This is a genomic window from Serratia sp. CY32780, assembly GCF_052169135.1.
GTDB lineage: Bacteria > Pseudomonadota > Gammaproteobacteria > Enterobacterales > Enterobacteriaceae > Serratia > Serratia sarumanii.
Window position 1 is genome coordinate 558,488 of sequence record NZ_JBJNLI010000001.1, and the last position, 54,905, is coordinate 613,392.

At 63.3% G+C, this 54,905-nt stretch carries 54 protein-coding genes and 1 pseudogene (1 of these 55 cut by a window edge); 35 read left to right on the forward strand and 20 right to left on the reverse strand.

Annotated features, from left to right (window positions below):
- Positions 1–218 carry the final stretch of a LysR substrate-binding domain-containing protein gene (locus ACJ8HH_RS02805; protein WP_033646956.1) on the forward strand. 652 nt of this gene lie to the left of the window's left edge, so only the last 218 of its 870 coding nucleotides appear in the window; the start codon falls outside the window, past its left edge; its stop codon occupies positions 216–218.
- Here the strand turns inward: ACJ8HH_RS02805 and sseA are convergent.
- Positions 215–1,060, reverse strand: a complete 846-nt coding sequence (gene sseA, locus ACJ8HH_RS02810; RefSeq protein WP_048321367.1) for a 3-mercaptopyruvate sulfurtransferase — start codon at positions 1,058–1,060, stop codon at positions 215–217. The genes ACJ8HH_RS02805 and sseA overlap by 4 nt on opposite strands.
- A 102-nt stretch (positions 1,061–1,162) precedes the next feature.
- Between sseA and ACJ8HH_RS02815 the strand changes: the two genes are divergently transcribed.
- Complete coding sequence (locus ACJ8HH_RS02815; RefSeq protein WP_033646950.1) at positions 1,163–1,585, forward strand: NUDIX hydrolase; 423 nt, start codon at positions 1,163–1,165, stop codon at positions 1,583–1,585.
- Here the strand turns inward: ACJ8HH_RS02815 and ACJ8HH_RS02820 are convergent.
- Entirely contained in the window at positions 1,573–3,012 is a 1,440-nt protein-coding gene (locus ACJ8HH_RS02820; RefSeq protein WP_033646949.1) for an aminotransferase-like domain-containing protein, read from the reverse strand. The genes ACJ8HH_RS02815 and ACJ8HH_RS02820 overlap by 13 nt on opposite strands.
- Before the next feature lie 180 nt (positions 3,013–3,192).
- On the opposite strand from ACJ8HH_RS02820, the gene ACJ8HH_RS02825 reads away from it, so the two are divergent.
- The 3 genes from ACJ8HH_RS02825 to ACJ8HH_RS02835 all read left to right on the forward strand — a co-directional run bounded on the left by ACJ8HH_RS02825 (position 3,193) and on the right by ACJ8HH_RS02835 (position 5,366).
- Positions 3,193–3,375: a DUF1127 domain-containing protein gene (locus ACJ8HH_RS02825; RefSeq protein ID WP_033646947.1), complete on the forward strand. Its 183-nt coding sequence runs from the start codon at positions 3,193–3,195 to the stop codon at positions 3,373–3,375.
- 9 nt (positions 3,376–3,384) lie between these two features.
- The gene (locus ACJ8HH_RS02830; RefSeq protein ID WP_033646945.1) at positions 3,385–4,008 is read left to right on the forward strand and encodes a glutathione S-transferase family protein; all 624 of its coding nucleotides are present in this window, start codon (positions 3,385–3,387) and stop codon (positions 4,006–4,008) included.
- A 227-nt stretch (positions 4,009–4,235) separates the two neighbouring features.
- On the forward strand, positions 4,236–5,366 hold the full coding sequence (locus tag ACJ8HH_RS02835) for a Gfo/Idh/MocA family protein (RefSeq protein ID WP_033646944.1): 1,131 nt from the start codon (positions 4,236–4,238) through the stop codon (positions 5,364–5,366).
- A 102-nt stretch (positions 5,367–5,468) separates the two neighbouring features.
- Here the strand turns inward: ACJ8HH_RS02835 and ACJ8HH_RS02840 are convergent, their stop codons facing one another.
- From ACJ8HH_RS02840 to ACJ8HH_RS02850, 3 genes are read right to left on the reverse strand one after another with little or no spacing between them, the layout of a single operon-like run.
- Positions 5,469–7,340 carry an amidohydrolase gene (locus tag ACJ8HH_RS02840; RefSeq protein ID WP_033646937.1) on the reverse strand — a complete coding sequence of 624 codons (1,872 nt, stop codon included), beginning with the start codon at positions 7,338–7,340 and terminating at the stop codon, positions 5,469–5,471.
- Positions 7,341–7,361: 21 nt separating this feature from the next.
- Positions 7,362–7,907 (reverse strand): antibiotic biosynthesis monooxygenase, encoded by a 546-nt coding sequence (locus ACJ8HH_RS02845; RefSeq protein ID WP_033637617.1) that lies wholly within the window; start codon positions 7,905–7,907, stop codon positions 7,362–7,364.
- Positions 7,908–7,955: 48 nt separating this feature from the next.
- The gene (locus ACJ8HH_RS02850; RefSeq protein WP_060445651.1) at positions 7,956–8,600 is read right to left on the reverse strand and encodes a hydrolase; all 645 of its coding nucleotides are present in this window, start codon (positions 8,598–8,600) and stop codon (positions 7,956–7,958) included.
- Positions 8,601–8,740: 140 nt separating this feature from the next.
- Between ACJ8HH_RS02850 and ACJ8HH_RS02855 the strand changes: the two genes are divergently transcribed.
- From ACJ8HH_RS02855 to ACJ8HH_RS02890, 8 genes are all read left to right on the forward strand, one after another.
- The gene (locus ACJ8HH_RS02855; RefSeq protein WP_033646934.1) at positions 8,741–9,652 is read left to right on the forward strand and encodes a LysR substrate-binding domain-containing protein; all 912 of its coding nucleotides are present in this window, start codon (positions 8,741–8,743) and stop codon (positions 9,650–9,652) included.
- A 43-nt stretch (positions 9,653–9,695) separates the two neighbouring features.
- Entirely contained in the window at positions 9,696–10,064 is a 369-nt protein-coding gene (locus tag ACJ8HH_RS02860) for a cell envelope integrity protein TolA (RefSeq protein ID WP_043146956.1), read from the forward strand.
- Between the two features lie 156 nt (positions 10,065–10,220).
- Entirely contained in the window at positions 10,221–11,252 is a 1,032-nt protein-coding gene (locus tag ACJ8HH_RS02865) for a fatty acid desaturase (protein WP_060451410.1), read from the forward strand.
- A gap of 40 nt (positions 11,253–11,292) precedes the next feature.
- The gene (gene osmF, locus ACJ8HH_RS02870; protein WP_033637621.1) at positions 11,293–12,222 is read left to right on the forward strand and encodes a glycine betaine ABC transporter substrate-binding protein OsmF; all 930 of its coding nucleotides are present in this window, start codon (positions 11,293–11,295) and stop codon (positions 12,220–12,222) included.
- Between the two features lie 61 nt (positions 12,223–12,283).
- The gene (locus ACJ8HH_RS02875; RefSeq protein WP_043146959.1) at positions 12,284–13,444 is read left to right on the forward strand and encodes an ABC transporter permease; all 1,161 of its coding nucleotides are present in this window, start codon (positions 12,284–12,286) and stop codon (positions 13,442–13,444) included.
- The gene (locus tag ACJ8HH_RS02880; protein ID WP_033637623.1) at positions 13,441–14,376 is read left to right on the forward strand and encodes an ABC transporter ATP-binding protein; all 936 of its coding nucleotides are present in this window, start codon (positions 13,441–13,443) and stop codon (positions 14,374–14,376) included. Before ACJ8HH_RS02875 ends, ACJ8HH_RS02880 begins: the two co-directional genes overlap by 4 nt.
- Complete coding sequence (locus ACJ8HH_RS02885; RefSeq protein ID WP_033637624.1) at positions 14,373–15,146, forward strand: ABC transporter permease; 774 nt, start codon at positions 14,373–14,375, stop codon at positions 15,144–15,146. Before ACJ8HH_RS02880 ends, ACJ8HH_RS02885 begins: the two co-directional genes overlap by 4 nt.
- Positions 15,147–15,174: 28 nt before the next feature.
- A complete protein-coding gene (locus ACJ8HH_RS02890) occupies positions 15,175–15,936 on the forward strand; it encodes a phosphate/phosphite/phosphonate ABC transporter substrate-binding protein (protein ID WP_077791439.1) in 762 nt (253 codons plus the stop codon).
- Positions 15,937–15,942: 6 nt separating this feature from the next.
- Here ACJ8HH_RS02890 and ACJ8HH_RS02895 read toward each other — a convergent pair.
- The 5 genes and pseudogenes from ACJ8HH_RS02895 to ACJ8HH_RS02915 all read right to left on the reverse strand — a co-directional run.
- Positions 15,943–16,023 (reverse strand): annotated as a pseudogene (locus ACJ8HH_RS02895) (SDR family oxidoreductase); the annotation flags it as partial.
- 175 nt (positions 16,024–16,198) lie between these two features.
- A complete protein-coding gene (locus ACJ8HH_RS02900; RefSeq protein ID WP_016928550.1) occupies positions 16,199–16,375 on the reverse strand; it encodes a hypothetical protein in 177 nt (58 codons plus the stop codon).
- A gap of 106 nt (positions 16,376–16,481) precedes the next feature.
- Entirely contained in the window at positions 16,482–17,402 is a 921-nt protein-coding gene (yedA, locus tag ACJ8HH_RS02905) for a drug/metabolite exporter YedA (RefSeq protein WP_060451411.1), read from the reverse strand.
- Between the two features lie 110 nt (positions 17,403–17,512).
- Entirely contained in the window at positions 17,513–18,007 is a 495-nt protein-coding gene (locus ACJ8HH_RS02910) for a DUF2878 domain-containing protein (RefSeq protein ID WP_033637629.1), read from the reverse strand.
- Positions 18,008–18,184: 177 nt separating this feature from the next.
- Positions 18,185–18,838 (reverse strand): helix-turn-helix transcriptional regulator, encoded by a 654-nt coding sequence (locus ACJ8HH_RS02915; RefSeq protein WP_033653420.1) that lies wholly within the window; start codon positions 18,836–18,838, stop codon positions 18,185–18,187.
- A gap of 103 nt (positions 18,839–18,941) precedes the next feature.
- Here ACJ8HH_RS02915 and ACJ8HH_RS02920 point away from each other — a divergent pair, with 103 nt between their 5' ends.
- From ACJ8HH_RS02920 to ACJ8HH_RS02930, 3 genes are all read left to right on the forward strand, one after another.
- Positions 18,942–20,396, forward strand: a complete 1,455-nt coding sequence (locus ACJ8HH_RS02920) for an MFS transporter (RefSeq protein WP_033646916.1) — start codon at positions 18,942–18,944, stop codon at positions 20,394–20,396.
- A 186-nt stretch (positions 20,397–20,582) separates the two neighbouring features.
- The gene (locus ACJ8HH_RS02925; RefSeq protein WP_033646915.1) at positions 20,583–21,152 is read left to right on the forward strand and encodes a helix-turn-helix domain-containing protein; all 570 of its coding nucleotides are present in this window, start codon (positions 20,583–20,585) and stop codon (positions 21,150–21,152) included.
- A 2-nt stretch (positions 21,153–21,154) separates the two neighbouring features.
- Positions 21,155–21,673, forward strand: a complete 519-nt coding sequence (locus tag ACJ8HH_RS02930; protein WP_060451412.1) for a GNAT family N-acetyltransferase — start codon at positions 21,155–21,157, stop codon at positions 21,671–21,673.
- A gap of 3 nt (positions 21,674–21,676) precedes the next feature.
- Here the strand turns inward: ACJ8HH_RS02930 and ACJ8HH_RS02935 are convergent, their stop codons facing one another.
- From ACJ8HH_RS02935 to ompC, 3 genes are all read right to left on the reverse strand, one after another.
- Positions 21,677–22,507 (reverse strand): 5'-nucleotidase, lipoprotein e(P4) family, encoded by an 831-nt coding sequence (locus ACJ8HH_RS02935; protein WP_060451413.1) that lies wholly within the window; start codon positions 22,505–22,507, stop codon positions 21,677–21,679.
- A gap of 17 nt (positions 22,508–22,524) precedes the next feature.
- On the reverse strand, positions 22,525–23,376 hold the full coding sequence (locus tag ACJ8HH_RS02940) for a GNAT family N-acetyltransferase (protein WP_060451414.1): 852 nt from the start codon (positions 23,374–23,376) through the stop codon (positions 22,525–22,527).
- Between the two features lie 179 nt (positions 23,377–23,555).
- Positions 23,556–24,653, reverse strand: coding sequence for a porin OmpC (gene ompC / locus ACJ8HH_RS02945; RefSeq protein ID WP_033646909.1), 1,098 nt, complete (start codon positions 24,651–24,653; stop codon positions 23,556–23,558).
- Positions 24,654–24,894: 241 nt separating this feature from the next.
- On the opposite strand from ompC, the gene ACJ8HH_RS02950 reads away from it, so the two are divergent.
- From ACJ8HH_RS02950 to dinG, 4 genes are all read left to right on the forward strand, one after another.
- A complete protein-coding gene (locus ACJ8HH_RS02950) occupies positions 24,895–25,551 on the forward strand; it encodes a glutathione S-transferase family protein (RefSeq protein WP_060387445.1) in 657 nt (218 codons plus the stop codon).
- A gap of 124 nt (positions 25,552–25,675) precedes the next feature.
- A complete protein-coding gene (locus ACJ8HH_RS02955; RefSeq protein ID WP_060440415.1) occupies positions 25,676–26,008 on the forward strand; it encodes a carboxymuconolactone decarboxylase family protein in 333 nt (110 codons plus the stop codon).
- On the forward strand, positions 25,998–26,390 hold the full coding sequence (locus ACJ8HH_RS02960; RefSeq protein WP_060451415.1) for a tautomerase family protein: 393 nt from the start codon (positions 25,998–26,000) through the stop codon (positions 26,388–26,390). The genes ACJ8HH_RS02955 and ACJ8HH_RS02960 overlap by 11 nt, the downstream gene beginning before the upstream one ends.
- Before the next feature lie 66 nt (positions 26,391–26,456).
- Positions 26,457–28,655: an ATP-dependent DNA helicase DinG gene (dinG, locus tag ACJ8HH_RS02965; protein ID WP_033646901.1), complete on the forward strand. Its 2,199-nt coding sequence runs from the start codon at positions 26,457–26,459 to the stop codon at positions 28,653–28,655.
- Here the strand turns inward: dinG and ACJ8HH_RS02970 are convergent, their stop codons facing one another.
- On the reverse strand, positions 28,656–29,090 hold the full coding sequence (locus tag ACJ8HH_RS02970) for an Lrp/AsnC family transcriptional regulator (RefSeq protein WP_033646897.1): 435 nt from the start codon (positions 29,088–29,090) through the stop codon (positions 28,656–28,658). It abuts the gene before it with no gap.
- Positions 29,091–29,226: 136 nt separating this feature from the next.
- Here ACJ8HH_RS02970 and ACJ8HH_RS02975 point away from each other — a divergent pair, with 136 nt between their 5' ends.
- A complete protein-coding gene (locus ACJ8HH_RS02975; protein ID WP_033637645.1) occupies positions 29,227–30,135 on the forward strand; it encodes a DMT family transporter in 909 nt (302 codons plus the stop codon).
- 3 nt (positions 30,136–30,138) lie between these two features.
- On the opposite strand, the gene prpR is transcribed toward ACJ8HH_RS02975, so the two are convergent.
- Positions 30,139–31,728 (reverse strand): propionate catabolism operon regulatory protein PrpR, encoded by a 1,590-nt coding sequence (gene prpR, locus ACJ8HH_RS02980; RefSeq protein WP_033646895.1) that lies wholly within the window; start codon positions 31,726–31,728, stop codon positions 30,139–30,141.
- A gap of 245 nt (positions 31,729–31,973) precedes the next feature.
- Here prpR and prpB point away from each other — a divergent pair, with 245 nt between their 5' ends.
- From prpB to ACJ8HH_RS03000, 4 genes are all read left to right on the forward strand, one after another.
- Positions 31,974–32,864: a methylisocitrate lyase gene (gene prpB / locus ACJ8HH_RS02985; RefSeq protein ID WP_033646893.1), complete on the forward strand. Its 891-nt coding sequence runs from the start codon at positions 31,974–31,976 to the stop codon at positions 32,862–32,864.
- 33 nt (positions 32,865–32,897) lie between these two features.
- The gene (prpC, locus tag ACJ8HH_RS02990; RefSeq protein WP_033646891.1) at positions 32,898–34,061 is read left to right on the forward strand and encodes a bifunctional 2-methylcitrate synthase/citrate synthase; all 1,164 of its coding nucleotides are present in this window, start codon (positions 32,898–32,900) and stop codon (positions 34,059–34,061) included.
- Positions 34,062–34,118: 57 nt separating this feature from the next.
- On the forward strand, positions 34,119–35,570 hold the full coding sequence (locus ACJ8HH_RS02995) for a bifunctional 2-methylcitrate dehydratase/aconitate hydratase (protein WP_060430588.1): 1,452 nt from the start codon (positions 34,119–34,121) through the stop codon (positions 35,568–35,570).
- Positions 35,571–35,649: 79 nt separating this feature from the next.
- A complete protein-coding gene (locus ACJ8HH_RS03000; protein WP_033646890.1) occupies positions 35,650–36,279 on the forward strand; it encodes a LysE family translocator in 630 nt (209 codons plus the stop codon).
- Here the strand turns inward: ACJ8HH_RS03000 and ACJ8HH_RS03005 are convergent.
- Complete coding sequence (locus tag ACJ8HH_RS03005; protein ID WP_033646888.1) at positions 36,276–37,115, reverse strand: helix-turn-helix transcriptional regulator; 840 nt, start codon at positions 37,113–37,115, stop codon at positions 36,276–36,278. The genes ACJ8HH_RS03000 and ACJ8HH_RS03005 overlap by 4 nt on opposite strands.
- Positions 37,116–37,214: 99 nt before the next feature.
- Here ACJ8HH_RS03005 and ACJ8HH_RS03010 point away from each other — a divergent pair, with 99 nt between their 5' ends.
- Genes ACJ8HH_RS03010 through ACJ8HH_RS03025 form a run of 4 tightly spaced genes read left to right on the forward strand, consistent with a single transcriptional unit; the run spans position 37,215 to position 42,226 of the window.
- On the forward strand, positions 37,215–38,639 hold the full coding sequence (locus tag ACJ8HH_RS03010) for an MFS transporter (RefSeq protein ID WP_060425550.1): 1,425 nt from the start codon (positions 37,215–37,217) through the stop codon (positions 38,637–38,639).
- A gap of 56 nt (positions 38,640–38,695) precedes the next feature.
- Positions 38,696–39,325, forward strand: coding sequence for an FMN-binding negative transcriptional regulator (locus ACJ8HH_RS03015; protein ID WP_039566905.1), 630 nt, complete (start codon positions 38,696–38,698; stop codon positions 39,323–39,325).
- Between the two features lie 38 nt (positions 39,326–39,363).
- The gene (ybiB, locus tag ACJ8HH_RS03020; RefSeq protein ID WP_039566903.1) at positions 39,364–40,323 is read left to right on the forward strand and encodes a DNA-binding protein YbiB; all 960 of its coding nucleotides are present in this window, start codon (positions 39,364–39,366) and stop codon (positions 40,321–40,323) included.
- 46 nt (positions 40,324–40,369) lie between these two features.
- Complete coding sequence (locus ACJ8HH_RS03025; protein WP_060419967.1) at positions 40,370–42,226, forward strand: M3 family metallopeptidase; 1,857 nt, start codon at positions 40,370–40,372, stop codon at positions 42,224–42,226.
- Positions 42,227–42,292: 66 nt separating this feature from the next.
- Here the strand turns inward: ACJ8HH_RS03025 and ACJ8HH_RS03030 are convergent, their stop codons facing one another.
- From ACJ8HH_RS03030 to ACJ8HH_RS03040, 3 genes are all read right to left on the reverse strand, one after another.
- Complete coding sequence (locus tag ACJ8HH_RS03030) at positions 42,293–42,928, reverse strand: carbonic anhydrase (RefSeq protein WP_004939270.1); 636 nt, start codon at positions 42,926–42,928, stop codon at positions 42,293–42,295.
- A 287-nt stretch (positions 42,929–43,215) separates the two neighbouring features.
- A complete protein-coding gene (gene bhsA / locus ACJ8HH_RS03035; protein ID WP_015377148.1) occupies positions 43,216–43,476 on the reverse strand; it encodes a multiple stress resistance protein BhsA in 261 nt (86 codons plus the stop codon).
- A gap of 167 nt (positions 43,477–43,643) precedes the next feature.
- The gene (locus tag ACJ8HH_RS03040; protein ID WP_033646882.1) at positions 43,644–44,273 is read right to left on the reverse strand and encodes a flavin reductase family protein; all 630 of its coding nucleotides are present in this window, start codon (positions 44,271–44,273) and stop codon (positions 43,644–43,646) included.
- 118 nt (positions 44,274–44,391) lie between these two features.
- Here ACJ8HH_RS03040 and rlmF point away from each other — a divergent pair, with 118 nt between their 5' ends.
- The 6 genes from rlmF (at position 44,392) to ACJ8HH_RS03070 (ending at position 52,572) form a co-directional block, all read left to right on the forward strand.
- Complete coding sequence (gene rlmF / locus ACJ8HH_RS03045; RefSeq protein WP_165790341.1) at positions 44,392–45,357, forward strand: 23S rRNA (adenine(1618)-N(6))-methyltransferase RlmF; 966 nt, start codon at positions 44,392–44,394, stop codon at positions 45,355–45,357.
- A gap of 209 nt (positions 45,358–45,566) precedes the next feature.
- A complete protein-coding gene (locus ACJ8HH_RS03050; protein WP_060451416.1) occupies positions 45,567–48,569 on the forward strand; it encodes a DUF4214 domain-containing protein in 3,003 nt (1,000 codons plus the stop codon).
- Positions 48,570–48,877: 308 nt separating this feature from the next.
- Entirely contained in the window at positions 48,878–50,182 is a 1,305-nt protein-coding gene (locus tag ACJ8HH_RS03055) for a methyl-accepting chemotaxis protein (RefSeq protein WP_060429764.1), read from the forward strand.
- Between the two features lie 178 nt (positions 50,183–50,360).
- Entirely contained in the window at positions 50,361–50,930 is a 570-nt protein-coding gene (locus ACJ8HH_RS03060; protein WP_033653404.1) for a TetR/AcrR family transcriptional regulator, read from the forward strand.
- A gap of 11 nt (positions 50,931–50,941) precedes the next feature.
- On the forward strand, positions 50,942–51,580 hold the full coding sequence (locus ACJ8HH_RS03065; RefSeq protein WP_060426527.1) for a GNAT family N-acetyltransferase: 639 nt from the start codon (positions 50,942–50,944) through the stop codon (positions 51,578–51,580).
- Positions 51,568–52,572 (forward strand): alpha/beta hydrolase family protein, encoded by a 1,005-nt coding sequence (locus ACJ8HH_RS03070; protein ID WP_060429766.1) that lies wholly within the window; start codon positions 51,568–51,570, stop codon positions 52,570–52,572. The genes ACJ8HH_RS03065 and ACJ8HH_RS03070 overlap by 13 nt, the downstream gene beginning before the upstream one ends.
- Here ACJ8HH_RS03070 and ybiO read toward each other — a convergent pair.
- The gene (gene ybiO / locus ACJ8HH_RS03075; RefSeq protein ID WP_039566892.1) at positions 52,569–54,794 is read right to left on the reverse strand and encodes a mechanosensitive channel protein; all 2,226 of its coding nucleotides are present in this window, start codon (positions 54,792–54,794) and stop codon (positions 52,569–52,571) included. The genes ACJ8HH_RS03070 and ybiO overlap by 4 nt on opposite strands.
- Positions 54,795–54,905: the final 111 nt, after the last annotated feature.

A 54,905-nucleotide genomic window follows, 5' to 3' on the forward strand; every position in this document is an offset into this window, starting at 1 on the left:
CCAGCCGCAGCCTGAACGGCGTGTGGGCGGCGGTGAGCGCCGGATTGGGCGTCACGGTGCGCACGGCGGCGGGTTTGCCGCCCGGCCTGGCGCCGCTGGCCCCCGATCTGCTGCCCGCTCTCGGCCAGCTCGGCGTGGTGCTGCACCGCGCCGAGGATCAGCCTTCGGCCGCCGTGCAGCGGCTGGCGCAGATCGTGGTCGAGCGGATCGAAACTTAATCTTGGGCGATCGGCTGCTTGCCGCTCAGCTGGCCCCATTCGCTCCAGGCGCCGTCATACAGCTTGACCTGCGGCGCGCCGAGCGACAGCAGGCCGAACGCCAGCACCGCCGCCGTCACGCCGGAGCCGCAGCTGGTGATGATCGGGCCGTTGATATCCACTCCCTTGTCGTTGAAGGTTTGGCGCAGCGCCTCCAGCGATTTGAAGCGGCCATTTTCCAGCAGCTCGCCGTACGGAATGTTGATGCTGCCGGGAATATGGCCGCGGTGCAGGCCGGGGCGCGGCTCCGGCGCTTCGGCATAAAAGCGCGGCGCGGCGCGCGCGTCGAGAATTTGCACCGGCGTGCCTAACGCCTGCTCCACTTGCCGCATATCCACCACCGCGTCGGCGTTGAACCGGGCGTTGAACGTCTGCGGCTCAGGCTGCGCCGGGCCGGTTGCCAGCGCCTGGCCCTGCGCGGTCCAGCCGTTCAGCCCTTCGTCCAGCACATAAACGCGCTCGGCGCCGAAATTGCGGAAAGTCCACCAGCCGCGCGGCGCGGAGAACTGGTTGCCCTCGTCGTAAATCACCAGGGTATCGCGTTCGCTGATGCCCAGCTTGCCCACCGCCGCGCCAAACTCCGCCGCCGTCGGCAGCATGTGCGGCAGCGCGGTGTTTTTGTCCGCCACCTCGTCGATATCGAAATAGACCGCGCCTGGGATATGGCCGCGTTCGAACTCGGCAAGCATATCTTTCTTCGGCGTCAGCCCCACCGGCGACATCCGGACGTCGATCACCACCAGATTTTCATCGTTGATATGTTGCGCAAGCCATTGAGGGGTCACCAGAAACGGAGAATTCATCGTATTGTTCGCCTGTTGTGAAAACGGATTTTCACTATACACCAGGCCGTGCCGGGATGGAGTATGATGTTCAGGCAACGGTATGGGCGGGAGACGGAAAACATGACGGATCGGGCGTTTGGCGGGGCCAAGATCGCGCTGCTGTGCGACGGCCGCCTGCTGGTTTACCAACGGGACGACAAGCCGGGCATTCCGTGGCCCGGGATGTGGGATCTGCCCGGCGGCGGGCGGGAAAACGGCGAGACGCCGCTGCAGTGCGTGCTGCGGGAAACGCAGGAAGAGTTCGGGGTGTTGCTCGCCGAACGCCAGGTTGTCTGGCAGCGGCGTTACGACGGTATTCAGCCCGGCTACCCGCCGACCTGGTTTATGGCCGGGGTGATCACCCCGGCGCAGATCGCCGCCATTCGCTTTGGCGATGAAGGGCAGCGCTGGCGAATGATGCCGGTAGAGCAGTTTATTCATCACCCGCAGGGCATCGGTCATCTGCGCCGCCGGGTGGCGGAGTATTGGCTTCAGTCCGCCTGAGGTTGCAGCACGCCGCTCGGCATCAGTGCCTGGATGGTGGCGCCGACCCGCTGCACCGCCTGTTCGATCTCCGCCGTCAGCTTCGGCGCATAGTTGATGCGCAGGCAGTTGCGGTATTTGCCGGCGGCGGAAAAGATGCTGCCGACGGCGATCTGCACGCCCTGCTGCTCGAGATGGCGGTTCAGCCGCAGGGTGTCGAACGCCTCGTCCAGTTCGATCCACAGCATAAAGCCGCCGCGCGGCCGGCTGACGCGGGTGCCGGCCGGGAAGTGTTTCAGGATAAGGTCGGTCATGCGGTCGCGGTTCTGCTGGTAGCGGGCGCGCATGCGCCGCAGGTGCTGCAGATAGTGCCCGCCGCGGATGAATTCGGCGATCGCCAGCTGCGGCTGGGTGGCGGTGGCGCCGGAGCCGATGAACTTCATGTGCAGCACCCGCTCCAGGTAGCGGCCGGGCGCGATCCAGCCCACCCGCAGCCCCGGCGCTAGCGTTTTGGAAAACGAGCTGCACAGCAGCACGCGGCCGTCTTCGTCGAACGACTTGATGGTGCGCGGCCGCGGGTAGTGATAGGCGATGTCGCCGTAGACGTCGTCCTCGATGATCGCCGCGTCGTGGCGCTGCGCCAGCGTCAGCAACCGCTGTTTGTGGGCGTCGGGCATGATGTAGCCCAGCGGATTGTTGCAGTTGGGCGTCAGCAAAATGGCTTTGATCGGCCATTGTTCCAGCGCCATTTCCAGCGCCGCCAGGCTGACGCCGGTGAGCGGATCGGTGGGGATTTCCAGCGCCTTGATGCCCAGGCCCTTCAGCGTCTGCATGGTGCCGTGGAAGCAGGGCGAATCGACCGCCACGATGTCGCCGGGTTGGCAAACGGCGCGCAGCCCGGCGGAGATCGCTTCCTGGCAGCCGGTGGTGATCAGCAACTGATCGGGGCCGATTTGGCAGCCGGAATCCAGCAGCAGGCGGGCGACCTGCTCGCGCAGCGCGGCCACGCCCTGAATGCTGTCGTAATACAGGCTGCGCAGATCGCCGTGGCGGGCGGCGTTGCGCAGGGCGACGATCAGCGGTTTCATCGTCGGCTCGGCGATATCCGGCATGCCGCGCCCCAGCTGGATCAGGCCCTCGCGCGGCCGGCTGCGCACCAGCTCCAGCACCTGCTCCCATTGCGAAATGTCCACCGGCCGCTGCACCGGCGCCGTCATGGCGGGCAGCTCGGCCTGCGCGCGCCGCGTATGCACGAAGTAGCCCGACTTCGGCCGCGCCTCCACCAGGCGCTGTTCTTCCAGCAGCCGGTAGGCTTGCTGCACCGTGCTGATGCTGACGCCGTGCTCCTGGCTCAGCGCGCGCACCGAAGGCAGGCGATGGCCGGCGGGATACAGCCCTTGCTGAATGCGTTGGCTGAGAATGGCGGCCAGAGTGGCGTAGCGTGTCATACAGAGGCCTCTTATCGGGATACAGGATTAAAAAACCGGTACAGATGCTTTCAAAGTAAACCATTCAGCGGTTTTTTTGGCGCAGCTGTATGAAAAAAATAGCGCCAGCGTGAATCTGTATTGTTTTTCTCCCGGCGAGCATGATGACTGCAACGCAAAAACAGCAGGGAGAATAACAACATGACACTGTTTGATGGCATGACGACGTGGCGACGGGTAGGCTGGTCACGCTGGCGTTGGTATTTGTTGCGCCGCAGTACGCGCAGAGAATTACTGCTGCTGAACGACAGGCAACTGGCGGATATCGGCCTGACGCGGGCGGATGCGCGGCGCGAAGGCGATAAACCGTTCTGGAGAGGGTAAGGAAAGCGAATGCTGAAATTATTGGGCAAAGCCTCATCGATCAACGTGCGCAAGGTATTGTGGACCTGCCAGGAGCTGGGGTTGCCGCTGGCGCGGGAGGACTGGGGCAGCGGCTTTCGCTCCACGCAGGAGCCGGCGTTTCTGGCGCTGAATCCCAACGGCCTGGTGCCGGTGCTGATCGACGGCGAGCGGGTGCTGTGGGAGTCGAACACCATCTGCCGCTACCTGGCCGGACGGGAAGGGCGCCGCGATCTGCTGCCGCAGGAACCCGGCGCGCGCGCGGCGGTGGAGATGTGGATGGACTGGCAGGCCACCGATCTGAACGGCGCCTGGCGCTATGTGTTCATGTCGCGGGTGCGCGGGCATGCGGATTATCAGGATGCCGCCAGCCTGGCCGCCGCCGAGCGTGAGTGGAATAGGCTGATGGGGCTGCTGGACAAGCATTTGGCGCAGCACGGCCCTTATGCCGCCGGCGCGGCCTTCACGCTGGCGGACGTGGTGCTGGGGCTGTCGCTGAATCGCTGGCTGATGACGCCGTTCGAGCGGCCGAATTATGCGGCGCTGGCGGCCTATCAGCAGCGCCTGCTGCAACGCCCTGGCTACGTGCAGCATGGCGCCAACGGTTTACCTTGATATGAAATAAACGGTTCATTTTATCTCGTCCGGATACGGCAAGCCGTATCCGGGCTTTCCCGTTGCATCATCCCGTCAATGTTTCATGAACGGCATCACGAATGTGAACTTTATTTTCCTTTTTTCTTGTTGTTGAAATTTAAGTTCCATATAAACCTGTTATCAGCCGGCGCGTTTCATTGAGCGCCGCCTGGTTCTACACAGGATTTCGATCACGGGAGAAAATGATGAAACAGGTACGCGTTGGGTTAATCGGCACCGGCTATATCGGGCGTTGTCACGCCATCGCCTATGCGCAGGCCGCCACGGTCTTTCCTCTGAAAGGGGAGCTGGTGCTGGAGATGCTGGCGGAAGTGACGCCCGAGCTGGCGGCGCAGCGCGCAACCGAGTTCGGCTTTGCGCGCTCGACCGGCGATTGGCGGCAGCTGGTGGCCGATCCGGCGATCGACGTGGTGGACATCTGCGCGCCCAACTTCTTGCACAAAGAGATGGCGCTGGAGGCGATCCGCCACGGCAAGCACGTGTATTCGGAAAAGCCGCTGGCGCTGGACGCCGCCGACGCGGCGGAGATGGTGCAGGCCGCCCGCGCCAAGGGCGTGAAAACGCTGGTCGGTTTCAACTACATGAAGAACCCGACCAGCCAGCTGGCGCGCGAGGTCATCGCCAACGGTGAAATCGGCGAGGTGGTGCATTTTTACGGCACCCACAATGAGGATTATCTGGCCGACCCGCGCACGCCGCTCGACTGGCACTGCCGCCGCGCCAGCGCCGGGCTGGGCGCGCTGGGGGATCTGGCGGCGCACATCGTCAACATGGCGCACTACCTGGTGGGCGACATCGTGGCGGTCTGTGGCGATATGCAAACGGTGATCAAACAGCGCCCGGACCCGCAAGACCCGGCGCGCCTGTTGCCGGTGGAAAACGAAGATCAGGCCGGCGCGCTGCTGCGCTTCGCCGGCGGGGCGATGGGCACTATCGAAACCTCGCGCATTGCCTGCGGGCGCAAGATGGGGCTGACCTATGTGGTCACCGGCACCAAGGGCACGCTGAGCTATACCCAGGAGCGGATGGCGGAGCTGAAGCTGTATCGGCACGATGAGCCGGCGGAGCGGCAGGGGTTCAAAACGCTGTTGGTAGGGCCGAAACACCCGGACTACGCGGCGTTCTGCATCAGCGCCGGGCACGGCATCGGCTTTAACGATCAGAAGACGGTGGAGATCCGCGATCTGGTCAACGGCATCGCCGCGGGCGATCGCATGTGGCCGGACTTTGAAGAAGGCTGGAAGGTGTCTTGCGTGCTGGATGCGATAGCCGCCTCCGCCGAGCAGCGGCGCTGGCTGGAGATCAACCGCGATTGAAAATGAAATGGCGCTCTTCCGTGGACAGCGCCATTAGTTTGCTATGGTGCTAACTTAATATCTTATTAAGCTAGTTACATAATAAGTTGTTTGCCTGGCAACTTAGAACGAGAAGCACGAACAGCCGAACGCGCCCCAGAAAGCGTTCTCATCCGACACCGGGATGCTGGAGCGGCGCGCGATGTCATGCTGGTGCGCGTGTACGCCGCACGGGCCGCAGCATTGGTGCGCCTGGCTCAGCACGCCGACTCTGGCCGCCGCCGACGGCGGCGCGGAACGGTAGTGGCCCGGCACCTGGGTGACCGGCGACCACTCCGGCAGCACCGGCAGCGGCGGCGGCGCCAGCGGCGAGAAGCTGCCGGCGGCGTAGACCACCTTGCCGTCCACCACCGTCATTACCGACTCAATGCCTTTGATCTGCTCTTCCGGCACGCTGAAATAGTCCTGCGACAGCACCGCCACATCCGCCAGTTGGCCGACCTTGATCTGGCCTTTCTTGCCCTGCTCGGTGGAGAACCAGGCGCTGCCTTGCGTCCACAGCATCAGCGCCGTTTCGCGATCCAGCCGGGCGCTGTCGTCGTACATCGCCATGCCGCCGACGGTGCGGCCGGAAACCAGCCAGTACAGCGCCGTCCACGGGTTGTAGCTGGCGACGCGGGTGGCGTCGGTGCCCAGCCCGACCGGCAGCTCGGCCGCCAGCATTTTCGCTACCGGCGGCGTGTGTTTGGTGGCTTCGATGCCGTAGCGGTCAGCGAAATATTCGCCCTGGAACGCCATGCGGTGCTGCACCGCAATGCCGCCGCCTAATGCCTTGACCCGTTCGATATTGCGCTCGGTAATGGTTTCGGCGTGGTCGAACAGCCAGTGCAGCCCGTTGAACGGAATGTCGCGGTTCACCTTCTCGAACACGTCCAGCATGCGGCTGATGGATTCGTCATAGGTGGCGTGCAGGCGGAACGGCCAGCGGTGCTCGACCAGATGGCGCACCACCCGCTCCAGCTCGTCTTCGGTGCCCGGCGGCAGGTCCGGGCGCGGCTGCAGGAAGTCTTCGAAGTCGGCGGCGGAGAACACCAGCATCTCGCCGGCACCGTTGTGGCGATAAAAGTCGGTGCCCTGGCCCGGCTTGAGCATGTCGGTCCACAGCTCGAAGTCTTCCAGCTCCTGCTTCGGCCGCTGGGTGAACAGGTTATAGGCGATGCGAATGGTCAGCTGCTTTTTCTCGTGCAGCTCGGCGATCACCTGATAATCCTCCGGGTAGTTCTGGAAGCCGCCGCCGGCGTCGATGGCGCTGGTGAGGCCCAGACGGTTCAGCTCGCGCATAAACTGGCGGGTGGAGTTGACCTGCTGCTCCAGCGGCAGCTTCGGCCCTTTCGCCAGCGTGGCGTACAGGATCATGGCGTTGGGCTTGGCGATCAGCATGCCGGTCGGGTTGCCGTTGGCGTCGCGCTGGATCTCGCCGCCCGGCGGGTTCGGCGTGTCTTTGGTGTAGCCGACCACCTTCAGCGCCGCGCGGTTGAGCAGCGCGCGATCGTAGAGGTGCAGAATGAACACCGGCGTGTCCGGCGCCGCCTGGTTGATTTCGTCCAGCGTCGGCATGCGGCGCTCGGCGAACTGGAATTCGGTCCAGCCGCCGACCACCCGCACCCACTGCGGGTTCGGCGTGCGCAGCGCCTGTTCTTTCAACATGCGCAGCGCGTCGGCCAGCGAAGGCACGCCTTCCCAGCGCAGCTCCAGGTTATAGTTCAGGCCGCCGCGGATCAGGTGCAGGTGCGAGTCGTTCAGGCCCGGAATGGCGGTGTGGCCGTGCAGGTCGATCACCTGGGTTTCCGGCCCGGCGTGCTGCATGACTTCGCCTTCGCTGCCGACCGCCAGAAACTTGCCGTCGCGGATGGCGACCGCCTGTGCGGTGGGATTTTGGCGATCGACAGTGTGAAACTTGCCGTTGGTGATGATCAATGAAGCGTGGTGGTTCATAACATTCTCCCGGCGAACCGCCTAGCGGCGGGTCAGCCATTGATGAAAAACGCGGGTCACGATAGGCATCCACAGGTACACCACCAGGGCGACCACGGTGGCGTCATTGAGAAAATGGCCGAGCAGCGTGCCGTTCAGCTGCGGCAGCGCCAGCCCCCAAAACCAGGGCACCAGATTGGTGGAAGGGAAGATCACCAGCAGGGTGATGATGAACTGCTTCCACTGGGGCGGCTGGCGCACGCCGGGGCTGGGCGGGGTAAACCAGAACTCCGCGCCGGGGCGGATCTCGATATGGTCGCTCTCCAGCAACAGCGGGGTGACTTCTTCGATGTATTGCTTGCGCAGCGGCGAGTGGATCCAGCGGTACAGATTGTCGAGGTTGTCGAAGCGGACCAGCACCGTATAGGCCTGCTCGTCGCCGGAAGGGCGAATCACGTTGACGCCCAAATGGCCGGTGAAGCCCGCGGCGTCCGGCATGATGCGGTTCAGCCAGGCCTCATAGGCCTGCTCGTTCCCCGGGGCCAAACGGTGGGTGATCACCAGCGTGACATGCTGCGGATGGGCCATAAAACCGACTCCTGAAAATACCCCGGCGCGGAGCCGGGGCAAGGGGAATTATTTCAGCGTGCGGGCCGGTGCGTGGTGCACCATGGTGTAAGCGTAGTCGACGCCCATGCCGTACGCGCCGCTGTGCTCGCGCACCAGCGCCATCACCGCGTCGTAGGTGCCTTTGCGCGCCCAGTCGCGCTGGTACTCCAGCAGCACCTGCTGCCAGGTCACCGGCACGGCGCCGGCCTGCACCATGCGATCGATCGAACGCTCATGCGCATCGACGGAGGTGCCGCCGGAGGTGTCGGTCACCACATACACTTCATAGCCGGCTTCCAGCGCCATCAGCGCCGGGAAGGTCAGGCACACTTCGGTCCACAGCGCGGAGATCACCAGCTTTTTGCGGCCGGTGGCTTCCACGGCTTTAACGAAGGCCGCGTCTTCCCAGGAGTTCATCGAGGTGCGTTCAATCGGGGTGATTTCAGGGTGTACCGCCAGCAGTTCCGGCCAGATATAGCCGCTGAAGCTTTCGGTTTCTACCGAGGTGAAAAGGGTTGGCACGTTGAAAATCTTGCCCGCCTTCGCCAAACCAACAACGTTGTTTTTCAGTTGCTGACGATCAATATTAGCCACGCCGAAGGCCATTTGCGGTTGATGGTCGATAAAAATCAGTGCGGAGTTGTCTTTATCAAGCAGTTGAAACTTGGACATAATTTACCTTCCCAGTGATATTTCGGTTGAACATCTGATGAGTGTAACGCCGATAAAACGCATGGTAGGCAGAGGGCGATTTCAAAGATACCGCAGAATTTTTGCCGACTTGTTGAGTTTTTTTATACACGGGAGAAAGCATGAGATTAAACCTGGAAGCGCTGCTGATTTTGGACGCGCTGGACCGGCACGGATCTTTCGCCGCCGCGGCCGCCGCACTGTTTAAAACCCCTTCGGCACTCAGCTATATGGTGCAAAAGCTGGAGAACGATCTCGACATCACCCTGCTGGACCGCTCCGGCCACCGGGCGAAGTTCACCGATACCGGCAAGCTGATGCTGGAAAAAGGGCGGGTGTTGCTGCGGGCGGCGCAGGATCTGGAGCAGCAGGCGCGCTACGTGGAGAACGGCTGGGAAAGCGAGATCACGCTCGGGATCGATGCCTCCTTCCCGTTTGCCCGCCTGTTGCCGCTGATCGACGAGTTCTATCGGCAGCATCATCATACCCGGCTGCGTTTCAGCCACGAGGTGCTGGCCGGCTCCTGGGAATCGCTGGTTTACGGCTGCGCCGACATTATCATCGGCGCCATCTGCGAGCCGCCGTCGCGGGTGGGTTATGCGTTCAGCCGGCTGGGGCAGTTGGATTACGTGTTCGCCGTCGCGCCACAGCATCCGCTGGCGGCGCTGCCGGAACCGTTGCCGAAAGATGAGATCCGTCAGCACCGGGCGGTGGTGGTGCGCGATACCTCGCGGGTCAACGCGCCGCAGAGCCTGAACCTGCTGGAAGAACAGGATACGCTGACGGTCTTCGGCTTCGACGCCAAGCTGCAGGCGCAGTTGGCCGGGCTGGGCTGCGGCTATCTACCGCGTTCTCTGGCGGAACCTTACCTGAACAGCGGCGAACTGGTGGCGAAACGCGTTGAATCTGAGCGCTGCAGCGACGTTGCCTATTTCGGCTGGCGGGAAAGCGCCAGCGGTCTGGCAGCCAAGTGGTGGCGCGAGCGGCTGCAGCGTTACGCGGATGACGGCGAGGCTTACCCGGCGGCGCAGTGATCGCCGTCATATAAGGATTAACAACCCAATAAGGATATAGGGAATGAAAAAGACACTAGGCCTGTTGGCGCTGTTGCTGTTAAGCGGCTGCGGCGCCGGGCGTCAGGCCGGCATCCCGTTGCCGGAGCCGCAGGCCGAGGCGCAGGCCACGGCGCCGCTCAGCTATCCGGTGCGGGTGCATAACGCGGTGAGCCGCGAGCTGCGTTTGCCTGAACGCGCGCGCGGCCAACGCTGCACCATCAGCATTCGGTTGCGGCCGGACGGCAAGCTGGCGAGCAGCAAGATCGTACGGGGTGACGCGCCACTGTGCGCGGCGGCGAGCGCGGCAGTGCAGTGCGCGCAGTTTCCGCCGATGGCCACCGCCACCGAGTACGCGCTGTTCAACGCCGTGGTGCTCGATTTCGTTCCCTGAAGGGAGGTAACGGACGGGCCGCCTGCGCGGCCCATTTTTTCGCTTTTACGCGTACGCAACCCGCTGAATTTTCACTTAGCTTTGCCATTTTCGTTATTTTGAATGCCGCTACGGCTCACGGATACTGGGAGAAAATCTCTTACCGCGAGCCCCAGCATGTCCTACGCCCACTATTTGCACCCCGAACAGCGCGAACGAATCAGGCAGCTTTATCGGCGCCGGCATTGGCGGCTGGAGCTGCCCACCTGGGGGATCATGGCGGCGGTGTACGGCGGCTGGTTCGGCGTGGCGCTGGGGTGGCAAACGCTGGGCCCGTGGCTTGGCGCGCCGCTGCTGATCCTGCTGACCACCTGGTACATGTCGTTGCAGCACGAGCTGATCCACGGCCATCCGACGCGCTGGCCGCGCGTCAATCAGCTGTTCGGCCTGTTGCCGCTGGCGGTGTGGTATCCCTACGGGCTGTATCGCGATTCGCATCTGCGCCACCATCGCAACGACCACCTGACCGATCCGCACGAAGATCCCGAAAGCTATTACTTCAGCGCCGCGCAGTGGCGGCGCTATCCCCGGCTGCTGCCGCTGCTGGCCGCCGTGCGCAATACGCTGATCGGCCGGGTGCTCCTTGGCCCGGCGCTGGATATCGCCGCGACCCTGGTCGGGGCGGTGAAAGCGCTTGCCGCCGGGGAGTGGCGCGTCTGGGCGAGGTGGTTGGTGCACCTGTCGCTGTTGGCGATGCTGCTCGACTGGCTGCAGGCGCAGGGTATCGGCGCGGCGTTTTACCTGCTGGCCATCAGCTACCCGGCGCTGGCGCTGACCAAGGTAAGATCGTTTTTTGAGCATCGCGCCGTGGACGCACCGCAGGCACGTTCTATTATTAATGAGGCGGGTTGGCCGTGGCGGCTGCTGTTTCTCAATCTGAACTATCATTTAGTGCATCACGATCTGCCCGGCCTGCCCTGGTATGGTTTGCGCGAAGTCTATCTGGCGGAGCGCGAGGCGTACCAGCGCCGCAGCCAGGGATTTGTCGCGCAAGGCTACGGCGAGTGGCTGCGCGATTACGCCCTGACGCCGATCGACGTCGGCGTGCATCCGTTGCGCGCCGGTGAACCGCAGGGGGAGGGCGATGCCCTGCCGACGGAAAAATTTATTGCGCGCTGGAAGCGCGTTTCTCAGGATTTTCCAACTTAACCGGCCCATGAGCCGGAAAACGTATAACCAGAGGAAAAGTATGGCAATCACCTTATCACGCGGACGTTCCTTTGCCGTCGCGCTGGCCCTGCTGGCCACCGGCGGTCTGGCGCAGGCGGCCGACTCGGTGCGCGTCGGCTCCAAGATCGACACCGAAGGTTCGCTGCTCGGCAACATCATCGTGCAGGTGCTGGAAGCCAACGGCATCCAGACCACCAACAAGCTGCAGCTCGGCACCACCAAGGTGCTGCGCGGCGCCATCACGTCCGGCGAGATCGACATCTACCCGGAATACACCGGCAACGGCGCGTTTTTCTTCTCCGATGAGAAAGATCCGGCGTGGAAGAACGCCCAGGCCGGTTTCGAGAAGGTGAAGCAACTCGACTACGACAAAAACAAAATCGTCTGGTTGGACGCGGCGCCGGCCAACAACACCTGGACCATCGCCATTCGCCAGGACGTGGCGGAGGCCAATCACCTGAAGACGCTGTCGGATCTCGGCAAGTGGATCAACGGCGGCGGCAAGTTCAAGCTGGCGGCCTCGGCGGAATTTATCGAGCGGCCGGATGCGCTGCCGGCGTTCCAGAATGCCTACGGCTTCAAGCTGAATCAGGATCAGCTGCTGTCCCTGGCCGGCGGCGATACGGCGGTGACCATCAAGGCGGCGGCGGAGCAGACCTCCGGCGTCAACGCGGCGATGGCCTACGGCACCGATGGCCCGGTGGCGGCGCTGGGGCTGCAGACGCTGGCTGATCCGAAAGGCGTACAGCCGATCTACGCGCCGGCGCCGATCGTGCGCGAAGCGGCCCTGAAGGCGCACGCCAATCTGCCTGAGCTGCTGAAGCCGGTGTTCGCCTCGCTGGACGGGCCGACGCTGCAAAAACTCAACGCGCAGATCGCCGTGGAAGGCCAGGACGCCAAACAGGTGGCGGCCGCTTACCTGAAAGAGAAAGGGTTTGTTAAGGGATAATGCCGAGGTGCCCCCTCTGCCGTCGGGAGAGGGGGTAAACCGAGGGAACCGGAGCGTTTCTTTGACTATCGCCGTAAAACATCGCGTCTTGTTGACGCTGTTCATGCTGTTGCTGCTGGCCGCGTTCGGCCTGCCGTTCCTCAGTTATGCCCCCAATCGCCTGTTGTCGGGCAAAAGCCTCTCCTTGTTATCCCTGCTGCACGGCCCGGCGCTGTGGCTGCTGTTGCCGCTGGCGGCATTGGCGATCCTCAGCCTGTTGCCGCCGACGCGGGGGCGGGCGCTGCTGGCGGCGCTGGCCGCCTGCGGGGTGCTGACGCTGGCCTTCTGGATCAGCGGGCAGGCCGCCGGGCGTCTGGCGCAGGAGGGATCGCGCCTGGCGCGCACCTCCTGGGGCAGCGGGTGCTGGCTGACGATGGCGCTGAGCCTGCTGATCGCCGCCGACGCCATGGCGCGCATCACCGCGTCGCACCTGTGGCGCATGTTGGGCAACGCGCTGGTGCTGGTGCCGCCGGCGCTGCTGCTGTTCGGGCATCAGCTCGATCAGCTGTCGCTGCTGAAGGAGTACCACAATCGCCAGGAGGTGTTTGACGCCGCGCTGCTGCAGCACCTGACCATTCTGCTGGCGACGATGGCGCCGGCGCTGGCGATCGGCGTGCCGCTCGGGGTGCTGTGTTTTCGCTCCGAGCGCTGGCAGCGGCCGATTTTCTCCGCGCTGAACATTATCCAGACCGTGCCGTCCATTGCGCTGTTCGGCCTGCTGATCGCGCCGTTGGCGGGGCTGGCGACGGCGGTGCCCTGGCTGGCGGAACACGGCGTCAGCGGCATCGGCATGGCGCCGGCGATCGTGGCGCTGGTGCTGTACGCGCTGTTGCCGCTGGTGCGCAGCGTGGTGGCGGGGCTGCAAAGCGTGCCGGCGGGGGTGATCGAATCCGCCACCGGCATGGGGCTGACGCGCGGGCAGATCTTCCTGCGCGTGCAGCTGCCGTTGGCGCTGCCGCTGTTCCTGACCGGCGTGCGCATTTTGGCGGTGCAAACCGTCGGCATGGCGGTGGTGGCGGCGCTGATCGGCGCCGGCGGCTTTGGCGCCATCGTCTTTCAGGGGCTGCTCAGCAGCGCGCTGGATCTGGTTCTGCTGGGGGTGATCCCGGTGGTCATGATGGCGGTCATCGTCGATTCGCTGTTTAAATTTTGGGTTTCAATCCTGGACGTATCGCGCCGATGATTCACTTTGAGCAAGTCAGCAAAATTTTTCAGGGCAAGCCGGCGGTAGACGATCTCACGCTGCACATCGCCGAGGGCGAATTCACCGTGTTGATCGGCACCTCGGGTTCCGGCAAGTCCACGACGTTAAAAATGATCAATCGCCTGATCGAGCACGATCGGGGCAAGATTCTCTTTGCCGGCGAAGAGATCCAGTCGTTCAAACCGCAGGATCTGCGGCGGCGCATGGGCTATGCGATCCAATCGATCGGCCTGTTTCCGCACTGGACGGTGGAGGAAAACATCGCCACCGTGCCACAGCTGCTGAAATGGCCGCGCGCGCGCATTCGCGATCGGGTAACCGAACTGCTGGAGCTGTTGCATCTGGAGCCGGATCTGTTTCGCCGTCGCTATCCGCATCAGCTGTCCGGCGGGCAGCAGCAACGGGTAGGGGTGGCGCGCGCGCTGGCCGCCGATCCCGAGGTGTTGCTGATGGACGAACCGTTCGGCGCGCTGGATCCGGTCACCCGCGCGGCGTTGCAGGCGGAGATCGCGCGCATCCATCAGCTCTCCGGCCGCACTATCGTGTTGGTGACGCACGACATCGACGAGGCGCTGGGCTTGGCGGATCGCCTGGTGCTGCTCGATCAGGGGCGGGTGGTGCAACAGGGCACGCCGCTGGCGCTGCTGACCGCGCCGGCCAATGACTTCGTGCGGGACTTCTTCGGGCGCAGCGATCGCGGCATCAAGCTGCTGTCGCTGGGAACGGTGGCGGAGCGAGTGCGGCCCGGCGCCGCCGAGGGCGAACCGATCGCCGCCGCCATGAGCCTGCGCGAGGCGCTGTCGGTGTTTGTGGCGCGCGGCAGCGACTGCCTGCCGGTGGTGGATGAACGGGGCGAAGCGTTGGGGGTCTTGCACTTCAACGATCTGATCGCCGGGCAGGCGCTGTCATGAGCGGGCGCATCTGGCGCCTGCTGCGCGATCCGCTGCCCTGGACGCTGGCGCTGCTGTTGGCGCTGGTGTTCGGCATGGATCATCTGCGCGGCCTGTTTGCCGCCTGGTTCCCCGATCTGGAGCGGCCCATTTATCAGCAGGACAGCTTTATCGCGCTGGTGGGGGCGCATCTGTCGCTGGTGGCAATCTCCAGCCTGATCGCGGTGGCTCTCGGCGTAGCGGCCGGCGTGGCGGTAACCCGGCGCAGCGGCCGGGAGTTTCGTTCGCTGGTGGAAACGGTGGTGGCGGTGGGGCAGACCTTCCCGCCGGTAGCGGTGCTGGCGGTAGCGGTGCCGGTGATGGGCTTCAGCGAACAGCCGGCGATCATTGCGCTGGTGCTGTACGGCCTGCTGCCGATCTTGCAGGGCACGCTGGCGGGCATCGAATCGGTGCCGCCCGCCACGCGCGAGATTGCCCGCGGCGTGGGGATGAGCGCCTGGCAAATTCTGTGGCGGGTCGAATTGCCGCTGGCGGCGCCGGTGATCGTCGCCGGGATCCGCACGTCGGTGATCATCAACATTGGCACGGCGGCCATCGCTTCCACCGTCGGTACCAAGACGCTCGGCTCGCCGATCATCATCGGTCTGAGCGGCTTTAACACCGCCTATGTGATCCAGGGCGCGGCGGTGGTGGCATTGTTGGCTATTATCACCGATATGCTGTTCGAACGTTGGGTGCGTTATCTCACCGCCTGGCGTCAGCAGACGCTGGCGACTACTCCGGCGGGGTAAGGGGGAAATGATGCAGGTGTCTCTACCGATGTACGGCGTTGGCCGGGAGCAGGCCGAATCTTTCTGGCAGGTATTGCGCGACAAGCTGCTGCGCCTGGGGCTGCCGGCGGCGCCGGAGCGGCTAAGCTGGCCGGACGATCTGGCGCAGCACTGGCGGCGCGACGATCTGCTGCTCAGCCAAACCTGCGGTTATCCGTTGGTCAGCACTCTGCCGCAGGTGCAGCTGATCGGCACCTACCATTATCGGGTTGAGGGGTGCGACGGGCCGAATTATCGCAGCTGGCTGGTGGTGCGCGCGGGCGACCCCGGCGAACGGCTGGCGGATTTTCGCGGCCGGACGGCGGCCTATAACAGCACCGATTCCCAATCCGGCTACAACGGCCTGCGCGCGCTGATCGCGCCGCTGGCGCAGGACGGGAAATTCTTTGGTGCGGCGATTGCCTCCGGCGCGCATTATCAGTCGCTGAAGCTGATCCGCAGCGGGCAGGCGGATATTGCCGCCATCGATGCGATCAGCATGGAACTGCTGCGCCGGGCGCAGCCGCAGGCGCTGGAGGGGCTGAAAATCATCGGCCGCACGGCGGCGGTGCCCGGTCTGCCGCTGATCACCGCGGCGGGTACGCCGCCGGAACAGGTGGAAATCCTGCGCGCCGGCGCCCGGGCGATGCTGGATGAGGCGGTCAGCGACCGCCTGCTGATCGGCGATTTCAGCCTGGTGCCGCGTTCGGCCTACCAGATTATCACCGTGCTGGAACAGCAGGCCGCCGCGCAGGGCGTGACGGCGCTCTAGCCGCCGTTACAGCAGGGCGTCGCCGTCGATGTCGATCGCGCTGCCGGTGACGAAGCCGTTCTCCATCGCCAGCAGGTAACCCGCCGCGCGTCGGCCTGCATCAGGCGCAGCGCGTCGTTTTTCTCCCCGGCGTGGGGAAGGCGGCTATGGCGCGGTGAGGAACTGCTCGAAGTGCCTGGTGCCCGCATCGCTCGCCGGTGTCGGAACGCGTCAGGCGGCTGCAGCGCTTTTTACAGCTGCGCTGCCAGCGCTGGCTGGACGATCACTTGGCCTGAAGGGTTTCGGTTTGCGCCGGCGTGGCGGCGGCATCCCCGGCAGGCGCGCTTTCTTCGTGCGGGGTGGTGGAACGGGTGTAGATGTTCAGCCCGGCGAGGAATACGCCGCCCAAAGAACCGAAGGCGCACAGGGCGATGACGATGACGAACGCTTTTTTCAGCATAGGAATAATTTCGCAGGTTGCTTGGAACAGCGGGAATTATAGCCCCTTCGCCGGGTGAAACAAGAATCGTTTTTAACGGCGGCCCGCAGACCGCCCTTTGCGATCGCTACCGTTCGCTGTCGATGGCCTGCACGCGGGCCGGGCGGGCGAACAGGTATTTTCCCAGCGTCACCAGCACCACTGCCGCCACGATGATCACCAGCGCCAGCCACTCGCGCGGCGCCAGCGATTCGCCGGCAAAGCCGATGCCGAGCAGCACCGCCACCACCGGGTTGACGTAGGCGTAGCTGGTGGCGACCGCCGGGCGCACGTTCTTCAACAAGAACATATAGGCGCTGATCGCCAGCATCGAGCCGAAGACGATCAGATAGCCCAGCGCCAGAAAGCCGCCGGTGCTCGGCATCTGAGTCAGACGCTCGCCGCTCAGCTGACTGGCTGCCAATAACACCACGCCGGCGACCAGCATTTCCGCCGCGCCGGCCATCGGCCCGGCCGGCAGCGAGATGCGCGATCCCAGTACCGACCCGAAGGCCCAGCTGGCCGACGCCAGCAAAATCAGCAGCGCGCCGGTCGGGTTGCCCACCAGGTTGGTGCCGGTATTAAGCAGCACGATGCCCACCAGACCGAGCGCGATGCCGGCCCATTCCAGTTTGGTGTTGCGCATCCCCCACAGCAGGCTGAAGCAGAGGGTGAACAGCGGCACCGTCGCCACCATCACCGCGGCGATGCCGGACGGCACGTGTTGGTGCTCCGCCACCGTCACCAGGCCGTTGCCCACCGCCAGCAGCAGAATGCCGATGGCGCCGGCGGCCAGCCACTGCTTCGGCGTCGGCAGCGCGTGGCCGCGCCAGGCCAGGAAACTGAACAGCACGATGCCGGCAGCCAGAAAGCGAATGCCGGCCATCATCAGCGGCGGCCACTGCGCGACGCCGAGGCGAATGACGAAATAGGTGGAACCCCAAACGATATATAACGTGAACAACGCCCCGATCAACGGCAGGACGCTACGGCTTTGTTGGCTAAGCATAGGGATATGTTTTTGCAGGGGTGATTATTATTAGAACGCTCAGTAAACCCGATCGGGCAACCGATAAGCAATGGCTTTCGGCATTATTTTTCCCGGCCGCCGCCCGCCGTTCAGCTGTCCCGCCGCTTCCACTGCAGCCAGCTGACGGCAGGCAGGTAAATCGACCAGCCGACGGCCAGCAGCAGCAGCATGAACTCCGGCGGCACGCCGGGCAGCAAGGCGTCCAGCTTCCAGGACACGGCGTAGGCAAAGGGGCCGACGGCGGCGCCCAGCACCGCCAGCGGCCAGGGGGCCGCTCTGACCACGTCCAGCAGCCAATACCACCAGCAGCCGAAGCCGATCCACAGCGCGATGGTCCAGAGCGGCAGGCCGTGTTGCCCGCTGTAGTGCAGCACGCCGCTGTAGCTCCACAGCCCATCCATGCCAATACCGCCCAGGGCGGCCAGGGCCGCGCCTTTGCGGCGGGCGGCCGGGGTAAAGATCAGCGCCAGCGCCGCGCCGGCCAGCAGGATGCCGTTGAGCCGATCGCGAGTCAGCAGCGCCAGCAGCCAGCAGACGCCCAGTCCCAGCGTCGCCAGCCAGAATCCGGCATGCGGCTTCTTCATCGTTCAACTCCCGTGGGGTTACTCTGCCGCTGCGCGCCAGGCGCCGGCGGATTTCTCAGAGCGGGCGCGAGGCCCGCTGTTGGTCTGAATATGCGTTAATTCAACCTTAGAAGGGAAGGTGCGGGATGCACAAGCAGAATAATCTGTACCGGTTGAAAACGTGGGCAAAAACCGGTGTTACAGGAGCGAAATCCGGTAGGCGCAGCGGCGCGAGCCGGCCAGAATGTGTTCGGCGCGCTCCACCTGCGCCTGCAGCACTTCGGTGAAGATGCTCAGCTCCGCCCGGCAGAAGCCCTGGCAGACGGTGGCGGCGGCGCAGATCGGGCAGTGGTTTTCCACCAGCAGATAGGAACCGTCTTCCTCCTGACGCCATTCGGCCATATAGCCTTCGCGGCAGCGGATTTCGGTCAGGCGCGCCACGCGCTCCTGCAGATCGGCGGCGCCGATCATCGCCTGCTTGTAGTTGATGCGGTTTTCCTGCTCGCGGGTCTCGATCAGCACGTCGAGCGCCTGTTCGCCCAGCTTGTCGCGCACGGTGCGCAGCAGCTGCACCGTCAGATCCGCATGGGTGTCGGGAAAGCGCGCGTTGCCGGCCGAGGTCAAATGCCACAGCTGCACCGGGCGGCCCACGCCGCGCGTTTCCGCCACCGCTTCGACCAGCCCCTCTTTCGCCAGCTTGACGAACTGCTGGCGGGCCGCCTCACCGGTGGTGCCGAGCACCTTTCCTGCGTCAGAAGCTTGCTGTGGGCCGCGGGTTTTCAATAGCGTCAGCAAGCGGTCACTGACCGATTGTGCGGTGCTGCCGCTATTTTCCAAGTTTATTCTTGACATATTTCTCCGCCTCGCCCTAACTTATTCCAAGATAACTCTTGTTAAATTTAACGCAATCTTATGACCAACTCAATGCCATTCCTCTGAAAACAGGACGACAACCGTGATAACCCATGACGATAGCCGCTGGAGCGACCTTTTCTCCGGCAAAAATGCGGCCAGTGCGATCGCGCTTTCGCTCGGCGTGGCGCTGCATGCCATCAATATTCTGGTCGCCACCACCATTCTGCCCTCGGTGGTGCAGGATATCGGCGGTCTGGATCTCTACGCCTGGAACACCACGCTGTTCGTGGTGGCGTCGATCCTCGGTTCCGCGCTGTCGGCCCGGCTGCTCAGCGGCTACGGCGCGCGCAGCGCCTATCTGGTGGCTTCGCTGTTCTTCATCGCCGGGGCGGCGCTGTGCGCGCTGGCGCCGAGCATGCCGGTGATGCTGATCGGCCGTACGGTGCAGGGCTTCGGCGGCGGGCTGATCTTTGCGCTCTCCTACGCGATGATCAACCTGGTGTTCGAGCAGCGATTGTGGCCGCGCGCCATGGCGCTCATCTCGGCGATGTGGGGCATCGCCACCCTGGTGGGGCCGGCGGTGGGCGGCATTTTCGCCGAGCTGAACGCCTGGCGTTGGGCCTTCGGCATTCTGCTGCCGATCATGGCGCTGTACGCCGCATTTACCTTCCTGATCCTGCCCAAGGGTAAAGCGCAGCAGGCGGCCGCGCCGTTGCCGACTGCGCAGCTGCTGTTGCTGACCGTGGCGGTGCTGGCGGTGTCCGCCGGCAGTCTGGCGCACAGCGCCTGGATCAACCTGGCGGGCATCGCGCTCTCGCTGGTGCTGATGGCCTGGCTGCTGAAGCGCGAAGCGCACTCGCGCGCCCGCCTGTTGCCGCACGGCGCGCTGCGGCGCGGCTCATCGCTGGCGGCGCTCTACATCACGACCGCGTTGCTGGTGATCGGCATGACCAGCGAGATCTTCGTGCCCTATTTTCTGCAGCTGCTGCACGGCCAGTCGCCGCTGATCTCCGGCTATATTGCCGCCGCCATGGCCGCCGGCTGGACGCTGTCCGAGATCCTCAGCTCCGGTTGGCGCGGGGCGGGCATTCGCCGGGCGATCGTCAGCGGACCGCTGTTTGTGCTGGTGGGGCTGCTGGCGCTGGCGATCCTGATGCCGGTGCCGTCCGGCGGCCACTGGCAGGCGCTGGCGCCGATCGTCATTGCGCTGTTGCTGGTGGGGTTCGGCATCGGCTTCGGCTGGCCGCACCTGCTGACGCGCATTTTGCAGGTGGCGCCCGAAGCGGACAAAGATATCGCCGGCGCTTCGATTACCACGGTGCAGCTGTTCGCCACCGCATTCGGTGCGGCGCTGGCCGGGATGATCGCCAATCTGGCGGGGCTGAACGATCCGGGCGGCGCGGCGGGCGCGGCGTCGGCGGCGCGCTGGCTGTTCCTGGCGTTCGCGCTGGCGCCGCTGCTGGCGGTATTCAGCGCCTGGCGCTGCGCGGCGATCGCGCCGCCGGGCGCCGAGACGGGCAATCTTGTACAAAACCCGCCCTCGCGCGAGTGCTAGAACGCTCCTCCTTCTTCGATAGTGTTTGCCGGTGATAGTGGCGTTCTTGCTGCGCAGTATGCTGGCGGTGGTGTTGCTGAGCATGCTGATATTCATCGCGCTGCGCGGCATTTTTTAAAATCCGCTTGCCATATCTCTAATTTGAGATTATTTCTCTTATATGGGATTTCAAGGCGAGTGTGAGCGATGGATAACGGTTTGGAGACTGCCGACCTGAGGTTGGCGCAGCGGCTGGCGGATTTGCGCCAGCAGCAGGGATGGTCGCTGGAAGAGTTGGCGCAGCGCACCGGCCTCAGCCGGGCGACGCTCTCGCGGGTGGAGCGCGCCGAAACCAGCCCGACGGCGTCGCTGCTGAACCGGCTGTGCGCCGCCTACGGGTTGACCATGTCGCGCCTGTTGAGCGAAATCGAAGACGAACCGCCGGAGCTGTTGCGGCCGCCGCAACAGCCGGTATGGGTCGATCGCGCCAGCGGTTTCCACCGTCGCTCCGTTTCTCCTCCCGCCGCGCTGTATAAGGCCGAGTTTATCGAAGCCCGGCTCGATGCCGGCGCGCAGATTGATTACGACCTGCCGTCGATACCGGCGCTGGAGCATCACCTCTGGCTGCTGTCCGGGCAACTGGAGCTGACGTTGGAAGGGCGCGTTTTCCGGCTGTCGCCCGGCGATTGCCTGCGCTACCGCCTGTTCGGCGCGTCCCGTTTCCATGTCCCCGGCGATGAGCCGGCCCATTACACGCTCGTTATCTGCAGGCCATAGCCATGATTGAATTGCAACAGTGGGGCGCCGACGCGGCGCAAAGCGCCGTGGCCGACTTGGCCGAGATGCTGCACGCCAGCGTGGCGCACGGCGCCAGCATCGGTTTTGTCATGCCCTTTACGGTGGAGCAGGCGCGGGCATTTTGGCAGGGGCTGCTGCCGGCCCTGGCGCGGGGAGAGCGTGCGATGCTGGTGGCGCTGGCGAACGGGCGGCCGGTCGGCACCGTGCAACTGCTGTTGGCGATGCCGGACAATGGCCGCCACCGGGCGGAAGTGGTCAAGCTGATGGTGCACCCGCAGGCGCGGCGGCAGGGCGTCGCGCGGCTGTTGATGCAGGAAGTGCAGGCGCTGGCGGTGCGTCATCGCCGCAGCCTGTTGGTGCTGGATACCCTGAGCGGCAGCGCGGCGCAGGGGTTGTACCGCCAATTGGGGTTCGAAGCGGCAGGTGACATCCCGCAATACGCCCGCGCCAGCGACGGCGGGGCGTTGGAAGCCACCTGCTATATGTACAAACTGCTGTGAGGTTTAGCGCCCGCGCCAGGCTTTGATCGCCTGTTGGCGCACCTGCAGCTTCTGCTGCGGCGTCAGCTTGTTGTAGTCGCGGGCCAGCCCGCTTTCCCAATCGCCGTACAGCGGGTTGGGCAGCACGATGAATTCGGTGCCGAACTTGTTCTGGTTCTCGCTGACGAACGCCCGGCGCTGCGCGTTGTCCTGGTGGTAAGTCGCGGCGCCGAAGTCGTTCAGGTTGTCGCCCGCGTACACCACGATGTCATAGCCGGCTTGTTTGATGGCGTCGAAGCGCGCCTGCTTATTGGAGGTGTCGGTGCTGAGCAGCACGGTCTTTTCCGACATGCCGGTGAAACCGAGCTTATGCATGTTGGCCACCGTGGCGGCGTATTCGCTCTGCTTGCGGTTCGATACGTAGAACATCGTCCCCTGATGGGTGTTAACGTAACGGGCAAACGACACCGCGCCCGGCACCGCGCCGGCCTGTTCGGCCTGCGTCCATTTGGCCCAGGTGGCGCCGTCGTACGGCTGGCCCTGCTGCGCCTGCCAACCGGAGTAGGCGCTGTTGTCCAGCATGGTTTCATCCAGATCGACCACCACCGCCTTTTTACGGCCCGGTGCGGCCCTGGCCTGATCGAAGGCGCGCTGCGCGCTGTTGAACGCCTGATGCGCCAGCGCCTGGTATTCGCCGGACTGTTGGAACCAGTTCACCGCCAGCACCGACTGATCCGCCAGCCGCTGCTGGGCCTGCGCGTCGGTGTGCGGCGGCTGCGCGCAACCGGCCAACGTCAGCAGCGCGACGCCAATCGCCGCGCCGAGGGTGAGTGTCCTTGCCTGTTTTCCTGCCATTGTTATCTCTCTCGGTTTTATTCTTGTGGGCTGTCCAGCAGCATATCCATCTCGAACTGGCGCAGGGGATCCTGCCGCCAGCCAAGATGCGTAAAGAAGGGGGCGGCCACCTCGGGCACAACGACGTTGGCAGTCAGCGGCAAAGGGGCGAACCGTGTTTGCAGGGCGGCCAGCAAGGCGCGCGCATGCCCCTGGCCGCGGTGCTGCGGCGGCACGTAGATCAGGCGCAGCCAGCAGTGCTCGGCGCCGGGCATCACCACGGCGTAGGCTTGGCGTTCGAGGGTATAAGCGCGAGGGTTGCCCGGCAGTTTGAACAGCGATTCGGGGGCGATCAGCCAGGGCAGGTCGGTGGCGCCTTCCGCCGTCAGGCGATGGCTGACGGTCAGCGGATCGACCGCCTGCAGTTCCGCCGTGCCTGGCGGCGCTTCCGCCGGCGCCTGATGGCCGGTCAGGGTGCGCACGATGCGCAGCCCGGCGCGATGGTACAGCGCCAGCGCGGCGTCGTTGCCTTCGATCACTTCCAGCGACAGCCGCCGGTCGCCGCGGTGGCGGGCGTCTGCCACCAGCCGCTGCATCAGCGTCTTACCCAGGCCCTGGCCGCGCATCTCCGGGCGCACGGAAAAGGCTGCGACCCGGCTGTGCCGGCCGCGGCGGGCGATCAGCGCCACCGCCACCGGTTCATGGCGATGGGTGACGATCAGGCTGTCGTTCAGGCTGAGATCTTCGGCACCGAAGCGGGCGGCGAAGGTCGGCCCGTCGACAACGAAGCGCACCATGTAGTTTTCAAAGCAGTGGCTGAGGATGTTCGCCAGTTCGTCGCTGCTGTAGCGCAGGGCGTTGTGGAAGTCGAAGCGTCCGTCGTTATGCATGGCTGATTTCGCTCGGGGAGAAAGCTATACATGTAGACCCGTTTGTTTTGCAAGGCAAGCGGGGGCATTCGTTGGCGGGAAAATAAAAACAAAAAAGCCGGACGCAGCCGCCCGGCGAAATAAAACTCTGGGTATCAAGTGACGCTAAAGTTTGCAGTGGTGGTTATTCATTCATCACATCAGAACTGGTAGGTCAGGGCGACAACAACCACGTCGTCGTTTTTCAGACCCAGCTTGTTGTCGTCATCGAGCTGGTTGATTTTATATTCGACATAAGTGGACATGTTTTTGTTGAAGTAATAGGTTGCCGCCACGTCGAAATATTTCACCAGATCGACGTCGCCGATGCCTTCAATATCTTTGCCTTTCTGCTGAACGTAACCCAGCGATGGGCGCAGACCGAAGTCGAACTGATATTGTGCGACCAATTCAATCCCTTCCGCTTTATTGGCGAAGCCGCTAACGGAAGTGGCGTTGTTATTGATGGTGGCGGTGCCGGAAATAGGCGCGATATTGCGGCTCTGCGAATAAGTCGCGGCCAGGTAGACGTTGTTGTTGTCGTATTTCAGACCACCGGCCCAGATATCGGCCTTGTCGCCTTTACCGAAGGTGCCCGCTTTTTGCGTGGTGGTGCGGTTGGAAGAGGCATAGGCGGCGCCCACGCTCAGGCCGTCGATGATTTCGTAGCTGGAGGAGAGGCCCCAGCCGTCGCCGTTCGCCTTGCTGGCGGAGCGGCCGTCGTTTTCGTTCTTGCCCTGGTACTGCACGGCAAATTTCAGGCCGTCGACCAGTCCGAAGAAGTTGTTATTGCGGTAGGTGGCGACGCCGTTGGTACGGCCGTTCATAAAGTTGTCGGTCTTGATGTAAGCATCGTCGCCGAATTCAGGGATCATATCCGTCCAGGCGCCGACGTCGTAAATGATGCCGTAGTTGCGGCCGTAGTCGAAGGAACCGAGATCCTTATATTTCAGACCGGCGAAGCCCAGACGCGTTTTGGTGTCTTTAGTGCCGTCGGATTCCGTGTGGTTGGCGGCGATCTGATATTCCCACTGGCCGTAGCCGGTCAGCATATCGTTAATCTGAGTCGCGCCTTTAAAGCCGATACGCACGTAGGTTTTATCACCGTCGTTGCCGGCATCATCGGAGAAATAATGCAGGGCCTTTACACGACCGTAAAAATCGAGTTTGTTGCCGTCTTTATTGTAGATTTCTGCTGCCTGTGCCGCTTGCGCAAGTAAAAGTGCCGGAATAATAACGGCCAGAAGATTACGTTTCATGGGTTACCCTGCTTTATTCGATTGAAAGACGCTTATCATCAGTTGCATTGCTGTTTTACTGTGCCGCCTGATTGTTGGCGGCGGAGAATTTTTACCGTAGTAATGTGATCTATTTATGACAAAAAATTCATTTTCATGTCGAACGATTAAAAAAGTCGCGTAAAGAGTGAATTTTTTCTTCGGCCGACGGTCGGCGGCTGGTCTACAGTTATCGATACCTTGTTCCGCTGCGGGAGGAATCATGCACGATACTTATACTTTGTTCGGCACGCAGGGCTGCGGCTCGACGATCGTGGCCGCCGCGTTGGTGTTGACCGCTTTCCCCTGGGGCTATGAGGAGGTGGACTACACGCAGGACGGCCCGGAGCGCGATCGCCTGCTGGCGCTGAACCCGTTGGGCCAGGTGCCCACCTTAGTGTTGCCCAATGACGAAGTGATGACGGAGAGTGCGGCGATCATTCTGCTGCTGCACGATCGCGCGCCGCACGCCGAACTGGCGCCGCCCGGCGGCTCGCCGCTGTTGCCGCGTTTTTTGCGCTGGCTGCTGTTCATCAACGCGGAGATTTACCCCACCTTCACCTATGCCGACCATCCGCAGCGCTGGCAGCCGCAGGCGGCGGGGGCGGAACAGCTGAAAAACGCGGTAATGGCTTATCGCGAGCGTTTATTGCAGCAGCTGAACGCCGCCGCCGGCGCAGCGGGCCCGTGGTTTCTCGGCAAGAGCTTCAGCGCGTTGGATCTGTACGTGGCGGTGATGTGCCACTGGCGGCCGGGCCGCGCGTGGTTCCGGCAACACTGTCCGCGGCTGTACGCCATCGCTGAACGGGTGGAACAGCGGCCGGCGCTGAATGCGCTGCTGAGCGCGCAGTTCGACGGCGTTGCCCCGCTGGAATCGTGATGCCTCCCCGCCGCCCGGCGGGGAACCCTCCCGTTTTTCTGAACCGAGACTGCCGAAAATCCCGATTTTCACTCGCTGCGGCGGCGGGTAGCGTAAGGCTATCCGCAACTGACAGGAGAGTGTGATGCCATCAGAATCCCAGGCTGGGCAACAGGCGTTCGGCGATATTGCCCCCAAGCTGGCGCAGCTCAGCGACAGAGTGTTGTTTGACGATATTTGGCAGCGGCCGGCGCTGAGCCCGCGCGAGCGCAGCCTGATTACCGTCGCCGCGCTGGTGGCGCTCAACCGCGTGGAACAGCTGCCGTTTCACCTGCAGCTGGCGCAGCGCAACGGCGTGACGCGTCAGCAGCTGGCCGAGCTCATCACCCATCTGGCGTTCTACGCCGGCTGGCCCGCGGCGGCGTCGGCAGTGGCGCGCCTGCGCGAGCTGGAACAGGAGGCCAATCATGCCCTTTAGCCGTATCGCCCTGCATCAGGGCAAGTCCGCCGATTATCTGCAAACCCTGTCCGACAGCCTGCATCAGGCGCTGGTGGAGACCTTTGAGGTGCCGCCGACGGATAAATTTCAGGTGATCGATCAATACCGCCCCGGTGAGCTTATCTACGATCGCGACTATCTCGGCGGGCCGCGCAGCGCGGATTTCGTGCTGTTTTACATTACCGCCGGGCGGCCGCGCGACACCGACACCAAGCGGCGCTTCTACGGGCGGTTGGCGGCGCTGCTGGCGGAAAACCTGCGGCTGCGCCCCGAGGATGTGATGGTGGTGATCACCACCACCCAGTTAGACGAGTGGTCGTTCAGCGCCGGGCGCGCCTCGATGATCGATCCGCAGACGTAACTCGGGCTGACGCCGCGGGCGGTCTGTGGGACAATAGCGCCATCATTTCGTTTAGATAAGAGTTGAATGGCGCTCTCCTCCGCAGTTAAAGATCAGATTGGCCAGTGGTACAAAGCCCTGCAGCAGCAAATACCGGATTTCATTTCCCGCGCGCCCCAGCGCCAGATGATCGCCGAGGTGGCGAAGACGCTGGCCGGTGACTACCCGCGCCATCTGGCGATCGAGGCGCCGACCGGCGTCGGCAAAACGCTGTCTTACCTGATCCCGGGCATCGCCGTCGGGCGAGCGGAGAGCAAACCGCTGGTGGTCAGCACCGCCAACGTGGCGCTGCAGGACCAGATCTACAGCAAGGATTTGCCGCTGCTGAAGAAGATTATCCCCGATCTGAAATTTACCGGCGCCTTTGGCCGCGGGCGTTACGTCTGCCCGCGCAACCTGGCGGCGATGAGCACCGACGTTAGCCAACAGGGCGATCTGACGTTGTTCCTCGACGATGAGCTGGCGCCGTCCAGCGGTGAAGAGCAGGCGCTGTGTCAGAAACTGACTAAGGCGCTGGCCCGCTTCGAGTGGGACGGGCTGCGCGATCACTATCAGCAGAGCATCGACGATCCTTTGTGGGCCAAGCTGAGCACCGACAAGGCCAACTGCCTGGGGCGCAACTGCCACTACATTCGCGAATGCCCGTTCTATATCGCCCGCAAAGAGATCGAGAGCGCCGACGTGGTGGTGGCCAACCACGCCCTGGTGATGGCGGCGCTGGAGACGGAATCGGTGCTGCCGAACCCGAAAGAGCTGCTGCTGGTGCTGGACGAAGGCCACCATTTGCCGGAGGTGGCGCGCGACGCGCTGGAGATCGACGGGGAAATCACCGCGCTGTCGACCAACCTGCAGCTGGACATGATCGTGCGCCAGGTCGAGCAGTGCATGACGCAGTACCGGCCGAAGAATCCGCCGGGGCTGGCCAACAGCGAGCGGCTGAAGAACCATTGCGAGGAGCTGCGCGAGCTGGTGCAGATCTTCGAGCATCAGGTCAGCGCCTATCTGCCCGGCGACAGCGTGGCGGCCGAGCACCGTTTCGAGATGGGCGAGCTGCCGGCGGAGATGGTGGAGAGCTGCGCACGGTTGTTCAAACTGACCGACGCGCTGCGCGGGCTGGCGGAGTTCGTGCTTAACGATCTCACCGAGCAGACCGGCAAGCATGACATCGTGCGCCTGCACCGGTCGATCATTCAGATGAGCCGCACGCTGGGCTATCTGGAGGCGATGAGCAAGCTGTGGCGGCTGGCGGCGCTCGACAAATCGTCCAACGCGCCGATCTCCAAATGGGTCACGCGCGAGCTGCGCGATAACGTCACCCATCTTTACCTGCACTGCGTCGGCATCCGCGTCAGCGACCAGCTGGAGAAGCTGCTGTGGCGCAAGGTGCCGCACGTGGTGGTCACCTCGGCCACGCTGCGTTCGCTGAACAGCTTCGCGCGTTTGCAGGAGATGAGCGGGCTGAGCGAGAAGGCCGGCGATCGTTTCGAAACGCTCTCTTCGCCGTTCAATCACGTCGAACAGGGCAAGATTGTCATTCCGCAGATGCGCTTTGAACCGGCGCTCGCCAACGAGGCGGAGCACCTTGAGGAGATGGCGCGATGTTTCCGCGCCGAGCAGGCGAGCGGCAAACACAAAGGCATGCTGATCCTGTTCAGCAGCCACCGGGCGATGCAGACTTTCCTCAGCTACGTGACCGATCTGCGGCTGATGCTGCTGGTGCAGGGCGACCAGCCGCGCTACCGGCTGGTAGAAGAGCACCGCAAGCGGGTGGAGAAGGGCGTCGCCAGCGTGCTGGTGGGGCTGCAATCGTTCGCCGAAGGGCTGGATCTGAAAGGCGAGCTGCTGACCCAGGTACACATTCACAAAATTGCGTTCCCGCCGATCGACAGCCCGGTGATCATTACCGAAGGCGAGTGGCTGAAATCGCTGAAGCGCTATCCGTTCGAAGTACAGAGCCTGCCGAGCGCCTCGTTCAACCTGATCCAGCAGGTCGGCCGCCTGATCCGCAGCAACCAATGCTACGGCGAGATCGTGATCTACGATCGCCGGCTGTTGACCAAAAACTACGGTTCGCGGCTGTTGGCGTCGCTGCCGGTGTTCCCGATCGAACAGCGCGCGGTGCCGGAGGCCGACAAGGCGCATCTGGCGGCGTTGAAATCCGCCGCCGACGCGGCCAAAAAAGAGAAGAAGCGCGGCAATCCGTTCGCCCGCAAGCGGCGGCGTTAATTAGAGCAGCGGCGGCAGGCGGCGTTTGACCGGCGTGGTTTTCACGATCGAGGTGTTGCTCTGCGCATGCTCGGCCAGCCGATCGAGGGTGTGGTCGAGCTGCGCCATCGAGTGCGCCACCAGCCGCACGATAAAGCAGTCTTCGCCGGTCACCTTGTCGCATTCGACCACTTCCGGAATCGCCTGAATCAGCTGTTCAACCTTCTTCAGCATGCCCGGCAGCGGCTTGATGCGCACCAGTGACTCGAAGGCGTAGCCCACCGCCTGTAGGTTGACGTTCAGGGTATAGCCCTGGATCACGCCGCTTTCCTCCAGCCGCCGCAGCCTTTCCGACGTGCTCGGCGACGACAGCCCCACCTGCGCGCTCAGCGTCTTCAACGACGCGCGCGCGTCCTGCGCCAAAAGAGTCAGGATCTGGCGATCGATATCATCCATAACGGCTCCGTTAGGTGTTTTCTTTATTATAGCTACGAGAAAAAGGCAGTTAAGCATATCTGCCTTTTTTATGCTATGGAAAGCCGCTCGGCGAAGCCGCAAGCTATGCCTCTGGGCAAGTTTGGAGGAACGCAGAATGAATGCAGAGATAAAACGCGGCTCGCTGGAGATGACGGCGGCGATGCTGATTTCCGGCTCCATCGGCTGGTTTGTGCTGATGTCCGGCCAGCCGGTGGTCAACGTGGTGTTTTGGCGCTGCGCGGTGGGGGCGCTGGTGCTGCTGGCGGTGTGCGGCGCGCTGGGGCAGCTGCGGCGCGATGTGCTGACGCGCGCCACGCTGCTGCTGGCGATCGCCGGTGGGGTGGCGCTGGTGATCAACTGGCTGCTGCTGTTTGCCGCCTATTCCTATGCCTCTATCTCCATCGCCACGGCGGTGTACAACACCCAGCCGTTTATGCTGGTGGGGCTGGGGGCGCTGTTTCTGGGGGAACGGCTGACCGCCCGCAAGCTGCTGTGGCTGGGGCTGGCGTTCGGCGGCATGATGCTGGTGGTGCTGGCGCAGCCGCGGCAGGCGGGGGAACAGAGTCATTATTTGGCGGGCATCGCGCTGGCGCTCGGGGCGGCGTTTTTCTACGCCCTGATGGCGCTGGCGGCCAAGCGGCTGAAGGGCACGCCGCCGCATCTTATTGCGCTGATCCAGGTGGCGGTAGGGGCGGTGATGCTGTTGCCGCTGGTGGATTTCCACGTTTCGGCCAGCGCTGGGCAGTGGGGCATGCTGGCGACGCTCGGCGTGCTGCACACCGGCCTGATGTACGTGCTGATGTACGGCGCGCTGCAGAAGCTGCCGACCAACCTGATCGGCTCGCTGTCGTTCATCTACCCGATCGCCGCCATGCTGGTGGATCGCCTGGCGTTTGGCCACCGGCTGTCGGCTTGGCAACTGCTGGGCGCGGCGATCATCCTGCTGGCGGCGGCGGGCATGAACCTGCTGGGCGAGCGGCGAGCGCGACTGCTGCCGGCCTCGGACGGCCGGCGCGCCGGCTGATGCTCAGTTCGTTTTTTTCAGCCGGCGCCATAAGGTGGTGCGGCTGATCCCGAGCAATCGGGCGGCGGCGGCGTGGTCGCCCCTGCACCGCGCCAGCGCTTCGTGGGCGGAGACGGGCGCTGGTGGTGTCTCGGGCGGCGTGGCCGCCGCCAGCTCCGGCAGCAGCCAGCGCAGCGTCTCGCCGCTCGGCGCGGTGCCGGTGCTCAGCATCAGCGCCACCCGCTCCATCATGTTGCGCAGTTCGCGCAGGTTGCCGGGCCAGGCGTAATGACTCAGCGCGGCGTAACAGCCGGCCAGGGCGGCGCGCAGCGGCTCCGTCAGCGGCACGTCGAGCGCCGCCAGCGACCGCTTCAGAAAGTGTTCCGCCAGCATCGCGATATCGTCGCCGCGCGCCCGCAATGGCGGCAGCTGCAGCCGCAGGGCGCTCAGGCGGTAGAACAGATCGGCGCGAAAGTCGCCCCGTTGAATCGCCTGCTCCAGGTGGCTGTGGGTGGCGCTGATGACGCGAAAGTCGACCGTTACCGGCTGTTGCCCACCCACCCGGGTGACGGTTTTCTCTTCCAGCGCGCGCAACAACCGGGTTTGCAGGTGCAGCGGCATTTCGCCGATCTCATCCAGAAACAGGGTGCCGCCGTTGGCGGTTTCCAGCAGCCCACGTCGGCCGCCGCGCCGTGAGCCGGTAAAGGCGCCTTCCTCATAGCCGAACAGCTCCGCCTCCAGCAGCGATTCGGCGATGGCGCCGCAGTTGATGGCGACGAACGGCGGCGTCGCGCCTCTGGCCGGCGCGCCGCGCCGGGAAAAGTATTCCCGGTGGATCGCCTGCGCCGCCAGCTCCTTGCCGGTGCCGGTTTCTCCTTCAATTAATACCGCCGCCGGCGAGCGGGCGTACAGCATGATGGTGCGCCGCGTCTGCTCTATCTGCGGGGAGTCGCCTTGCAAATCGCTCAGCCCGTAGCGCGGCTGCAGGGTATTACGCGTGGCGTAATCGCCGCCGCGTTTGCCGCCGCCCTGCATCAGGCGCGTCACGTCCAGCGCATCGCTGAAGGCGGCGCGCAGGGTGGCGGCGGAATAGAGAAAAATGGCGGTGAGCCCAGCCTCTTCCGCCAACTCGCTGATGAGGCCCGCTCCAACCACGGCCTGAATGCCGGCGGCTTTCAGCTCGGCGATCTGGCCGCGCGCGTCCTCTTCGGTGACGTAGCTGCGCTGCTCAAGCGGCAGATCGAAGGTCTGCTGGAACTCCAGCAGCGCGGGCAGAGGGGTTTTATAGGTGATGACGCCGATCCGATCGGCGGTTCTGCGCGCCTTGCTCAGCGCCTGCAGCAGGTCGAAGCCGCCGGGCTTGACCAGGATGACCGGCACCGACAGGCGGCTTTTCAGGTAGGCGCCGTTGGAGCCGGCGGCGATGATGGCGTCGCAAGGCTCGGTAGCCAGGCGGGCGCGGATGTGCTGCACCGCCTCCTCAAAGCCGAGGCGGATCGGGATGATGGTCGCCAGATGGTCGAACTCGAGGCTGATGTCTCGGAACAGATCGAACAGGCGGGTGATGGAGACGGTCCAGATCACCGGTTTGTCCGGCGTGACGTGATCGCTCATGGTGGGTTACCGAATGGAAGTAGCTGCATTAGGTGTAGCCCGGTTTCAGTTATGTTTCAAATTTTCTGCGTGAAACAGCGATTGAAACGTTGGCTGAAACGTTTTTTACCTCTTTGTCTGGCCAATGGCGCTGCAGATGTTGTAACTCGCTTATTTTTATCGATTTTAATTTTTCCCCTCACCGAAGTGCAACCTGGCCCGCCCCTTGCTCTGTCTGTTTCATCTGGCTAATCGGAGAAAACGTCATGACGCTGCGCTCACCCGGGCTCGCCTTTCGCCAGGCCCTGAGTAAAGAAAAACCCCTGCAAATCGCCGGCGCGATCAACGCCAACCATGCGCTGCTGGCCCAGCGGGCCGGATTCCAGGCCATCTACCTTTCCGGCGGCGGCGTGGCGGCCGGTTCGTTGGGGCTGCCGGATCTGGGCATTTCGACCTTGGACGATGTGCTGACCGACATTCGCCGCATCACCGACGTTTGCCCGCTGCCGCTGCTGGTGGATGTCGACAGCGGTTTCGGCGCTTCGGCGTTCAACGTCGCCCGCACGGTGCGATCGGTGAGCAAGGCCGGGGCGGCGGCGCTGCATATCGAAGATCAGGTCGGCGCCAAGCGCTGCGGCCATCGCCCCAATAAGGCCATCGTTTCCACCGGAGAGATGGTGGATCGCATCAAGGCGGCGGTGGATGCGCGCAGCGATCCGGACTTCGTGATCATGGCGCGCACCGATGCGCTGGCGGTGGAGGGGCTGGAGGCGGCCATCGAGCGCGCTCAGGCTTACGTGGCGGCCGGGGCCGACATGCTGTTTCCGGAAGCGATCACCGAGCTGGGCATGTACCGCCGCTTTGCTGAGGCGACGCAGGTGCCGATCCTGGCCAATATCACCGAATTCGGCGCGACGCCGCTGTTTACCACCGACGAGCTGCGCAGCGCCCAGGTGGATATGGCGCTGTATCCGCTGTCGGCCTTCCGGGCAATGAACCGCGCGGCGGAGCGGGTGTACCGCGCTTTGCGCGAGGAGGGCACGCAGAAAAGCGTCATCGACACCATGCAGACCCGCAACGAGCTGTACGAAAGCATCAACTACTATTTGTTCGAAGAGAAACTCGACGCCCTGTTCGCTCGCCAACGCGACGAATAGGCGCCATTCACGCACAAGCCAAACGAGGACGGTATGAGCCAAGCGATCCCCCCGCAAAGCCCGACTGGCGTTAAGCCGAAAAAATCCGTGGCGTTATCCGGCGTGCCCGCCGGGAATACCGCGCTGTGCTCCGTAGGGCGCAGCGGCAACGATCTGCACTATCGCGGTTACGACATTCTCGATCTCGCGCGCCACTGCGAGTTTGAAGAGGTCGCCCACCTGCTGATCCACGGCAAGTTGCCCAACCGCGATGAGCTACAGGCCTACAAACACCGTCTCAAAGCCCTGCGCGGCCTGCCCGCCAGCGTGCGCACGGTGCTCGAGGCGTTGCCTGCGGCGTCTCACCCGATGGACGTGATGCGTACCGGCGTCTCGGCCCTTGGCTGCACGCTGCCGGAAAAAGAGCAGCACGGCGCGGCCGGCGCGCGCGACATCGCCGACCGGCTGCTGGCGTCGCTGGGATCGATGCTGCTGTATTGGTATCACTACAGCCACAACGGCGAGCGCATTCAGCCGGAGACCGACGACGACTCCATCGGCGGCCACTTCCTGCACCTGCTGCACGGCGAAGCGCCTTCCGCCAGTTGGGAGCAGGCGATGCACGCGTCATTGATCCTGTACGCCGAGCATGAGTTCAACGCCTCGACCTTCGCCGGCCGGGTGATCGCCGGCACCGGATCCGACGTCTATTCGGCGATCGTCGGCGCCATTGGCGCGCTGCGTGGGCCGAAGCACGGCGGCGCCAACGAGGTGTCGCTGGAGATCCAGCAACGCTATGAAACGCCGGACGAAGCGGAGGCCGACATTCGCCGCCGCATCGACAACAAAGAGGTGGTGATCGGCTTCGGGCACCCGGTGTACACCGTCTCCGATCCGCGCCATCAGGTGATCAAAGAGATCGCGCTGCGCCTGTCGCGGGAGGCGGGGGCGATGAAGCTGTATGACATCGCCGATCGGCTGGAAAGCGTGATGCGCGACACCAAAAAGATGTTCCCCAACCTCGACTGGTTCTCGGCGGTGTCTTATCACCAGCTGGGGGTGCCCACCGAAATGTTCACGCCGCTGTTTGTCATGGCGCGGGTGAGCGGCTGGTCGGCGCACATCATCGAGCAACGGCAGGACAACAAAATCATTCGCCCGTCCGCCAACTATACCGGGCCGGAAGCGCGGGCGTTCGTACCGCTGGATCAGCGCTGAGCGCTGAGCGCCGATCGCTATCGTGTCGTTTTCACTATGGAGCCTTTGGGAATCATGATGCTTGAGTCTGCCAATACCCGCCGTCCGCCGTTCGATCGCGAAATGGTCGATATCGTCGATTATGTGATGAAAGAGGCCGTCGATACCCCGGCGGCGTACCGCACCGCCCACTATTGCCTGCTCGATACCCTCGGCTGCGGGCTGGAGGCGCTGAGCTATCCGGCCTGCAAGAAACTGCTGGGGCCGGTGGTGCCGGGCGCCGAGGTGCTGAACGGCAGCCGGGTGCCGGGTACCCGCTTCCAGCTGGATCCGGTGCAGGCGGCGTTCAATATCGGCGCCATGATTCGCTGGCTCGACTTCAACGATACCTGGCTGGCGGCGGAGTGGGGGCACCCGTCGGACAACCTGGGCGGGATCCTGGCGGTGGCCGACTGGCTCTCGCGCCAGGCGGTGGCGGCGGGCAAAGCGCCGCTGACCATGCGGCAGGTGCTGATCGCCATGATCAAGGCGCATGAGATCCAGGGCTGCCTGGCGCTGGAAAATGCCTTTAACCGGGTGGGGTTGGATCACGTGCTGCTGGTGAAGGTGGCGTCCACCGCGGTGGTGGCGCAGATGCTCGGCCTGAGCCGGGCGGAGATCCTGAACGCGGTGTCGCTGGCGTGGGTGGACGGGCAGTCGCTGCGTACCTATCGCCACGCGCCGAACGCCGGCACCCGCAAATCCTGGGCGGCGGGGGATGCGACCGCCCGCGCGGTGCGGCTGGCGCTGATGGCTGCCACCGGCGAGATGGGCTATCCCTCGGCGCTGACGGCGCCGACCTGGGGGTTCTACGACGTCTCTTTCAACGGCAAACCTTTCCGCTTCCAGCGGCCGTACGGCGCGTATGTGATGGAGAACGTGCTGTTTAAAATTTCGTTCCCGGCGGAGTTCCATGCCCAGACCGCCGTGGAGGCGGCCATGACGCTGCACCGCCAGATGCAGGCCGCCGGCAAAACCGCCGCCGACATCGCCAGGGTAAGCATCCGCACCCACGAGGCCTGCCTGCGCATTATCGACAAGCATGGGCCGCTGGATAACCCGGCGGATCGCGATCACTGCATTCAGTATATGGTGGCGATCCCGCTGCTGTTCGGCCGGCTGACGGCCGCGGACTACGAGGATCGGGTGGCCGAGGATCCGCGCATCGATGCGTTGCGCGGCAAGATCCGCTGCCATGAAGATCCCGCCTTCACCCGCGATTATCACGATCCGGAAAAACGATCGATCGCCAATGCGCTGACGGTGGAGTTTACCGACGGCAGCCGTCTGGATGAGGTGGCGGTGGAGTATCCTATCGGCCATGCGCGGCGGCGCGAAGAGGGCATCCCGCTGCTGGTCGAGAAGTTCAAAACCAACCTGGCGCGCCAGTTCCCGGCTCTGCAGCAGCAGCGCATTCTCGAGGTGTCGCTGGACCGGCAGCGGCTGGCGCAGATGCCGGTCAACGAGTATCTCGATCTGTGGGTGATCTGACGCGAGCGGCGCTGACAAGCCACGTCGGCGCCGCTATGATGGACGCTCCATTCCCGTCCGTCTTCTTATCAGGTGATTCATGATTGATGCCGCAACGCTGTTGTTGTTTTCCGGTGCCTGCGTGGCGCTGGCGCTGACCCCCGGCCCGGATATGCTGCTGATCGCTTCGCGCAGCGTCAGCCAGGGGCGGCGCGCCGGTTTCGCTTCGCTGGCGGGCATTCAGCTCGGCACGTATTGTCACGCGCTGGCGGCGGCGCTGGGGTTGTCGCAACTGTTCGTCGCGGTGCCGCTGGCTTACGACGCGGTGAGAATGCTGGGCGCCGCCTATCTGCTCTATCTGGCGTGGAAAACGCTGCGATCCGGCAGCAGTTTGCAGGCTTCCGCCGGGTTGCAGGCGGTGCCGACGGCGCGCATCTTCCGCCAGGGGCTGTTCACCAATATCCTCAACCCGAAAATGGCGCTGTTCGTGCTGGCGCTGTTTCCGCAGTTTATCGATCCGCGTTCAGGCTCGGTGGTGGTGCAGATGCTGGCGCTGGCGACGGTGCTGAATCTGGTGGGCTTGCTGATTAACGGCGGGGTGATCCTGGCGGTCAGCGGCATGAAAAGCCGCTTTGCCGGCCGCCGCTTCAGCACCCGCTGGCCGAACTACCTGCTGAGCGGGGTGTTCGCCGGGCTGGCCTGCAAGCTCATTTTCGACAGCCGCCGCTAACCCTCGTGCAGCAGTGCTTCAAACGCCGCGCTGGCCGGTTCGTCCGGCAGCGCGCTGTACATCACCAGCCGCAGGTGATTCTCTTCGTCGACGATGAAAGAGGCGTGGTCAAAGGTGACCGGGCCGATTTCCGGGATGGCGAAGCTGCGCCGTCCCTGGCAGCGCCCGTGAATGTCGTGCTGCCGCCAGAGCTGGCGGAACTGCGGCGACACCCGCTCCAGCGCCTGTACCCGTTGGCGCATCACCTCATCCTCCGGCGCGCGAGCGTAGTCGCGGCGGAAGCTGGCCAGGATTTGCGGCGCCTGCGCCCGCCACTCCAGCAGGCGCGCATTGAGCTGCGGATCGGCAAACAGCATCCACAACATGTTGCGCTCTTCCGGCGGGCGTTCGGCGATGGCGAACAGCCGCTGCGCCGCCGGGTTCCAGGCGATGATGTCCCAACTCAGGTTCATGACGTAGGCCGGCCGCAGCGCCAAATCGTCCAGCAGCCGCCGCACCAGCGGCGAGACCTGGCACCACTGATGGCCGACCGGCACCGGCGGGCGCTGATGCGCCAATAAAAACAGGTGGTAGCGGCCGGCGGCGTCGAGCTGCAGCACCCGCGCCAGGTTTTCCAAAAACGCCACCGACGCATTGATTTCCCTGCCTTGTTCCAGCCAGGTGTACCAGGTAAGGCCGACGCCGGCCAGCGCCGCGACCTCCTCGCGCCGCAATCCCGGCGTGCGGCGGCGGCTGCCGCTCGGCAAACCGACCGCCTGCGGCGACAGCTGTTCTCGTTTTTGACGCAGAAAATCCGCCAGTTCGTGGCGAGTGCGCTCGAGGGTGCGTGGGGGCATGGCGGCCGTCCTGTTGCTGTTAGTAATAGTATAAGTGGCTATATAGTAACAGTTTAAAACATGTTTCATACTGCGGCCATCATAATCTCTGGAGGTGGTATGGAACATTCATTATCTCGTGAACGGCGAGGGTTGGCCGGCCTGCCGGTGCTGCTGTTGGGCGGTTTTGTCACGGTGTTCGATCTGTTTGTGGTCAACGTGGCGGCGCCGGTGATCCAGCGAGAATTCGCCGCCGATTTTGCCGGCGTCGGGTTGATCGTCGCCGGTTATGAATTGGCGTTCGGGGTGCTGCTGATCGCCGGCGGGCGTCTGGGCGATCGCTTCGGACGTCGGCGTCTGTTCAGCCTCGGCATGCTGGGATTCACGCTGACTTCATTGCTTTGCGGGTTGGCGGGATCGCTCAGCCTGCTGATCGCCGCGCGTATTCTGCAGGGGGCGGCGGCGGCGGCGCTGTTTCCGCAAATTTACGCCTTGATGCGGGTGCTGTACGAGCCGCAACAGCGGCGGCGCGCCTTCGCCTGGCTGGGCATGACGCTGGGGCTGGCGGCAATCTTCGGCCAGATCCTCGGTGGTTTTATCATCGAGGCCAACCTGTTCGGCAGCGGCTGGCGCATGATCTTTCTGATTAATCTGCCGATCGGCGCGCTGGCGCTGTGGGCGGCGCGGCGCATTCCCGAATCGCGGGTGGCGCAGGCGCAGCGGCTGGATGGCGTTGGCCTGGGGCTGGCGGCGACCGGCCTGTCGCTGTTGCTGCTGCCGCTGCTGGAAGGGCCGGCGCGCGGCTGGCCGTGGTGGATCGCGCCGATGTTGGCGCTGGCAATGCTGACGCTGTGGGGCTTCCTGCGTTGGGAGCGCCGTCTGGCGCAGCGCGGCGACGATGCGGTGCTCGATCCGGCGCTGTTCCGCCAGGCGGGCTTCGCGCCGGGTATGGCGGTGGTGCTGGCGATTTATGCCACCGCTTCCTCGTTTTTCTTGTGTTTCGCGCTGCTGCTGCAGGCGGGGGCGGGGCTGACGCCTTTTCAAGCGGGTAGCCTGTTCGCCCCGGCCAGCGCGGCCTTTATGCTGGCGTCGATGTTGGCGCCCCGGCTGGCGCTGCGTTGGGGCAACCGTGCGTTGAGCGCGGGCGTGGCGATTTACGCCGCCGGGCTGGCGCTGCTGATGGCGCAGGCGCTGTGGGGCGCGGCGCTGGCGCATCCGCTGCGGCTGCTGCCGGGGTTGGTGGTGCTGGGATTCGGCCAGGCGCTGAGCATGACGCCGCTGCTGAATCTGGTGCTCGGTTTGGCGCACGAGCGGCAGGCGGGCATGGCGGCGGGGCTGGTTGCCACCGTGCAGCAGGTGGGGGGCGCGCTGGGCATCGTGGTCAGCGGCGTCGGTTTCGTGCCGCTGCTGGCGCACGGCGGTGCGGCGGAGCGCTATGCCGAGGCCTTTGCCGGCGCCATGGTATTTAATCTGTTGGCGATGGGCGTCGCCCTGATCTTGTTAAACCGGATCACGCGAAATAGTCAGAAAGCGGATCTTAAGTAGGCCGCCGGCGGGTGCTTTACTGTCGTCATGATGAGAGAGCGTAAGGAGCCACACTGATGTTTCAACCCGCCGCATTTCGCGAAGACGATCTGGATGCCCAACTGGCGCTGGTGCGCGCCCACCCGTTGGGGCTGCTGGTCAGCCACGGCGAGCAGGGATTGACGGCCGATCCGCTGCCGTTTCTGGCCGATGTCGAACAGGGGCAGATCCGGCTGCGGGCGCACCTGGCGCGCGCCAACGAGCACTGGCGGCGGCTGCAGCACGCGGCGGAATGCCTGGTGATTTTTCAGGGGTTGGAGGGCTATGTGTCGCCCGGCTGGTATCCGAGCAAGCGCCAGACCGGCAAGGTGGTGCCAACCTGGAATTACAGCGTGGTGCAGCTGTATGGCGTGCCGACGGTGACGGACGACCCGGCCTGGCTGCGGCGCCAGCTGATCGATCTGACCGCGCAGCAGGAAGGAGGGCGCCCGGCGCCCTGGCGGCTCGACGACGCGCCGGCCAACTACATCGCCGCGCAGCTTAAAGGCATCGTCGGTATCGAGATCGCCGTCACTCGGCGCGAAGGCAAATGGAAGATGAGCCAAAACCGCAGCGCCGACGATGCCGATGGGGTGATCGCCGGGCTGCGCGACGGCGATGAAACGCAGCGGCGGCTGGCGGAGGAGGTTGAGCGGCGGTGCGGATAGGGTATGCTAACCGAAGAGTGAGCAAGGGGAACCTTCGGATGGATTACACCAAAATTATCAAAGAAATAGGCCGCGGCAAAAACCATGCGCGCGACCTGGACCGGCAGACCGCCTTTGAGCTGTATCAGGCGATGCTGGCCGGGGCGGTCCCCGAGCTGGAGCTGGGCGGCATTCTGATCGCGCTGCGCATCAAGGGTGAGGCCGAAGAGGAGATGCTGGGCTTCTACCAGGCGATGCAGCAGCAGGTGTTGCCGCTGCAAGCGCCGCAGGGGCGGCCGCTGCCGGTAGTGCTGCCGAGCTATAACGGCGCGCGCAAGCAGGCCAGCCTGACGCCGCTGCTGGCGTTGCTGCTCGCGAAAGTGGGCCTGCCGGTGGTGGTGCATGGCGTGCTGGACGACAGCACTCGCGTGACCAGCGCCGAGATTTTCCGCGCCCTGGGGCTGCCGTGGTCGGAACAGGCCGTTCACGCCCAGCAGCGTCTCGATAACGGCGAGGCAGTGTTCATGCCGGTTTCCACGCTGTCGGCGCCGCTGGCGCGGCAGCTCGGGCTGCGTTGGCGCATGGGGGTGCGCAACAGCGCCCATACGCTGGCCAAGCTGGCGACGCCGTTCGGCGAACAGGATGCGCTGCGCCTCGCCAGCGTCTCACACCCAGAGTATGTCGGCCGGGTGGCGTCGTTTTTCCGCCAGATCGGCGCCCGCGGGCTGTTGATGCACGGCACCGAAGGCGAAGCCTACGCCAACCCGCTGCGCTGCCCGCAGATTCACTATATTGCCGGCGGCGAACAGCGCGTGTTGCTGGAGCGCACCTTGCAGGATGAAACGCCGACGTTGCCGGCGGCGAAAGACGCGGAAACCACCGCGCGCTGGACCGAGCGCTGCCTGGCGGGCGAGGTGGCGATCCCGCAGGCCATCCAGCGGCAGGTCGCCTGTTGCCTGGTGGCCGCCGGCGAGAGCGAAACGCTGGAACAGGGGCTGCAGCGCCTGCGTCAGGCCTGAGCGCGACTATACTGGGATATTTCCTCATCGGCAGAGAAGGACGGTTATGCAACAGGCTCTCGATTACTTCAATCAATTGAACCAGGATTACCTCGACGTTCACCGCGCCAAAGAAGAGCTGTTCTGGCAAAACTACATGGGCACCGGCGGTGAAGAGGTGTCGGCGCGCTTTGCCGCCGCGGAAAGCGCCTATAAGCGCTTTATCGCCGAACCGCGCCGGCTGGCGGAGATCCGCAATCTGCTGGCCGGATTGGAAACGCTGCCGCAGGAGGCGCAGCGCGATGCGCTGATCCACGGCCTGCAAGGTTGGCTGCGTTTCTTCGACTGCAACGCCATTGAAGATCCGCAGGCGCAGGCGCTGTTGGATCGGATCATCCACGCTGAGTCCGATCTCTACTCGCGCCGCAAGGGCTACCAGGTGACGCATCTGAACGCCGAAGGCCAGCGGGTGGCGGCCTCGCTCGGCGAGCTGTTGACCAACCAGGCGACCAACCCGAACGAAGACTACCGCCGCAGCTCGCAGCAGGCGCTGCGCGATCTGGAGCAATGGCTGCTGCATAACGGCCTGCCGGAACTGATTGGCTTGCGCAACCGCTTTGCGCGCCAGATGGGCTATCGCAACTATTTCGACTACAAGGTGAACAAAACCGAGCGCATGACGCCGGAGCAGCTGTTCGCCATTCTGGATCGCTTCGAGCGGGAAACCCGCGAGGCCAACGCGCGCAGCCTGCAGCAACTGGCGGCCGACAAGGGCAGCCAGGCGCTGGAGCCGTGGAACGTGCGCTTTGCCAGCGCCGGCGACGTCACCCGCCAACTGGATCCTTACTTCCCGTTTTCGCGTTCGCTGGAGCGCTGGGTCGACAGCTTCAAACGTCTGCACATCGGCTTTGGCGGCGCCGAGATGAACCTCGATCTGCTGGTGCGCAAAGGCAAGTATGAGAACGGCTTTATGCACGGCCCGGTGCCGCCGTTTGTGCGCCAGGGGGAATGGGTGCCGGCGCGCATCAACTTCACCAGCCTGGCGCAGCCGGGGCAGGTGGGCAGCGGCGCTTACGGGCTCAACACCCTGTTCCACGAGGGCGGCCACGCGGCGCATTTCGCCAACATTCGCCAGAATGCGCCGTGCTTCTCGCAGGAATTCCCACCGACCTCGATGGCCTATGCCGAAACCCAGTCGATGTTCTGCGACAGCCTGCTGGACGACGCCGACTGGTTGAAACGCTATGCGAAAAACGCCGCCGGCGAAGCGGTGCCCGATGCGCTAATCGAAGCCGGTATCGCGGCGCGCCAGCCGATGCGCGCGTTCAACGAACGCCATATCCTGCTGGTACCGTACTTCGAGTGGGCGCTGTATCAGTGGGATGACGAGCAGCGCACGCCGGAAGCCATCACCGCGCTGGCGCGCGAGGTCGAGCAGAAGATCCTCGGCATCAGCGGCAGCCCGCGCCCGACGCTGGCGATCCCGCACCTGCTGTCGCTGGAGTCCGCCTGCTCTTATCAGGGTTATCTGCTGGCGATGATGGCGGTGGAACAAACCCGCCAGTTCTTCCTGCAGCGCGACGGTTACCTGACGGACAACCCGGCCATCGGCCCGGATCTGGCGCAACACTATTGGTTGCCGGGCAACAGCGTCAGCCATGATGACACGCTGCGCAGCCTGACCGGTGAAGGGTTCAACCCGGACTATCTGGCGCAGGCCTGTAACCAGACGGTGGCGCAGGCGTGGCGCGAGGCGCAGCAGACGATGGCCGCCGCCGCCGCGCGCCCGCAGCCGCCGGCAGATTTCGATTTGGAGGCGCATATTCGGGTGGTGGACGGCGAGACGGTATTGGCGGACAACGCCGACGGCGACGAACGGATGTGTCGCGATTTCGCCGCAGCGATAGAGGCGCGTTTGGTTTAAGGCTGACAATAAAAAAATCCACGCGGCAGCGTGGATTTTATTTAATGATAAAATCTGGGCGTTATTTTATTCGAAATAGACGTCGGGATTATCGGCCAGGGAAACGAAGCTCTTGGTGTTTCTATCCAGCGTACGAATTTCGCCGCTTTCGATGTCGTACACCCAGCCGTGCAGGCGCAGCCCGCTGTTGCGCAGACCCACCGCCACAGAAGGGTGGGTTTTGATATTATTTAGCTGGGCGATAACGTTCTCTTCCACCATAGCGTTAACTTTGTCTGTTTCGCTATTCCAGGTTTTCTTCTCGACCACCGCTTTGGCCGCATCCGCGTAGTGCAGCCAGTGGGCTACCGCAGGCATGGGATCGAGGCACTGACAGGACGCGATAGCCTTCATGGCACCACAGTTCGAGTGGCCACAAATCACGATATCAGTGACGCCCAGCGCCACTACCGCGTATTCGATAGTCGCAGAAACCCCACCCGGCTCCGGGCCGAAGGAAGGGACGATGTTGCCGGCGTTGCGGATAACGAACAGTTGCCCAGGCTCTTGCTGCGTCACCAGCTCGGGCACCAGGCGGCTGTCAGAACAGGAGATAAACAGCGCTTTGGGATTTTGGCTGGAGGCCAGGCTGCGAAAGAGTTCCTTACGCTGCGGGAAAATCTCTTTCTGGAAACTGAGGAAACCTTCAATGATATGTTGCATACAACGCTCTCTGCATCTGTAGTCTGCGTAATATGATAATCATCCTCTTCCGTTAGTCCAGCAATGGCACGGTAAAAAAATGTGTGTACATACCCCCTGTAAACCCCATTAAATACGGGGTTTAAACCCGTTTCAGGCAGCATTGTCCGGTTCGCTTACGCGTGGGTTGCTGATAAAGCGGGTAGCAAAAAACCGGCTGTCGTGCCCATGCAGCGCTGACGCAAGCGAAGATAAAAAAAGCCCGCCGGGGTGATATCCGGCGGGCTTTTTGGCGTCTGGGGCGGTGATTATTTGTAGATAACCGCGGTGGCGTGCATCAGGTTGTTACCGCTGGTGGAAGTGATGGTGAAGGCCTTGGCGCCTGCCGCATCGGCTTTGGCGGCCAGTTGAGACTTCAGGCTGCTCAGGTCGGTTGCGCCGCTGGCGACGATCACGCCGGCTTTTTCGAATTGGGCGGCATCCTGGGCGCTGACGTGTTCAGCGGCAAAAGTGGTGAAAGAAACGGTGGCCAGGGCGATAGCGGCAGCAAAAGTTTTGATGGTTTTCATGTTCGTCATTCCTGTCAAAGTGAATTAGGGAGAAAGGGGGTTGCCTTTCGATGGGAAGATTATTGCGCAGTGACAGGCGGGATGAAATCGGAGAGTGTTGACGGTTTTATTCAGATTTTTTGATTATTAATCCCCCCGTTTATCTTCTGCCTAAACGGGGGAGACGATCAGCGCGTCGGGCGCGCCAAATCGAAACGGTGCTGTTCGGAAATGCCATAGTAGGCGGTCGGGCCGCCGGCGCGCAGAATAGGTTCGGCAGCGGCGGTCTGGTAGACGCCGTGTTCATCCAGCAGCGCCGGATCGAGGTGCACCGCCACCACTTCGCCCAATACCAGCCAGGTTTCCACCTGTTCACCGGCGGCGGTTTGCAACTGAATGCACTGGGTCAGCCGGCATTCGAAGTTAACCGGGCTTTCGGCCACGCGCTCGGCTTTGACCCGGCGCCCGGGCAGCGGCGTGACGCCGGCGAAGGCGAATTCATCCTCGCCGCGCGGCAGGGGGATGGAACTGTTGTTCATCGCTTCCGCCAGCGGGCGTGTCGCCAGGTTCCAGACGAATTCGCCGGTTTCCACGATATTCGCCACGCTGTCTTTCCAGCCGGTGCTGGCGAAACCGACGATCGGCGGACGGTAGTTGAAGCAGTTGAAAAAGCTGTAGGGCGCCAGATTGCGCAAGCCGGCGGCGCTGCGGGAAGAGATCCAGCCGATGGGGCGCGGGCCGACGATGGCGTTCAGCGGATCGTGCGGCAGGCCGTGGCCGGCGGCGGGTTCATAATAATAACGAGATTCACGGCTCATGGGGGATCCTGTGGCAATCGATGAGGTTTTCATTGTGCCGGGTTTCCCGCCGCTGCGCCATTGCGGGCGGGATGTGTTATCTTACGCGCCGGAAATACCTTCAAGAGAGCCCGTCACGGTGGAAAAAAAGAAAACCTTCCCGCAGCAGAAAAGCGGCCTGCATCCGCGCAACCGTCATCGTTCACGCTATGACTTCCCGGCGCTGATCGCCAGCTGCCCGGCGTTGGCGCCGTTCGTAAAACCGAACGCCTGGGGCGATGTGTCGGTGGACTTCGCCGATCCGGCGGCGGTGAAAATGCTCAACCGTGCGTTGCTGCAGCACTTTTACGGCATCGAACACTGGGATATTCCGGCGGACTACCTGTGCCCTCCGATCCCCGGCCGCGCCGATTATCTGCACCACCTGGCGGATCTGCTGGCGACCAGCAACGGCGGCGAGATCCCGCGCGGCAAGGGCGTGGCGATCCTCGACGTCGGCGTCGGCGCCAACTGCATTTACCCGATCGTCGGCCTGCGCGAATACGGCTGGCGTTTCACCGGGTCTGAAATCGATTCGGTGTCGCTCAACGCGGCCAAAATGATCGTCGAGATGAACCCGACGCTGCGTAACAGCGTGCGTCTGCGGTTGCAAAAACAGCCTGAGCTGATTTTTAGCGGCATCATCGGCGCGGCCGAGAAATTTGACGCCACCCTGTGCAACCCGCCGTTCCACGCGTCCGAGCAGGAAGCGCGCGCCAGCACCCGCCGCAAGCTGCATAAATTGGGCAAAGGGGAAGTGGCCGACAAGCCGGTGCAAAACTTCGGCGGCAAGAACAACGAACTGTGGTGTGAAGGCGGCGAAGAAGCCTTCGTGAGCAAGATGGTGGAAGAGAGCGTCGGCAAGGCCAACAACTGCCTGTGGTTCACTTCGCTCATCTCGAAAAACACCACGCTGCCGGCCATTTACCATGCGCTGAAGGTGGCGGGCGCGGCCGAGGTGCGCACCATCGAGATGGCGCAAGGGCAGAAGATCAGCCGCTTTGTCGCCTGGACCTTCCACGACGCCGAGCAACAGGCCGCCTGGGCAGCCGAACGCTGGCGCTAATCCTTCCGGTGCCTCGGTATGGGAGCAAAGTCCCATACCGAGGGCCGGTTTTCCCCGTTTTATTGACTTATCGCATCAGCATTTCTTAACTGTAGAAATACCAATAAAACCCATTCAGGCAGTGTGCAATGTCTCTTTTCACGATGCAGGAGACAGGCCGCGGTGCAGCCATGCCGCGAACGTAATCCATCACACTGACGGGATTTATTATGATTCCTTTAGCTACGCAACAAGAGGTCGGCGCCTTAATTATCGGCATTTTCGGGCGTTTGCCGACGGCGGCGGAAATCGATTACTACGACAGCGCATTTGATATCGGCAGCCAGCCGCCCGCCTATATGGCCAGTATTTTAATGAGCCAACCCGACGCCGCTTGGATGAGCGGCCAAAGCGAATACGACATTCTCAGCCAGGTTTATTTCTCCGTTTACAATACCGCTCCCGATCCGGATTACATCAATGCCTTGCTGCAGCAGGGGCATTTCAACAGCGCTGTCGCCAGCGTTGTCATCGAACTCTTCAACTATCTGGGGGACGATCCGGTGATGCTGGCGCAGCGTGATGCGCTCGATCAGCGCATTGCAGAAGGTTTGTATCCCGGCACTGCAGCCGATGCCGCCGGCGGAAGCGGCGACGCGCAGGCGATGTTTTATCTGCTGCGAGCGCCCTGGCAGACCGATGAAATTGCCCATGACGGCAAGCTGCTCAATCAGGGGGGCAATCTGGCGGCGTTGGCGCAGAGCAAGATTGCCACCCTGCCAATCAACGATCTTTCCGATCATGACTTCATTTTGCATCTGTTCGCTCAGGGATTTGAACGGCCACCGACGGCTCCTGAACTTGCCACTTACCAGCAACGGCTGGCGGAGGGCGCGACGCGTGGCGATCTGCTGGTGGATATGATCGCGCAGTTGCGCGGGGTGGTGGCGCCGGAAGATGCTGCGGCTCAACAGCATTTCAATGCGGCGGGCCATGAATATTCGCCGGGCGAACTGCCGGCGACCGAGTATCTGGAGCAGATAGCGGCGCTGTTCCGTGCATTGCCCGAACGGGCGGTGGACAGCGCCTCGCTGGACAATTGGAGCAAGACGCTGGCCTCCGGCACGTTGAGCTATACCGAATTGGTCACGGCCCTTCTGGCGACGCCGGAATTTCAGGCGCAGGTCGGTGGTTTGCAGGGCGACGACTTTATTCAGCACGTCTATCAGGCGGTGCATGGCCGGGCGGCGGATGAACAGCAGCTGGAACACTATCGGGCATTGGGCGGCGACAAGGCACTGGTCACGCAGGCGGTGATTGCCGATCTGATCAATGCGCCGCCGGCAGGTGACGTTCAGTATGAACAGTGGATGTTCGCGCGCGATGTCGGCGCCAGCCTGGCATATAAAACGACCGCTTCTCTCGCCACCAGCGAGGGCGGCGGCAACGCGTCGGGTACGGTGAATACGCATGCTCACCATACGCTGAGCAATGCGGAAACCGCCGTGCTGTTCAGGGTATTCCTGCATGCTGACGCGGACGTCATGGTTGACCTGAGCTATGCCTCGCAGCTTTCTTATCTGATCGTCAATGGCGACGCTGCGGCGGATATCTGGCTGCATAATAACCCTGCCGCTCGGTATGGGGTGGACATGACGGTAAACAATGCCAATGTGATAATGCATGGCACCTATGGCGACGATCGGGTGCAGCTCACCTCGCAGGCCGACCTCGCCGCCGCCCAAGGGCACTTTTATCTGAACAACGGTAATGACAGTCTGCTGTGGGGAGGCAATGCCAATGGCGGCGCCAATCATGTGGGGTGGGTGTTCAGCGCCGATGGCGGTGACGGGCACGATATTTTGTCCGCCAACCTGATCGTCAAAATGACCTCGACGCTCGATCTTTTTGGCGCGCGCATCAGTACGGTGAGCAGCAATGCCGCCAATTTCAGTCATTTCGAACAGATAGACATGGCGGGTTATATCGGCCAGGCGGAAGCCACGTTGACGCAAATCGGTTGGAACGGTTACAGCACGAAAGCGCTGGCGACGAGTGCTCATGTGTTTGACTACGGGGTATTGAGTGGCAACGCCACCGTAGAGGGAACGGACGGCGGGACGATCGTGCAGAGCTGGGCGGCGCAGGCGCTTGGCCGTGAGGGATTGCTGTTGTCCGGCCGGGCGGATAACGTCAAGGTGATTAACGCCAATGCCGATGCGGCACGCCTTGAAATCAGCGGCATCGGCGATCATGCGGACAGCCGGCTGGAGATAGCCTTCCTTGGGAATGCCACCGATCGTTTCGACCTGTTGTTCTCCGGGCGCGGTAACGCCGGCTCATTGGCGCTTGACTCGCATGGCGATGAAAACCCATTGACGCTGATCGCCGTCACCACCGGCGCCTGGGGAAATGGCGCGCTGACGCTGACGGGGCAAAATGATCAGGTGCAAGACATTACGTTGTCCGGCGGCGCGAATTTCAACCTGACGCTGACCGAGGGGTATACTCAGGTCCGCCTGGTTGACGCTTCGGCCTTCGCCGGTAATGGGTTCACCCTGACGTCCTCTCATGGCGGCAGCGGTGACGGCACGATCATTCAAATGTTGGATTCGCTGCCGTTAAGTGGTGACGCGCAGGCCAAATTGGCGCCGCTGCTGGAAGATCTTGGGCTACAGGGCGAACAGCTGCTGGTCAAAGGCGGGGGAGGCAGCGATCAATTTAACGTGCTGGGAGACACGACGATCGTGGCCGGCGCAGGGAAAAGCCACGTGACGCTGCACAGCAGCACGGCGGCGTCAGGCGTGACGTTAAAAGACTTTTCGCTGACGCAGGGCAGCATCGACGATGTGCTCTCAGGCCTGCGGATCGTTCATGGTACCGGCGGCGGCGCGCTGGCAGATTATGGCGTCAGCGATGCGCAAGGCGTGGAGGCGAGAATCGGCGCCCTGACGGCCGAACAAGGAAGCAGTGCCAGCCAGCTGTTGGCCGCGTTGCTCGATCTCGGCCAGCCCGGCGCGTTGAGCGCCAAGGTCGGGGTCAATAGCGTTCTCGGCGGGCAAAACAGCAGCTATCTCATTGTCGATAACAATGATGACCACCGTCTGGATGAAGCGGACAGCGTCATCCTGCTTTTGGGACAGGATCATCAAAGTTTGCTCAACGAACTGCGCTATATTCCGGAAATCATGCTCAACGGCACGGTGGTTGAGCCGGAGCCTCTGGTCGCGTAAGGGCAATGTTTTAGCTCAACGGCGCCGGTTATCCTGCCGGCGCCGACAAAAATCCGCATTTTACCTTTCAATTTTCATCACTTACGTTATTCTCAAGACGGAATTAATAATAAAAATCTTAGGCTGTTGGTTTATTTAAATTCGAATAATTACTTTACTGAATAAATAAATTCAATCCGGTTAATAGCAATAACCAGAAGGAACGGCGCTGCCCGTTCCTTCCGCGATGGCACGTCTGCGTGTGGGCGCGGCACGTGGCCAGGCAAAAATAAGAAAAGCGCCATCATCTGCCACAAGGACTACACCTTATGCTGTTACGATTCAGTCAGTTAACTACCCACAAAGGCGCCGAACTGAGCGCGATAGAACACGCCGTTCCGATGATCGTATTCTCGCCCGATGGCACGGTATTGCGCGCCAACGATCTTTTCCTCAACACGCTGGGATTTCAACGCGATGACGTGATTGGCCGGCATCACCGTATTTTCTGCGATCCGAACTATGTTGCCAGCCCGCTATACCGCAAACATTGGGAGACGCTGAATAAGGGCCAACCCATTACGGACACCATAAAGCGCATCGCGAAAAACGGCGAGGCGGTGTGGCTGCAAGGCACCTATGCGCCGGTGCTGAATAAACAGGGTAAGGTGGTGGAGATCGTCAAGATCGCCAGCGAAGTGACCGAGCGAGTGACCCAGGCGCAGGAGCATCGCAGCCTGCTGGCGGCGCTGAATCGATCGATGGCGATGATCGCTTTCACGCCGCAGGGCACCATCGTCAGCGCTAACGACAATATGCTGGCGCTGATGGGCTATCGGCTGGAAGAGGCGTGCGGGCAGTCGCATGCGGTGCTGTGCCCGCCGGAGTTCGCCAATTCCGACGATTATCGGCGGCATTGGCAGCGCCTGGCGCGCGGCGAGTTCATCACCGGGCGTTTTGAGCGCCTCAACCGGCGCGGCGAACGGGTATGGCTGGAGGCCAGTTACAACCCGATCCTCGACAACGAAGGCCAGGTGGTGAAGGTGGTGAAGATTGCCCAGGACATCACCCGGCTGATGCAACAGCAGCAGCATGAAGAAGAGATGGTGCGCAACGCGCATCATCTGTCGCTCGATACCGATCGGCAGGCGGCGCAGGGCGCGATCATCGTGCAGCAGGCGGTGAAAGGCATGCAGCAGGTCGAAGCGGCGGCGCGCGAAACCTCGGACGTGGTCACCGAGCTGGGCAAGTGTTCTCAGCAGATCGGCACCATCGTCGAAGCCATTCGTAAAATCGCTTCCCAAACCAACCTGCTGGCGATTAACGCCTCGATCGAAGCCGCCCACGCCGGCGAGCACGGGCGCGGTTTTGCGGTGGTGGCCAACGAAGTGCGCACGCTGGCGGAACAGTCGCGCAAGGCGGCGACCGAGATCGAACGCATGACCAAGTCTATCCAGCAAGGCGTGGCGGCGGCGATTGCCGGCATGGCAACCTGCGTGGAGCAGGCCGGCGGCGGCGTGGCGCTGACCCATGACGCCGGTGAAGTGATCAACCAGGTCAACATCGGCATGCACGACGTGGTGAAGCTGATGCAGGCGTTTGCATCGGTGAAGCAGAGCGACGCGCTGCACTGACTTTTCATCGCGCCGCCCGCCGAAAACGGGGGCGGCGTTTTTATCTTCCCGCCGATTCGCACGCCGTTGAGCCGTGGTTCAATTTTTCCGGCCTATGCTATCCTTAAATATGAACGAACGTTCGTTCATATTCACTCGATGGCGCCAGGCGCCCCCTTCACCGTTTCGGGAGCTGCCGATGGGAAACCGAGAAAAGATTGTCGAGGCCGCGCTGCACAGCTTTACCCATAGGGGATTTCACCAGACCAGCATGCGGGATATCGCGCAGGCGGCGGGCGTCAGCGTCGGCAACCTCTATAACCACTTTACCGGCAAGGAAGCGTTGATCGGCGAGATCGCGCTGCTGGAAAACGGCGTATTCGCCGAGTTTGCCGCCGGGCTGCGGGCCGACAGAACGCGGCCGAAGCAGGCGCTGTCGGCCTTTTTCACCGCCTATCACGCCTTTGTCGCCGAGCCGGCCAATGTGCAGCTGTCGGCTGAGATCGTGGCGGAGGTGGCGCGCAACCCGGCGTTGGCCGAGCCGTTCAGCGCCAACCAGCGGCAGCTGATTGAGGCGCTGGCGACGGTTATCGCCGAGGCTCAGCAAACCGGTGAGATCGCACCGGCGATAGCGCCGTTGCCGCTCGCGCAGCTGGTGCTGGACGCGATCGAAAGTCAGGCCTGGCGGCAGGCGATCTTTACGTCGCCTGCGCCGGAGGAGACCACGCCGGTGCGGCTGTTGGAACAGCTGCTCTACCGGCATCCCTAGTCGAGGTGGATATGCTGCACATTGAGCCGTACCGCGATGCTGACCGCCTGCAAACGGCGGCGCTGATCTACGCCGCGTTCTGCGACAAGTTTCAGCGCGCGCGCCGTCTGAGCGCCCGCCTTCAGTGGCGTTTGTTCTATCGGCTATGGAGTTGGAAGCAAGGCGGTAGCCGGGAGCGCAGCTTTGTGGCGAAGCAGGATGAACAGGTGGTGGCGGCCTTTGCCCTCAATGCGGCCGCTGGCGAGAACAGCGCCGGGCGGTGTCCGCGCACCTTGCCGATTTGGCGGCTGTGCCGCCGCTATGGCTGGCTGAACGTTTGGCGCATGTATCTGCAAATGGCGGTGTTGCGGCACACCCCGGCGGCCGATGAACTGTATCTCTCTTACCTGGCGGTGGCCGAGAGTCAGCGTGGCAAAGGGGTGGGCAAGCGGCTGCTGCAGTGGATGAACGACTACGCTGCCGGGCAAGGCGCGGGCCGACGCCTGAGCCTGCACGTCAGCCGGCGCAACGTGGATGCGCTGCGCCTGTATCGGCGCTGCGGTTTTCAGGTGCGGCGAGAAGAGCATTACGCTGCGTTGGGATGGCTGTTCGGCCAGGCCGACTGGGTGTTGATGGAGAGACGCTGCGGGGAGGCGACGTGCGCAAAATAGGATTGTGCAGCGTGGCGCTGTTCCTGCTGGCGTTCGGCTGGGTCATTTTCGTCAACGACTTTCGCTTCGTCACTGAACCGGTCACGGTGACCGCCGGCGGCAACCGGCTGACCGGCACGCTGGTGTTGCCGCAGCATGCGCCGGTCAAGCCCGGCGTCGTGGTGTTCGTACACGGTGATGGGCCGGCTAACGCCAGCCGCGACGAAGGCTATTACGGCATTTGGGAGGCGATGGCGCAGCAGGGCTACGCGGTTTTATCCTTCGATAAGCCGGGCGTTGGCGGCTCCGGCGGCAACTGGCTGCATCAGACCATGGCGGATCGCGCGCGGGAAACCGCCGATATCATCGACTGGGCCCGGCGGGACGGGCGCTTCGATGCGCGCTGCGTGGGGCTGTGGGGCACCAGCCAGGCGGGGTGGGTGATGCCGGCGGTGGCGCGTTTGCGCCCCGACATCGCCTTCACGCTGGCGCTGGCGCCGGCGATCAACTGGCTGCGGCAAGGGCGTTATAACACCCGGGCGGCGATGGCGGCGGCAGGGGATGATGAAGCGCTGATCCAGGCGCGCGAGGCGCATTGGCGCCACATTCAGACGCTGCTCGAACAGCCGGACGGCTACGCGCAGTACCGCCGCGAGTATGGCGCCGCCGCTGCATTGAGCGCCGACCGCTGGCACTTTATCCGCGCTAACATGGCCAGCGACGCGACGGCGGAATTGCGGCATTTCACCACGCCGGTGCACCTGATCCTGGGCGGGCGCGACGTCAACGTGGACGCGGACGAAACCGAGCGCGTGTATCGGCAAACGATCCCGGCCTCGCTGCTGACGGTGACGCGCATCGACGAGGCCGATCATGTGATGATCAAACCGTTGTTCGCCCGCCATCCGTGGCTGATCAACGTGGTTGGCCTGTTTGCGCCGCGCTCGGTGCAATACGACGCCTACCGACAGGACGTGGCGGCCTTTCTGGCCGCTCAGCCCTGCGGGCGCTAACCGCCGGGGACCGAGGGCGGCGCCTGTTCTTCGTGCGGCTGCGGCGCGCGGGAGATCTGCATCGCCTGCTGCGGCATGCCGATGCCGGCCCGATCGAAATGGATTTTCACCAGCCGATCGAGGGCGTACTGGACCACCCACTGTTTCAGCGCCTGCGTGCGCACCGTCACGCGGGTGGTGAACGAGCGGTCGCCCAGCGCCACCACGCCGTTGAAGACCGGCTCGCCAATCAGGAAATGCTTCACCTGTTCATCTTGCTTCAGCGCCGCGATGGCCTGATGCAGCACTTCATTGACCCGATCGATATCCTCGTCGCGGCTGACGGTGTAGTTGGCGCGGTATACCCCGAATTCGCGCGCATAGTTGGCCAGCGTAGTGATCGAGGAGTACGGCACGATGTGGTAGACGCCGTAGTCGTCGCGCAGGCCGATCGAGCGAATGGTCATGCGCTCCACGGTGCCGGTGATGCCGCTGACGGTGACGTATTCGCCGGTGTTCATGCCGTTTTCGAACTGGATGAACACGCCGGTGATCACGTCTTTCACCAGCGTCTGGGCGCCGAAGCTGATAGCCAGCCCCAGCGCGCCGGCGCCCGCCAGCAGCGGCGCGATGTTCAGCCCCACCTGCGACAGCACGATCATCACGGTAATGGTGCTGATAACGATGGCCAGCACGTTGCGAAACAGCGTCAGCAGCGTGCGTTCGCGTGCGCTCGGCCGCACGCCGTTGCTCAGTTCCAGCGCCAGGCGGTGCTCGATGATGCTGGCCATCAGCGTCCAGCTGAAGACGGCGATCAGCAGGATCAGCAGGATATGCACCAGCCCGCCGAGCGTTCGCTGGCCATTTTCGCTGCCCGCCCACTGGTACAGGTTGATCAGGTGCCAGGCATCGAGCAGGAACAGCGTCACCGCCAGCACCACCATCACCCGCAGTATCTTCAGCCCGTTGGGGATGTAGGAGTTGATGCGCCGCTCGAGCATCGGATAGCGCAGATTAACGTCGGTCGGCAGCGAAATGCGGCGGAAAATCCAGCGGGTCAGCATGCCGGACAGCAGAGCGCCGACGCCGACCACCAGCAGGCTTTTCACCGTGGCGCTCATCATAAAGCGCAGGCTGTTGCCGATGTCGAACTGGGACAGCACGAACAACACCAGAAAATAGGCGATCGCCAGCAGATGCCAGATATGCCCCAGGCCGCGCAGGATCGCGCTGAAAAACGCCATCGACCGTTCGGCCAGCAGGTTGATCTGTTGCTGTATCGGCTTGCGGTTGTGCAGGATCAGCCAGATGGCGTACAGCGTCAGCGCCAGCATCACCACCAGATTGACGGCGGCGGCGGCCGGGTAGCTGATCTGCACCGCCACCACCGGCACCACCACCATCAGGCCGTAGCCGATCAGGCCGCTGAGCCAGGCGAGGCGCGTGTTCCAGTAGCGCGCGCTCTGGTCGCTGAAGGGGAAGGGGCGCAGGTAGTCGAAGTTGGGGGCGAAAATCAGCCGCAGCACCGCTTTGAAAAACTCAATCACCGCGAAGGCGCTGAGAAACAGGGTCTGCAGCCGCAGAATGGTGGCGCTGTCGGCGTGGACGTGGCGGGCGAACAGGTTGCCCGCCGCCAGCGCCAGCAGCAGCACCAGCAGATCGACGGCGAAAGCGCCGAGAATGGCGGCGGGGCGCTTATACCACGGGCCGCGCTGTAGCCGCGCGTTGTGCCCCCAGCTGCCCATGCGTTTGTACAACGGCGCGATCAGCCGCCGGATCAGGTGGAACAGCGCAAAGGTGACCGCCACCGTCAGCAGAAAGTAACCCAGCGCGCGGAAAAAGCCGGCGGGATTGAAAACGCGCTTCGGACCGGAGTCGATCAGCTTTTGCAGCGCGCCGAGCTTCTGGTTAAAGGTGCCGATGCCCTCCTGCGCCAGCGAGTTCAGGCTGTCGCTCAGCGTGGCCGGCGTTGATTCCTCCGGCGTTGTTGGGGCGGCGGCGGGGGCGTCGCCGGCGGCCTGTTTCAGGTGGTTGATGAGTGCCGCGCGCGCTTTGTCGTCTTGCAGCAGATCGGCCAGCGCGGCGTAGGCGGCCTTCTGCTGCTCGCTCTTGTCGGCGGGCGCGGGCGGCGCGTTTTGCGCCAGCGCCGGTGGCGCGAAGACGTTCAGGGTCAGCAACAGCAGCAGGAAAAGCAGGTGTTCTCGCAGATGAGAACCTCGTCGGGAGTCTGCGTTTGGCGGCATTGTTCCTCTCTTTGGCGTTCTGTGATCGGCGGATGTCAGAGCAATACGATGAAAAACAATGAATATAGTAGGAAAGGTGGCGCGATGTGGCGTGGGAACGCGTGCGGAATG

Excerpts from the sequence above, each read along its gene's own strand:
- sseA (WP_048321367.1), bottom strand. The coding sequence starts at position 1,060 with ATGAATTCTCCGTTTCTGGTGACCCCTCAATGGCTTGCGCAACATATC.
- ACJ8HH_RS02815 (WP_033646950.1), top strand. The coding sequence starts at position 1,163 with ATGACGGATCGGGCGTTTGGCGGGGCCAAGATCGCGCTGCTGTGCGAC.
- ACJ8HH_RS02820 (WP_033646949.1), bottom strand. The coding sequence starts at position 3,012 with ATGACACGCTACGCCACTCTGGCCGCCATTCTCAGCCAACGCATTCAG.
- ACJ8HH_RS02825 (WP_033646947.1), top strand. The coding sequence starts at position 3,193 with ATGACACTGTTTGATGGCATGACGACGTGGCGACGGGTAGGCTGGTCA.
- ACJ8HH_RS02830 (WP_033646945.1), top strand. The coding sequence starts at position 3,385 with ATGCTGAAATTATTGGGCAAAGCCTCATCGATCAACGTGCGCAAGGTA.
- ACJ8HH_RS02835 (WP_033646944.1), top strand. The coding sequence starts at position 4,236 with ATGAAACAGGTACGCGTTGGGTTAATCGGCACCGGCTATATCGGGCGT.
- ACJ8HH_RS02840 (WP_033646937.1), bottom strand. The coding sequence starts at position 7,340 with ATGAACCACCACGCTTCATTGATCATCACCAACGGCAAGTTTCACACT.
- ACJ8HH_RS02845 (WP_033637617.1), bottom strand. The coding sequence starts at position 7,907 with ATGGCCCATCCGCAGCATGTCACGCTGGTGATCACCCACCGTTTGGCC.
- ACJ8HH_RS02850 (WP_060445651.1), bottom strand. The coding sequence starts at position 8,600 with ATGTCCAAGTTTCAACTGCTTGATAAAGACAACTCCGCACTGATTTTT.
- ACJ8HH_RS02855 (WP_033646934.1), top strand. The coding sequence starts at position 8,741 with ATGAGATTAAACCTGGAAGCGCTGCTGATTTTGGACGCGCTGGACCGG.
- ACJ8HH_RS02860 (WP_043146956.1), top strand. The coding sequence starts at position 9,696 with ATGAAAAAGACACTAGGCCTGTTGGCGCTGTTGCTGTTAAGCGGCTGC.
- ACJ8HH_RS02865 (WP_060451410.1), top strand. The coding sequence starts at position 10,221 with ATGTCCTACGCCCACTATTTGCACCCCGAACAGCGCGAACGAATCAGG.
- osmF (WP_033637621.1), top strand. The coding sequence starts at position 11,293 with ATGGCAATCACCTTATCACGCGGACGTTCCTTTGCCGTCGCGCTGGCC.
- ACJ8HH_RS02880 (WP_033637623.1), top strand. The coding sequence starts at position 13,441 with ATGATTCACTTTGAGCAAGTCAGCAAAATTTTTCAGGGCAAGCCGGCG.
- ACJ8HH_RS02885 (WP_033637624.1), top strand. The coding sequence starts at position 14,373 with ATGAGCGGGCGCATCTGGCGCCTGCTGCGCGATCCGCTGCCCTGGACG.
- ACJ8HH_RS02890 (WP_077791439.1), top strand. The coding sequence starts at position 15,175 with ATGTACGGCGTTGGCCGGGAGCAGGCCGAATCTTTCTGGCAGGTATTG.
- ACJ8HH_RS02900 (WP_016928550.1), bottom strand. The coding sequence starts at position 16,375 with ATGCTGAAAAAAGCGTTCGTCATCGTCATCGCCCTGTGCGCCTTCGGT.
- yedA (WP_060451411.1), bottom strand. The coding sequence starts at position 17,402 with ATGCTTAGCCAACAAAGCCGTAGCGTCCTGCCGTTGATCGGGGCGTTG.
- ACJ8HH_RS02910 (WP_033637629.1), bottom strand. The coding sequence starts at position 18,007 with ATGAAGAAGCCGCATGCCGGATTCTGGCTGGCGACGCTGGGACTGGGC.
- ACJ8HH_RS02915 (WP_033653420.1), bottom strand. The coding sequence starts at position 18,838 with ATGTCAAGAATAAACTTGGAAAATAGCGGCAGCACCGCACAATCGGTC.
- ACJ8HH_RS02925 (WP_033646915.1), top strand. The coding sequence starts at position 20,583 with ATGGATAACGGTTTGGAGACTGCCGACCTGAGGTTGGCGCAGCGGCTG.
- ACJ8HH_RS02930 (WP_060451412.1), top strand. The coding sequence starts at position 21,155 with ATGATTGAATTGCAACAGTGGGGCGCCGACGCGGCGCAAAGCGCCGTG.
- ACJ8HH_RS02935 (WP_060451413.1), bottom strand. The coding sequence starts at position 22,507 with ATGGCAGGAAAACAGGCAAGGACACTCACCCTCGGCGCGGCGATTGGC.
- ACJ8HH_RS02940 (WP_060451414.1), bottom strand. The coding sequence starts at position 23,376 with ATGCATAACGACGGACGCTTCGACTTCCACAACGCCCTGCGCTACAGC.
- ompC (WP_033646909.1), bottom strand. The coding sequence starts at position 24,653 with ATGAAACGTAATCTTCTGGCCGTTATTATTCCGGCACTTTTACTTGCG.
- ACJ8HH_RS02950 (WP_060387445.1), top strand. The coding sequence starts at position 24,895 with ATGCACGATACTTATACTTTGTTCGGCACGCAGGGCTGCGGCTCGACG.
- ACJ8HH_RS02955 (WP_060440415.1), top strand. The coding sequence starts at position 25,676 with ATGCCATCAGAATCCCAGGCTGGGCAACAGGCGTTCGGCGATATTGCC.
- ACJ8HH_RS02960 (WP_060451415.1), top strand. The coding sequence starts at position 25,998 with ATGCCCTTTAGCCGTATCGCCCTGCATCAGGGCAAGTCCGCCGATTAT.
- dinG (WP_033646901.1), top strand. The coding sequence starts at position 26,457 with ATGGCGCTCTCCTCCGCAGTTAAAGATCAGATTGGCCAGTGGTACAAA.
- ACJ8HH_RS02970 (WP_033646897.1), bottom strand. The coding sequence starts at position 29,090 with ATGGATGATATCGATCGCCAGATCCTGACTCTTTTGGCGCAGGACGCG.
- ACJ8HH_RS02975 (WP_033637645.1), top strand. The coding sequence starts at position 29,227 with ATGAATGCAGAGATAAAACGCGGCTCGCTGGAGATGACGGCGGCGATG.
- prpR (WP_033646895.1), bottom strand. The coding sequence starts at position 31,728 with ATGAGCGATCACGTCACGCCGGACAAACCGGTGATCTGGACCGTCTCC.
- prpB (WP_033646893.1), top strand. The coding sequence starts at position 31,974 with ATGACGCTGCGCTCACCCGGGCTCGCCTTTCGCCAGGCCCTGAGTAAA.
- prpC (WP_033646891.1), top strand. The coding sequence starts at position 32,898 with ATGAGCCAAGCGATCCCCCCGCAAAGCCCGACTGGCGTTAAGCCGAAA.
- ACJ8HH_RS02995 (WP_060430588.1), top strand. The coding sequence starts at position 34,119 with ATGCTTGAGTCTGCCAATACCCGCCGTCCGCCGTTCGATCGCGAAATG.
- ACJ8HH_RS03000 (WP_033646890.1), top strand. The coding sequence starts at position 35,650 with ATGATTGATGCCGCAACGCTGTTGTTGTTTTCCGGTGCCTGCGTGGCG.
- ACJ8HH_RS03005 (WP_033646888.1), bottom strand. The coding sequence starts at position 37,115 with ATGCCCCCACGCACCCTCGAGCGCACTCGCCACGAACTGGCGGATTTT.
- ACJ8HH_RS03010 (WP_060425550.1), top strand. The coding sequence starts at position 37,215 with ATGGAACATTCATTATCTCGTGAACGGCGAGGGTTGGCCGGCCTGCCG.
- ACJ8HH_RS03015 (WP_039566905.1), top strand. The coding sequence starts at position 38,696 with ATGTTTCAACCCGCCGCATTTCGCGAAGACGATCTGGATGCCCAACTG.
- ybiB (WP_039566903.1), top strand. The coding sequence starts at position 39,364 with ATGGATTACACCAAAATTATCAAAGAAATAGGCCGCGGCAAAAACCAT.
- ACJ8HH_RS03025 (WP_060419967.1), top strand. The coding sequence starts at position 40,370 with ATGCAACAGGCTCTCGATTACTTCAATCAATTGAACCAGGATTACCTC.
- ACJ8HH_RS03030 (WP_004939270.1), bottom strand. The coding sequence starts at position 42,928 with ATGCAACATATCATTGAAGGTTTCCTCAGTTTCCAGAAAGAGATTTTC.
- bhsA (WP_015377148.1), bottom strand. The coding sequence starts at position 43,476 with ATGAAAACCATCAAAACTTTTGCTGCCGCTATCGCCCTGGCCACCGTT.
- ACJ8HH_RS03040 (WP_033646882.1), bottom strand. The coding sequence starts at position 44,273 with ATGAGCCGTGAATCTCGTTATTATTATGAACCCGCCGCCGGCCACGGC.
- ACJ8HH_RS03050 (WP_060451416.1), top strand. The coding sequence starts at position 45,567 with ATGATTCCTTTAGCTACGCAACAAGAGGTCGGCGCCTTAATTATCGGC.
- ACJ8HH_RS03055 (WP_060429764.1), top strand. The coding sequence starts at position 48,878 with ATGCTGTTACGATTCAGTCAGTTAACTACCCACAAAGGCGCCGAACTG.
- ACJ8HH_RS03060 (WP_033653404.1), top strand. The coding sequence starts at position 50,361 with ATGGGAAACCGAGAAAAGATTGTCGAGGCCGCGCTGCACAGCTTTACC.
- ACJ8HH_RS03065 (WP_060426527.1), top strand. The coding sequence starts at position 50,942 with ATGCTGCACATTGAGCCGTACCGCGATGCTGACCGCCTGCAAACGGCG.
- ybiO (WP_039566892.1), bottom strand. The coding sequence starts at position 54,794 with ATGCCGCCAAACGCAGACTCCCGACGAGGTTCTCATCTGCGAGAACAC.